Here is a 57,207-nt window from a genome sequence, read left to right as displayed (position 1 = left end):
GGCGCCTTCCTCCTCGCCCGCCCGCGTTTGGGGGTCGCTGCACTGCTCATCGGGTCGGTCGTGACCGGCGTCGGCGTGAATCCGCTTCGAGCCGGCGTGTTCGACCTTCGAGACACTCCCGTCGCCCAGGCCGTGACCGAGATCCAGGAGGCTGCTCCGGGGCGCTGGATAGCGATGGGGGATCCCGCGATCGCCATGCTGACGGAAACCGGGGTACCTGCACTCTCGGGTTACCAGTCGTCACCGACGCCTGAGATGTGGCGGATGATCGATCCGGAGGCTCAATATCGAGACGCGTGGGACCGCCTCGGGCTTGTGGCATGGACGCCGGCGGCGGGTGAGACTGTCGTGACCGCCGCCGGACCGGATGTGGTGATTGCCACGTTCGATTCGTGCAATGCCGTCGCGCAGAGGCACATTCGGTACGTCGTCGCAATGGACGACATCGATCAGGAATGTTTGCGGTCGGTACGGACTATCGAAGGCGGGACTGGCGAGTTCCGAATCTTCGAAGTCACCCCGCCGTCCTGAGTCGAACGACATCGATCAGATCGTGGTCGTGCTCACCGTGGAGCATCGTCGTCCATCGGATGGATGGACGGAACGGCCGGGTCGGTCAGGTCCACCAGGCCGATCACCCGCGCGGGAACGCCTGCGACCACGGTCTTCGCCGCGACATCCTTCGTTACCACGGCCCCGGCGCCGATGATCGCGCCGTCTCCGATCGTGACGCCCATATTGATGACGGCGTTCGCACCGATGAATACCCGGTCGCCGATGGTGACGGGTCGTCGATCGACTTCGGGATACGCTCGCCCCGAGACGCAGCGCAGGGCGCTCGAATGCGTGTAGATGTGGACGCCGGACGAGATGTCGCAGCCCTCGCCGATGCGCAGCCCACCGGAACCATCGATCACTGTGAACGCGCCGATCCACGTGCCCGGGCCGACGATGGGCTCCCCGACGATCCATGCGTTCGGGTTGTACGCGTTCTCGGGGAGCCCAGTCGTCATGGTCAGGCGTTTCGCACGAGCGCGGTCATTCCATCGCGCACTGGAATACTCGCCTCGAAGCCGAGCACATCGCGTGCTCGTGTGATGTCCGCCGCACGGCGCGTCACCAGAACGGGCCGCGGGTTGAACTGCGGCTTCACATCGACACCGACCGCATCGATCAGGATTTCTGCGAGTTCAGCGACGGTGGTGTCAATGCCCGTACCGACGTTGATCGGCACGTTCGCCTGCTCCGAGGTCAAGGAGAGGACGACCGCGCGAGCGATGTCCTTCACGTGGATGAAGTCCATCGATTGCTTGCCCTCTCCGTCGATCACCGGGGGCTCGCCGTTCTTCAGCCGGTTGACGAAGTGATTGATCACCGAGGTGTAGTAGGCCGTGGTCTTCTGGCCCTCGCCGTAGACGTTGAAGAATCGCAGTGCGATCCAGCTGAGACCCTTGCTGCGCCCGTAGTAGCCCAGGAGGTCCTCGTTCGTGCGCTTGCCGATGCAGTACGGCGTGAGCGGGTTGAGCTTGTCGTCCTCGTGCATGGGCAATTTCTCGGGGTCGCCGTACACCGATGCGCTGGATGCCGCGACGATGCGCTTGACACCCAGGTCGGCGGCTGCGGCGAACACGTTGTGCGAGCCGACGATGTTGATGTCGACCGAAGAGTACGGGTCGGCCACGCTCTTATTGATCGAGTCCGCCGCGAGGTGGATGACGTAGTCATGGCCCTTCATCGCGGCATACACGGCAGCGCCGTTGCGGGTGTCCTGGTCGACGACGTCCACTCGCCCGGTCTTCACGAGCTCGTTGGCCCGGTCACGGTCACCGCGCACCATGTTGTCGAAGATGCGGACATTCCATCCCTCGTCGAGCAGCTGCTCGACGACGTGCAGTCCGATGAATCCGGCTCCGCCGACGACGAAGACCTTCTTGTCAGTCACAGGTGTTTCCTTACTTGATCGGGTTCGGGGTTTCCAGCGCGTCAGTTGCTGCGGGCAGCGGTCAGTGCGTCCTTCAGCGTCGCGACTACCCGCTCGACCTCGCTCTGAGTGAGGTTCGCGTGCATGGGGATCGCCAGGTGCCGATGGAAGAGGTCTGCCGAGACCGGCAAGCTCCCCTCGAACCCGTACACAGGCTGGAGGTGCGACGCATACGTCCCGAAGTTGCACTGTACGCCGTGCTGGCGGAGGTAGCCGGCGACAGCACCACGGTCGACCTCGGGGGCGAGGGTCACCACATACGATTGCCACGGGTGCTCTCGGTCGTCGAGAGCGACGGGCGCGGCCACCTGCTCGACAGCGGCAAGAAGTTCCCCGTACCACGCCGCGACGCGGCGTCGATTCGCGAGCAGCGTCTGGAGTCGGTCGAGCTGGGCGAGCATGACGCCCGCCGCCAAGTCGGACATGCGGTAGTTGTAGCCCGCTTCGTCGAAGACGGGCAATGGCAGGTCGGTACTGCCCTCACGCGAAATGGCCGGCGCGATGCCATACGTGTGCAACTTGCGCGCGTGCGCGGCAAGGTCTGCGTCGTTCGTCGTGAGCGCCCCTCCCTCGCCGGCGGTGATGCCTTTGCGGCCATGGAAGCTGAACGTCGCGATATCCGCGAGGCTTCCCGCCTGGCGCCCCTTGTAGGTCGCCCCGGCGGAGCACGCCGCGTCCTCCATCAACCAGAGGCCGTGCCGGTCAGCGATCGCGCGGAGCTCGTCGTAGTCGGCAGGCTGACCGAAGACGTCGACCGCGATGATGCCGACAGTGCGAGGCGTGATGGCCGCCTCGACGGACGCCGGGTCAGCACTCCAGATGTCGGGACGGATGTCGGCGAACACCGGCTTCGCACCCGTCCAAGCGACCGAATGCCCTGTCGCAGGGAAGGTGTAGTCGCCGACGACGACCTCGTCGCCGGGGCCCGCACCGAGGACGGAGAGACCCAGGTGAAGGGCCGAGCCGCAGTTGCTGGTCGCGAGTGCATGGTCCGTGCCGGATACCTCCGCTGCGAACCGCGCCTCGAAGGATTGACAGGTTGGCCCTGCGCCCGAGAGCCAGCCGGAGTCGAATACGGCGCGAATGGCGTCGAGCTCCTCATCGCCGACCGTGGGCTGCCCGAGGGCGATCGTATCGGCCAATCTGAACCTCTCTCGTAGACGGCCACGACCATGGGCGGCGGGCCTCGTCTATAGTAGCCGAGGCCGTGCCCCCGACCTCTCGCCGGCCGGACCCGGAGGATCATGTCCACGCACGTCATCATCATCGGCGGCGGAATCGTCGGCCTCGCCGTCGCGGAGCGGGCCTCCCGGCTCGGCAACCAGGTCACGGTGCTCGAGAAGGAGCCGGACTGGGCGGTGCACCAGACGGGGCGCAACTCGGGAGTGATCCACGCCGGACCGTACTACAAACCCGGATCCCTGAAGGCGAGCCTCTGCGCGGCAGGCAACCGCTCGATGAAGGCCTTCGCAACCGAGCAGGGCATCCCATGGCTGAACACCGGCAAACTGATCGCGGCGACGTCGGAACGGGAATTGCCCGCGCTTCGGGAACTCGAGCGCCGCTCAGAGGCGAACGGCGTTCCCTTCCGAGTGTTGGACGCGGACGGCGCCCGAGCGTACGAACCGCATGTCGCTGCGGTCGGAGCGCTCCGCATCGAGTCCACCGGGATCATCGATTACGCCGCGGTCTGCCGTCGACTTGCTGAACTCGTCGCCGAACGCGGCGGTGATCTCCACACCTCCGCCGAGGTCGTGAGTGTCACATCGCGGCCCGGGGGTGTCGTTGTCGCGACTTCCGATGCCGAATACTCGGGAGATCTGCTCGTGAACTGTGCGGGGCTTCTCAGCGACAAAGTGGCGCGAATGGCGGGGCTTGTCCCCTCGGCCAGGATCATCCCGTTCCGCGGCGAGTACTACGAACTCGTCCCGGAGCGCCGCGACCTCGTGCAGGGGCTCATCTACCCTGTTCCCGATCCCGGCCTTCCCTTCCTCGGCGTGCACTTGACGCGCATGATGGACGGTTCTGTGCACGCCGGCCCGAACGCCGTCACCGCGCTCGCGCGCGAAGGCTACACCTGGCGGGACATCCGCCTCTCCGAGGCGCTCGGCGATCTGACCTATCCCGGGTTCCTGCGGATGGCCTCGAAGAACATCGCCGTCGGCATGGCGGAGATCCGTCGATCACTGTCGAAGGACGTGTTCGCTGCGAGCTTGGCTCGACTCGTGCCGGCGATCGACAAGGCCGACCTCGTTCGCGCCGATGCCGGCGTGCGTGCGCAGGCGATTCGTCGTGACGGCACGCTGGTCGATGATTTCCTGATCGAGCAGGCGCCGCACCAGGTCCACGTGCTGAACGCGCCGTCGCCTGCCGCGACCGCGTCGCTCGAGATCGCAGCGCACATCTGCCGCCTGGCCGGACTCGAGCCCGACAACCGAGCCGGATTCCCGCGGCCCTGACCGTCGAGGCGGGCTGGTCACGCATCGCGCCCGGGACGGGTGGTCGTGCATCGCGCCCGGGACGGGTGCAGTGGCTCGTGGGGCTGCTCTGCACTGGCGATGAACCGCGGAGTTGCGTACAGCGGCCCCAGGCGTCGACCAGTCGCGTACCTCACACCATCAGATCCAGACCGCGACCGCGCCCAACGTCCCGATGAGCCCGACGACGATCAGAAGCGCGCGGTAGCCACGACTCGGCGCGAGCAACAGCACGAGCAAGACCAGGATCGGCGCGAAGGTGATCGAGTAGCGCGCCACGACGGGGTAGTCGACCCCGTACGTGAGGGCGTTCGAGATTCGCAACGCAACCGGATACGTGATGATGGCGATGATCGCCCCGAGCGCGGTCGTATGAATGTTCGTCCACGGCCCGCGCCCACCGACCCGCGGGCCTCCAGTCAGGTCCATCCGCAGGAGGGCGCAGACGAGGGCGCCGAATACGAGGATGGTGATCGCAACGGGAACCCCAGCCGCGGCGATGCGGCCGATGACGGCGAGCGTCGTCGGTCCGGCGATGAGCCCTGCCGACCATTCGGTCCATGGCGTGTGCAGGGAGGTCAACTCCTGAACCGCCCCAACAGCGACGTTGCGCCACCCGCTCATCTGGTAGGGACCGTAGACTTCGGCAGCAGTCCGCGTGGCCGTTGCCGCGATGTACCGACCCCAGATGAAGACGGGAAGGACGACGATCGCCCCGAGCACGAGCAGTTGCCACCACCGTGCGGTGATACAACCCGGGCCTGATGGCGACGGGCGTCGGCGACGGAAGACGAGTTCCCACGCGATGAGGAAGAGGAAGGCGGCCACCGGTAGGGATGCGATGACGACGTTCACCGAGGCGAACGCGGCAGCGAGTGCCAGCCAGACGAAGCCCTTTCCCCGCTTTATCCAGAGCAGGCCGGTACCTGCGATGAGGGCTCCCGCAAGCAGCGTCGTCGAATTCGGCGTGACCATCTCACCCATCACGGTCATGCTGGTCGCCGCTGACGGCACGGCCACCGCGGCGATGAGACCCAGCCGCTTCTGACCGAGGAACCATGCGAAAACACCGCATGCCGCAACGCCGAGAGTCATCAGGACGGCACTGAACAGGCGATAGGTGTCGATACCGTACGGCCCGTGACTGCCGACGATGGCGCGAAAGGCCTCAGCGCCGAGGAAGTACGTGGGGTAGTGAATGTAACCGGTGGTGTAGGTGCCCGAGGTGATGTCGGATGAATCCAGCCGGGCATCGCCGCAGCCGTGTTCGAGGGGACCGGCTTGATGGCCGACGCCACAGGTCCACTCGTCGATGACCTCTTGCTCGTAGAGCGCACCCTGGTACGAGAGTCGGCCGTCATGGAGCTTCACCGCTGTATCGAAGTGGACGTGCTCGTCCAGCCATGACATGGGGTGGCCGTCCACAGCGACGATGGCCAGGGACACACCGTAGAAGGCCACGATCAGGGAGGCCACGATGGCGGAGAGCAAGTTTCCGCGCCGGCTCACCGCCACGCCGATTCGATGCAGGCCTCGCCGAGTGGGATTCGCTTCACGCGAACTGTCCTCTTCGAACGGGTACTCGGGCAGGCCCGCGCTCTTCGTCGGGTCCGTGGAGCTCATCTCTTCCTCTCGTCACGGACCCATCGACACAGATCCGGAAGTAACACGGCGGCGGCCGTCGATTCGACGAGGGATCGTTACCCGATTCCGCCCGCTGATCAGCGTCCGAACGATGGCGTCGGGACAGCCTATCAACGGCCGCGCCAGCGCCTGAGATGCGACGAATCGCAGCCTGGACGCCAACAGCGCGAGTCATATCGCAATTCCTCAGGCGCCAGCGGCTATTCTACGGTGGGCCCGCTTTGTGGCCGAATCGGAACGGCGCGAACCGGGAGGTTGAGCACAGTGCATGAGGTCTTCGTGACGATCGACGTAGATTGGGCGCCCGACTGGGCGATGCACGGCCTACTCGACACTCTTCTCGAGGGTGGCGTCCGTTCGACGTGGTTCATCACGCACGAGAGCGACATGCTGGATGAACTGCGCCGCCACCCCGACCTGGTTGACCTTGGCATTCACCCGAATTTCCAGCCGGGGTCGAGCCACGGCGCCGACCCGGTCTCGGTGATCGCGGAATGCATGCGTATTGTGCCGGAAGCTCTCACGATGCGAACGCACTGCCTCGTGCAATCCACGCCTATCCTGCAAGCGGTCGTGGATCACAGCCCCGTGGTCCTCGACTCGAGCCTGTACGTGCGCGACCTGACGGACGTAACGGTCTCGGAGCTTCCACTCGACCACGGGCGATCACTCGCCCGCGCGCCGTACGTCTGGGAGGACGACCTCGAGTTCTTCGCACCCGCCCCGCGCTGGGATGGTCACGCCTTCCTCGCCGAGCGAGACAGCCTCGACGAACTGACCATCGTCGATCTTCACCCCATCCACGTAGCGCTCAACAGCGCCACGCCCGTCAACTACCACGCGCTCCGAAGCTTCCACGGGGGGGACGTTCGGCGTGCCCGCGCGTCGGATGCCATCGACTACCTCCACCGCGGCCCGGGTGCGGCGACGTTCCTCGCCGACCTCGTCTCCGCGTCCGGAACCGGCGCATTCGAATTCGGCACCCCGCTCGCCGACCTCGCGGTGCGTACCAGGAGCTCGCGCGAACTGCGCCACAGCGCGTGAGGGCCGAGAAACCCGGACGGTTCCCGACGCCAGGCGCCGGGAACCGTCTTCAGTTCGTGGGGAGCGTCAGATTCGCACCTGGCGGACGAGTGCTCCCGCCATGGTGAGGCCGACGCCGAAGCCGACGAGACCGATGGTCTCCGCCGAAGCGGGGGCATCCGCCAGTTGGAACGGAATCGAACTCTGGACGACGTTGCCATACTCGGAAGACCGGAAAAGTGCATCGGGCGCCGCCCCGAGCGCCTTTTCCACGGCGTTCACGACCGCCCGCGATCCCTGATGCACGTACCAGTCGATCTCGATTTCCTCCTCGATACCGGCGTCATCGCGGAGTCGGGTCAGAACGCCCCCGAGATTGCGGAGGACGAAGTTGAACACCGCGCCGCCGTTCATGGTGAGGTGACCGGAAGCCCGATCCCGGTCGTGCGTGATGCACAACTCACCGGCATGGACACCTTCAGAGAGGAACGATGTCGCGAGAATCTCCCATTCGTAGGCCGGGACGTGTTCCGGAACATCGGCCAGCGGCTGCCCGCTGAGGATCAACGCGCTCGCGCCGTCTGAGAAGAGCGGCGACACCTTGAGCTCACTGTCGTCGTAGAGCTTCGTATACGTGTCCGCCGCGACGATCATGACCGTCGAGACCGCTCCGGACTCGATGAGGGCGTCGGCGACGACGAGCGAACGGACGAAACCGGTGCACGCGTCGTTGACGTCGAGCAGGAAGATCTCTCGCGGCAGGCCGAGCCGCTCGTGCAGGAGGTGCGCGTTTCCCGGTGCGACGAGGCTGCCCGTCGACGAGACATGGATCAGTCCGTCCACGACCGGCACCCACCACTCCGGATCGAGGGATCGCGCCGCGTCGGTTCCAAGGTCGACCGCGGACTCGTCGTCTGCCGTCGCGTAGAGCTTGCGGAAACCGGTCTTCTCCAGGAAGCCAGGGCGAACCGGGCCGTGGGCTTCGAGCAACTCGGCTACATCGACTTCGACGCTCCCGAGTGCCTTCGCCGGACCATACACCCACCGTCTACTCAACGAATCCCTCCGCCCGGAGGATCGAGACCAGCTGATCGAACGTCTCGAAGGAATTCAGCCCTTCGATCTCGTTCACACGGTCGCCGAGCTCGTCGTGAAGGTGCGTGGTGATCTCGAGTTGGTCGAGTGAGTCCCAATCTCGATCGGAAGGGCGCCCCACCGGGGTCTCGCCTCCGAGGGCGTCGTCGATCAGTTTCTTGAGATCGGTGCTGCTGAGCACGTAGGCCTCCGTCGGGGTAAATGGGATTCCATCGCCGCGGGCCGGCCCCGCGGAACAACGCCTACGAGAATACCTCGTCCGCGCCGAATTCCTTCCGACCTAGAATCGGACGATGATCACCGAGAACGACTTCCTGCTCGCTACCGGCACCGAGTCCAGGACGGAGTTCGCCGTCGAGTCGCTCGACCTCGCCGGGAACGATCCGGGTCGTTCGATTCTCAGCTTCCTCGACGACCTCCGATTCCTCGAGGGCGCCGCGGCGAACCCGTCGCTCGCGGTGCTCCTCGTCGCCCCGGAGATCGAGGCTGGCGTGCGTCAGAAGGTTGCCGACCACGTCCAGATCGTGGTCGTGAACGATCCGCGATGGCACTTCTACACACTGCATAATCATCTCGCCGCCTCTGCATCGGAAGCGGCGCCCGCGACAACGATCGCGCACGACGCTTCCGTACATCCGACCGCGCATGTCGACCCTCATGGTGTGGAGATCGCTGCGAGGGTCGTCGTGGAGGCGAACGCCACAATTCTCGCATCGTCGCGAATCGAGGAGGGTGCCGTCATCCGCGCCGGTGCGGTGATCGGCACGAGCGGCTTCGAGCACAAGCGAACCTCGCGCGGTGTGCTTTCCGTCGTCCACGACGGTGAGACCAGGATCGGGGCGGGTGTCGAGGTGGGTTCGCTGACGGTAGTCGGCCGCGGCTTCCAGCGGCGGCACACCATCGTGGGCGCCGACTCGCGACTCGATTGCAACGTGATGATCGCCCACGGGAGCCAGCTCGGCGAGCGCGTGTTCGTCGCTGCGGGCGCGGTCCTCGCTGGAAGTACACACATCGCGGATGATGTCTGGATCGGGCCGGGCGCAATGTTGATCGACCGGGTGCGTGTCGGCGCGGGCGCCAGAGTCGGTATCGGAAGCGTGGTGTTCCGCGACGTGGAGGCCGGTTCCCAGGTGCTCGGGAACCCGGCTCGCACGACGACGCGTTAGTTTCCCGCTCGCACTCTGCGCGGATCTTGACGCGCCTCGGTCATCTCGCGCAGCACGTCGAGATGGCGGGTCGCGACGGCGTCGATGGTGAAGTGGTCGTCGATGAACCGCTTTGCGTTGTCGGCGACGGCCGCACGAGCGGCGACCGGATCCTCGAGGATGCGGATGAGCACGTCCGCGAGAGCTGCGGGATCGGCACGCGGATCGGCGGGGCCGAGGGGCGGAGTGATGTAGAGCTCGCGACCGTCTGCGATCCGTAGATCCAAGAAATTGTCGGACTCGATTGCCGCGACCACCGGTATGCCGACCGCGAGCGCCTCAAGGCTCGCCGTGCCGAAACCGCTTCCCTCGAGCTCGTGCACCTCGAGGTCCGCAGCCGCCAAGTAGTCGGGGATCGACGCCTGTGGTTGGGCACCGAGGGCGATGATGGCATCGCGGACGCCCAGCTGTTCAGCAATCCGCAGGAACTCGTCGTGGTAGACACCGCCGATGACGACGACGACCGCGTTCGGGAAGCGTGCGAGCACCTGCGGAAGTGCGTTGACCAGCGCGATGCGGCTTCGCTGCGGAATCACGTGACCGATGGAGAGGATGATCGGAGAGTCGGCCACCCCGAGCTTTCGACGCGCGATATCTGCGTCACCACCCCTGAGGACCTCCGGATCGATTCCGACGGGGATGGCGACCTTCCCGCTGATGACCCTTCGATACCGGCGGTCGATGTACCGGTCCATGAGGATGTCCATCACCACCAGCCGAGGGCGATGGATACGCATCATCGGCACGACGAGCAGGCGGTCGGCCATCGCGTAGATGAACGAGTTGAATCGGCTCAGGGGGCTCTCGAGACGAGTATGGATGCTGAGCAGCGTGGGAATGCGTCGCCTCCGGGCCCACCACCCCGAAAGCCAGGTGAGATCGAAGAACTGGCCATGCTGGTGGACCACGTCGGGTGCGAACTCGTCGAGTACCGAGAAGACGCGACGCTTCGCCTTCGGCGAACTGGTGAACCCGATGTCAAAATTCGCCGCGAAACGGGATTTGGGCAGGGTCCACGCAGGAATTCGGATGATCCGCACGCCGTCCACCACCTCCTCGACCGGGGCATCAGCGTAGGTCGCGGTCAGCACGAGGACTTCGTGTCCGCGGGCCGCATACGCCCGAGCCAGATGCTGCGAAAGGTGTGCGGAACCGCCGGGTCGCGGCGGGTAGAAGTTGTTGACGACTGCGATTCTCATTGACTCACGAACGTATCTGGGGCATCGCCATCCGGCGCTCCGGCCCAAGCGTAGCAACAGACCGTGGGAGGTCAGGGAAGGAGCGCTCCGTACGCGTCCGTTCTGATGGCGCCACCCTGGAACGACTGCGCGCAACCGTTCGGGGAGCACGAAACCGGGCCGGTCGGAAAGCCCAGCGGTCCAGCCGCGCCTGCCTGCGCGAAATAATGGGCACGGATGGGCTCGGCGACTGACTGCGCTCCGGTCGAGGTGGAAGCGTAGATCGACGCACCCTGGAAGGCCTGACCTGTCCCGCCACCACGGTACGGAAGCGCTACCTCCGATGTCAGCGGGTAGCCCCATGCGCCGAGGGGCCCGCCCGCAACGCGGTACGCCACGAGAAACTGCCCAGTGACGGAGTGGGCGCCGGTGGCTCGGCTCCAGTAGACGGATCCGTTCTGGAAGGCCTGTTCGCATCCGGCACCAGGCAGACCGCAGGCCGCGGTCGTCACCGGAAAGCCGAGCGGGCCCGTCGCGCCTCCGACGCGGAAGTAGGTGTCTCGGATGGCGCCGGAGACGAAGATGGCCGATTCATTCCCGAACGCGTACGCGGAACCGGCGGTGAAGGCCTGCCCCCAGCCGCCGGGTAGGGGAACGGTGTGCGTGACCGGCCAGCCCCAGGTGCCGCCACCACTGCCGGACTGCGCGTAGGCCTCGAGGATCGCTCCCCGGACCGCGAACGCACCCGTTGCACTGTTCGAGAGGACGACGCCGCCTTCGAACGTCTGCGAGCAAGCACCGACCGGAGTGCCGCAGACGATTTGGCCGGTCGGCCATCCGAGCGGACCGGCAGCACCGTTGTTGGCGAAGTACCCGTCCCGGACCGGGCCGAAGACTCCGAAGGCACCGAGTCCGTTCTTCCGGAAGATCGCCCCTCCGGTATAGCCCTGTGCCAGCCCTCCGCCGCCGTACGGGTAGTACACCATCAGTCCGGAGGGGCGTCCGAGGACGCCAGTCGCGCCTCCCAATGCAGCATGCTGGGCGTCGATGTCCGGCGCTGCTATTCTCGCCGGGCCGGTCGGTGGCGCGGTGATCACCCCGAACTGGAACTCCTGAACGCACGTGCCGTCAGCGCGGCACGACTCCGCATTCGTCGGGAACCCGAGTCTGCCGGTCGCCCCTCCGTGAGCGAAGTACAGGTCCCGGATGGCCCCGTCCACGAAGTACGCGATCGAACCCGTCGCGTATGCGGAGCCGCGAGCGAAGGCCTGCCCCACCCCCGCACCGCCCCCGAGCGTGACAAGTGCACTCGTCGGAGCGCCCCATGCGCCGCCGATCCCACCTGCCTTGACGAACCCCGCACGGATCGCGCCCCAGATCGAGTGGGCGCCACCGGCCGGAGTCCACAAGACCTCGCCGGCTGCGAAGCGCTGGCCGCAGGCACCCAGGGGGAGGCCGCACGTCTGGTCGGCGACGGGCCAACCCATGGGTCCGGCGGCGCCGTTCTGCTCGAAATAGCCGCCGCGGATGGGATCCTTGACGAGGAACGTTCCCGCGGGCGACGAGTAGAGCGATCCTCCTGTGAAGAGTTGACCGAGACCGCCACCGTTGTCAGGGATCGACTGCTGGTTCAGCATGGGCCATCCCATGGGCCCGGCCGCGCCGCCGAGTTGGAAGTAGTAATCACGCAGGGGCCCGGCCCGCACGGTCAGCGCTCCCGTCGCCGGCGTCCAGTAGATGGAGCCGTTCTGGAACGCCTGGCCCAGCCCTCCGCCGTTCTGCGGGATGACCACGACCTCGGTGATCGGCTGGCCGAGGTGGCCGCCCGGCCCGCCCTGCGCACTGTACTCCGCGGCGATCAACGTCCGGCCGTCGGGGCCGGCAGAGGGGCCGAACCAGTTGTTGTAGAAGACCCAGAAGTTGCGGTTGCCGTAGGCGCTGCAGTCGTCGCCGGTGCCACCGAGGTTGGCGAGAGCCGCATCGTTCGGGGTGTACGGCGTGTAGTAGTAGAGGGCTGCGGTCGCCCGGTTCTTCACGAGAACACTCTTGGAGCCGCACGATGCATCAGGCTTGTAGCGAATCCAGTTGTATGCCCCCACCTTGATGTAGGTGAACGAACCCCCCGGGTTTCCGTACCACGTCAATTGGCGACCCGCGGCGAACACCTGGTTGAAGAAGCCGTAGTAAGTGGAGTCGCACGCCGCCGTATCCGGGCATCCGTATCCCATGGCCTTCCGCATCACGCCATCCGATGGCGCACGATTCGTCAGGAGACTCTGCTCCTTTTGGAGCGTGACCAAGATGACCTTCGCGCTGAGGTTGCAGGCCTGCTGGACCTTGAAGATGATCCGGGCCGCCGATTCAGCGGGCGCTCCGTGGTAGGTGCCGCAGGTGCCGAAGGACCACGTCCGTGTCGGCGTGTCCGCTCGGTACGCGGCGAGGCAGTTCGAATTCGCGCAGGATCCGACGACGCTCTCCAGGAATCGCTGGATCTCCGCCTCCGACATCGCTGAACCGTTGTAGAAGTTGCCGTCGCTGATGATGTTGCCGGGATCGAAATCGGCGCCGCTGAGAGCCCTGGCGGACGGCGGGGCCGTACCAGTGGACAGCACTGCTGTCATCGTTCCCACCATCGCCCCGATGGCCAGCAACGCCCCGATGCGTCGAAGCAATCCTCGCAAGTGCATCCCCCCGGGCCCGCCCGCTCCCCGAAGCGGCGCCCGCGCTCAGAGTATCCGATCCGCCCTCGCACGCAAGCACCGCCGTGCGGGCCCCGCAGGTCCAGCGGGGATTCGTCGGCGCCGCTCGGTAGGATGCTCTAGTCCCCCGAACGACCAGAGAGCCATTCATGCAAGAATCCCCGCGTCCCGACGGCGTCCGAACCGTCCGTGACCCGCTGCAGCGGATCGGCCGCGACGCATCCCTCGGCCGCGGGACCTGGGCATCGCTCACCGAGGTCTTCGGTCGACGCGAACTGCTCGGCCGATTGATCAGCCGAGAGATCAGTGCGAAGTACAAGAACAGCAGCCTCGGCGTCGTGTGGTCGCTGATGCGTCCCCTCGCACAGCTCGTGATCTACTTCGTGGCGATCGGCCAGTTCCTCGGCGCAGCCCGGTCCATTCCCGAGTTCGCGATCTTCGTCTTCACGGGGCTGACGGCGTGGAGTCTCTACAGCGAGATCATCAGCGCCGGGACGACGTCGATCGTCGCGAACGGGGGTCTCGTCAAGAAGGTCTACCTGCCACGCGAGATCTTCCCCCTCGCCGCGGTGGGTGCAGCACTTTTCAACTTCGTGATCCAGTTCGGCATCCTGGTGCTGGCGACGGCGGTGCTCGGTCAGTTCCCGTGGCACGCCGATCTCGGCTACCTGCCGCTCAGCATCGCGATCATCCTCGTGTACGCCACCGCGATCGCACTCGTGCTCTCGGCCTTGAACGTCTACCTCCGCGACGTCCAGCACCTCGTCGAGATCCTGCTCCTCATTCTCTTCTGGGCGTCGCCGATCGTGTACTCCGCGGGCTTCGTGCACGAGGCGATCGGTGGCACGTGGATCGAGCAGCTGTACCTCGCGAACCCGATCACCTTGGCCGTCTTGGGGATGCAGAAGGCGATGTGGCTCGCGGGAACGACGGACCCCGAACAGTACTGGCCGCCGAATCTCGCACTCGACATGGGCATCGCGCTCATCGTCGGGATCGTCCTGCTCTGGATCGGCCAGCGCATCTTCTCCCGCCTCCAGAGCAACTTCGCACAGGAACTATGACCATCACAGACTCCACGGCCGAGGCACTCGTCGTCGTCTCCCACGTGTCGAAGCGGTTCGTCCTGCACAAGGACAAATCGCTGAAGGACCGTCTCCTCTACTGGCGGAACCGCGCTCGATCGCGGGACGAGTTCCTCGCCCTCGACGACGTCGATGTCGAGATCCGTCTCGGCGAGACGGTCGGGCTGATCGGACACAACGGTTCGGGCAAGAGCACGTTGCTCAAGGTCATCGGTGGGATCATCGAGGCGAGCTCGGGTGAGGTCTACCGGCGGGGTCGAGTTGCGGCACTGCTCGAACTGGGTGCCGGCTTCCACCCCGACCTCACCGGGCGCGACAACGTCTACCTCAATGCTGCGATCCTGGGCATGTCCACCAGCGAGACCGACGCGGTGTTCGATGACATCGTCGAGTTCTCCGGCATCGGAGACTTCATCGACTCCCAGGTGAAGTTCTATTCGTCAGGCATGTACGTGCGCCTGGCATTCGCCGTCGCCGTACACTCGGATCCCGATCTCCTCCTCGTCGACGAGGTGCTCGCGGTCGGCGATGAGCCGTTCCAGTTGAAGTGCATGAACAAGATCCGGCAGTTCCAGAAGGAGGGCCGGACGATCGTCCTCGTGAGCCACTCCGCGGAACAGGTCGCCGATGTGTGCACGCGCGCCGTCGTCCTCGACGCCGGCCGGGTGGTCCACGATGGGGACGTCGGCGCCGGAATCAGGACGCTCCGCGAGGGGTACGAGCGAGATCGCGTCGCGGCCGAGGAGCGAGAGCAGGCAGCGGCAGGAGCGGACACCGCTCCCCCGATCGTCGTCAACTCGGTTTCGATCGAGCACGCGGACGGTCAGGCGTTCGATGGCGCGCCCATCCGACGTGGCACCGACGTCGCCATCACCATCCACGTCGACGTGGTGCGGCCCGTTGAGTGGATCACGGGATTCACGCTGAGTTCGACCATCGGCAATGCCGTCTACCGGCTCAACTCGGAGGGGCTCGGGATGATCCTGCCGACGAGCCCGGGTCGATACGCCGTCCGATTCGAACTGCCCGACACCAACTTCGGGATCAACCGCCTGGTCGTCTCAGCCGGAGCCACCACGGTCGACGGCGAGCCGATCGCGTTGCTGGACCCGGCCGGTCACCTCGATTTCGAGGATGATCCGTACGGCGCCGGCCTCGTGCAATTCGAAGCCCGCGGGACTGTCTCGATCGACCGGGCATGATGACCGTCGCTCCCATGGTCGCGTTGGTCACGGTCACCTACCGGTCGGCCGACGCGCTCGAGGCGATGCTCGCGAGCGTCGCACGCGCGAGTGACGCACCGGTGCTCTCGTTCGTCGCCGACAACCTCCCCGGCACCGATGACGCGAAGGACGTCGCCGAACGCGCGGGAGCCGACTACCGGGCGATGCCGGGCAATCTCGGCTATGGCGGTGCCGTGAACGAGGTCGTACGGGGTATCCCCGACGGGGTCGAATGGTTGCTCGTGACGAACCCCGATGTGGTGTTCGACGAGGGATCGATCGATGAGATGGTCGCCATCGCGAACGCGGATTCGCGGATCGGTGCCGTCGGTCCCCTCATCCGGAACGAAGACGGCACCGCCTACCCGTCGGCACGCCCCGTCCCCGGCCTCGGGGTCGGCACCGGTCACGCCGTGTTCGGACCGGTCTGGCCGGCGAATCCGTGGACTCGGCGGTATCACGCCGCGAACGCCGTCGACCACGAGCGCGACGCCGGATGGTTGTCGGGGGCGTGCCTGCTCGTTCGTCGCTCCGCATTCGATGACATCGGCGGCTTCGACTCGGAATTCTTCATGTACTTCGAAGACGTCGACTTCGGCGCCCGACTCGGTCGCGCCGGCTGGCGGAACCGCTTCACGCCCACCGCGAGCGTCGTCCACACAGGGGGCCACTCGACATCGGCAGAGTCCTCGGCGATGATCGCTGCCCACCATCGCAGTGCTCAGCGCTTCATCGCGAAGACCTACCCCGGACTGCGCTGGTGGCCGGTCCGGGCGAGCCTCGCCCTCGGCCTCCGGCTCCGCGAGCGTCTCGCGCGACGCCTCCACTGAGAGCGCCTCACTGCCGAGCGCCTCAGCGCAGCGGACCCACCAACCGTTGCAGGTACGACCCGTAGCCGCTCTTCAGCAGCGGTTGCGCCAGCTGCACGAGCTGGTCGTCTTCGAGCCATCCGGCTCGCCAGGCGATCTCCTCGATGCATCCGATCTTGAACCCCTGGCGATCCTCGATGACGCGCACGTAATCGGACGCCTGCATCATGGATTCGAAGGTTCCGGTGTCCAACCAAGCCGTTCCACGATCGAGCACCTGCACGCGCAGCTTGCCCTGCTGGAGATACCGTTCGTTGACGGTGCTGATCTCGAGCTCGCCCCGGTCGCTCGGCTCGATCGTCTTCGCGATCTCGACGACATCGTTGTCGTAGAAGTACAGGCCCGGCACGGCGAAGTTGCTCTTCGGTGCCGCTGGCTTCTCTTCGATCGAGATCGCGCGCCCCTCGGCGTCGAACTCCACGACGCCGTACGCCGTGGGATCGCTGACTTGGTAGGCGAAGATCAGCGCGCCGTCGATCTCGGTGTTGCTGCGGAGTGCGGAGCCCAAGCCCGTGCCGTGGAAGATGTTGTCACCGAGCACCAGTGCCACGCTGTCATCGCCGATGAACTCCTCGCCGATGATGAAGGCCTGCGCGAGGCCGTCGGGCGACGGCTGGACCGCGTACTGGAGATCGATGCCGAGGTGCGACCCGTCGCCCAGCAGCGCCTTGAACTGCTCGTTGTACTCGGGCGTGGTGATGATGAGGATCTCACGAATGCCCGCCATCATGAGCGTCGACAGCGGATAGTAGATCATCGGCTTGTCGTAGATCGGCATCAGCTGCTTCGAGATGCCCTTGGTGATCGGCCAGAGTCGCGTGCCGGAACCACCGGCGAGGATGATGCCGCGCATGGATCAGCGCCCTTCGTCGAGTGCGGAGTAGAACGTGCGAGCGGCCTCCCACGTCGGGAGAAGACCGGATGCAGCGGCCTCGGCCAGGCTCGGTGCCGCCGTGTCCTTCGGCGACAGCAGGAGCTCGTCGGCAGCGATGCCGAAGTCGAGCCCGATCTCGGGGTCGAGCGGGTTCACCCCGTGCTCGCGTTCGGCGTTGAACGGGGACGTCACGAGATAGCTGACCGTTGCGTCATCCGTGAGCGCGACGAAGCAGTGTCCGAGACCTTCGGCGATGTAGATGGCTCGCCGGTCGACGTCGTCGAGCAGAACCGAGTCCCATTCGCCGAACGTCGGTGAGCCGACGCGGATGTCGATCACGAAGTCGAGCACCGACCCATGCGTCGCGGTGACGTACTTCGCCTGGCTCGGCGGGATGTCGGCGAAGTGGATACCGCGGACCACACCGCGCTTGGAAACCGACGTGTTCGCCTGTGCCAGCTCGAGCCGGTGGCCGACGGCCTCTTCGAGCCGGTCGAAGCGATACCACTCGAGGAACACGCCGCGGTCGTCGCCGAATTGCTTGGGCGTGAGCTCGTAGCTGTCGGGGATCTTCAGTTCGCGGATCTGCACGGACACCAAGCCTACCGGCGATGGGCGGCGTTCGAGCTCGTCATCCGCGCCGCTGCAGCCTGGTTCCGAGGCTACGGAGCGGACGAGTCACGCGCCAACTCGTGCTCGAGCGGATCTCCGCGACCTCGCGGTCCCGCTCCGCGATCTTGTGCTCGAGGTCCGCGGTCCGCCCCTGAAGCATCGCGACCACCTCATGAAGCGAGTCGACCTCGGCCGGCTTCGCCTCCAACCAGGCGAGCCGTTCGATTCGTCGACCGAGCTCCTCGAAGTCGCGTCGGATCGCGGCCGCGGTCTCGTCGTCGGCGGCGAACAGGTCGGCGATCGCTCCGGAGCGCGGCTCCCCCACCGAGAGCACCCCGAGCCCGTGGCTGTGCGCGAAGGCGAACGATGGATACTTCGTGCTGAGTTCCTCCCAGAGGCGCCAGACGCCGAACCCGTTCTCAGTCTCGGCGATGTCGTGGAAGAGGATGACGCCCCCGTCGCGGACCGTGCTCCGCCACTGCTCGTAGTCCTCGGAGACGTCGTCGTAGCTGTGCCTGCCGTCGATGTGGAGCAGGTCGACCGAGTCGTCGGCGACGAGGGTTCGCGTCTCGCTGAACCAGCCCCGCATGAGCGTGACGAGCTCGGGATACTCCCGCTGCGCGACGTCCGCCACGGAGGCGTACACCTCCTCGCCGTAGAACCCGGCCTGGTCATCGCCTTCCCAGCTGTCGAGCGCGCGGATCGCGGTCGTCGACCCGAGCCGTTTCGCCGCTTGCGCGAAGACGAAGCAGGAGAACCCGTAGTGGGTGCCGAGTTCGACGACACCCCGCGGGCGCAACGCATCCATCAACCAGAACGCGAACGGGGCGTGTCCCAGCCACGCGGACGTCACGATCCGTTCGGGCTGCCAGTACGCGGTCGGCGACAGCCAGAACGGCGGGGCAGCCGTCCGCACGTCTCGGTCCAGACTCGTGGACATTCGATCCTGCTTCCTTGCTCGGGTCGTGTCAGCCTACTGATCCCTGAGCCGATCGGATAGGAGCAGAGGCCTCCCAGCCGGGCATCGATAGACTCATTCGGCTATGCACCGACAGGAGACCTCAGGCATGCACATTCTCGTGACCGGCGGCGCCGGCTTCATCGGTTCGAACTTCGTGCACTACGTGCTCGCGAACACCGACCACTCGGTGACCGTCCTCGACAAGTTGACCTACGCCGGCAACCTCGCGTCGCTCGACGGCCTGCCCGAGGACCGGTTCCGGTTCGTGAAGGGCGACATCGCGGATGCCGGGCTCGTCGACGGCCTCGTCGCCGAGCACGACGCGGTCGTGCACTACGCCGCCGAAAGCCACAACGACAACTCCCTCTCAGACCCGCGGCCGTTCCTCGAGACGAACATCATCGGCACCTACACGCTGATCGAGGCCGCACGTCGCCACGGAACGCGTTTCCACCACATCTCCACCGATGAGGTCTACGGCGACCTCGAACTCGACGATCCGGCGCGCTTCACCGAGCAGACCCCGTACAACCCGTCGAGCCCCTATTCCTCGACGAAGGCCGGCAGCGACCTCCTCGTGCGCGCCTGGGTGCGTTCATTCGGCCTCCAGGCCACGATCTCGAACTGCTCGAACAACTACGGCCCGTACCAGCACGTCGAGAAGTTCATCCCTCGTCAGATCACGAATGTGCTGCGCGGCGAGCGCCCCAAGCTCTACGGCACGGGCGAGAACGTCCGCGACTGGATCCACGCGAACGACCACTCCTCGGCCGTCCTGACCATCCTCGAGAAGGGCGTCATCGGCGAGACCTACCTCATCGGCGCCGACGGAGAGAAGAACAACAAGGACGTCGTCGAGCTCATCCTGACGCAGCTCGGTCAGCCGGCCGACGCCTACGACCACGTGAACGACCGCCCCGGCCACGACCTCCGGTACGCGATCGATTCCACCAAGCTGCGCACCGAGCTCGGCTGGACGCCGCAGTTCTCCGATTTCGAGGCGGGCCTCGCCGACACGATCGCCTGGTACCGCGAGCACGAGGCGTGGTGGGCTCCGCAGAAGGATGCCACCGAAGCCCGCTACCTCGCCCAGGGGCAGTGACCGTGACGCGGTACCTCGTCACCGGCGCGGCCGGACTGCTCGGCCGTGACGTGCAGGGGGCGCTCGCCGGCCGGGAGGTCACCGCCCTCGGGCGCGGCGACCTCGACGTCACGGATGCCTCCGCCGTCGGCGACGCGGTCGCCGGCCACGATGTGGTGATCAACTGTGCGGCATACACCAAGGTCGACGATGCCGAGGCCCACGAAGCCGACGCCTACGCGATCAACGCCACGGGCACCGCGAACCTCGCGGTGGCAGCCGCGCAGCACGACGCGAAACTCGTCACGGTCTCGACCGACTACGTCTTCGACGGATTCGCGACCGAGCCGTACGCCGAGGACCGCCCGCGCGACCCGATCAACGCCTACGGCCGCACGAAGGCCGCCGGCGAGGAATTCGCGCTCGCGGCCCACGCCGAAGGCACCTACATCGTCCGCACAGCGTGGCTCTATGGCGCGCACGGGCCGAACTTCGCCGCGACCATGCTGAAGCTGGCCGATTCCAAGGACACGTGGTCGGTCGTCGACGACCAGGTCGGTCAGCCGACCTGGACCGCCGACCTCGCCGACCAGATCGTCGCCCTGGTCGAATCGGATGCTCCGGCCGGGGTCTATCACGGCACGAACAGCGGGCAGGCGACCTGGTTCGAATTCGCGCGCGCGGTGCTCGAGGAGGCGGGTCTCGATCCCGAGCGCGTCACCCCGGCCGACAGCGCCGCCTTCGTACGTCCCGCAGCTCGTCCGGCGTACTCGGTGCTCGGGCATGGCGCCTGGGCCGCCGTCGGCATGGACCCCATGCGTGATTGGCGCGAGGCCCTCCGGGCCGCGTTCGAAGCGGGCGCGCTGCCCCGGTGACGTGCCGGGAGCTCGGTCAGAGCATCCGCGAGTAGAGTTCCACCTGCATCCGTCGCTTCCAGCGCGCCTGCAGCGTCTCGAGGTCGGTGGGCAGGATCCGCGGATCCCGCGTCTTCGACTCGAAGTGATAGAGCCGCGCCCACGGCGTGAACACTGCCGAGCGGCCCGTCTGCCGCACCTTCATGTTCAGGTCGACATCGTTGTAGTTGCCGGGAAGCTCGAGGGTGAAGCCTCCCACCTCCAAGTAGAGGTCACGGGCGATCATGGCGCAGGCGGCCGTCACCCCGGACACCTCGTGATCGGTGATCATGGACTTGATCGAGTCGTCGCGCCCGCCGACCCAACCGAACGCGGCGTGACCGGCAACCCCTCCGGTGTACACCTGGCCGGCGTGCTGGATGGTGCTGTCCTCGAAATACAACTGCGAGCCGACGATGCCGACGCCACGCTGCTGGGCGAGCCCGAGCATCGTCTCGATCCAGTCGTCGGTGACGACCTCGACGTCGTCGTTCAGGAGGAGGAGGTACTCGCCGGAGGCCATGACGGCACCGCGATTCATCTTGGCGCTGAAGTTGAACGGCGCGTCCCAGAGCACCAGACGCAGACGGTCGCCGCACAGTTCGCGCAGTTCCCGGATCACCGAGTCGGGGGTGACGTCGTCGGCCACCACGACGAACTCGAGGTTGCTATAGCTCGAACGCTCCACGATGCCGCGGATCGCCTCCACGACGAGGACGCGATGCCGTCCCGCGATCTCTGCAGCGCCTCCCCGCGTCGGGATGACGATCGACACGAGCGGCTCGCCGGAGATCTCGTACCTCACGCGCCGAACGAACGGCTCGACCTCCTCGATGGTGGCGCCGACGCCGACGCGCTCGAGCGCCGAGCGGACCACCCGCTCCTGGGCGAGCGCGGTTTCGGCGAAGTCCTTGCGTGCGAGTTCTTCGGTCGAGAGCACCAACGGCAGCAATCCGAAGGCCCATCCGGCCTCGTCGAGCCGGAGCGCGATGTCGAGAACATGCGCCCGCTCGGCCTCGACGCGGAAGCCTCCGATGGCGCGTAGGGCGGCCGTACGGACCACGACGATCGGCCCGAGGTAGTCGTTGCTCCGGAGGCGGATGGGGGATGCCGCCGGCCGCAGCAGCGGGATCCCCGAGGGCGTCACCGAGTCGCCGTATGCGAGGCCGAGCGAGGGGTTCCGGTCGAGGAAGCCGACGGCCGAGTGCACGACGTCGGGCGTGACCGTTCCCCAGCGGACGATGAACACCGTGTCGGCGCTCATCTCACCCAGTCGTGCGTCGAGTGCAGCCGCGGCATCCGACATCGTCTCGATGCCGGCGCCCGCGGCGAGGGAGCTCAGCTCGTCGCGCACGTCCGACCCTGATCCGAGTAGCAGTCGGATCGCGCTGCCGGGAACGCCCGCTGCCCGCACCGACGCGATCGACGCCTCCACCGAGTCGAACGGGGTTCCCGCGGTTTCGATCCAGACTTCGATGCGTGCGGCCAGCTCCGCGTCGATCGCGCTCAACGCAGCACTCGCCGCTTGATCACACGCAAGGCGCGCATGGGCAGCATCACGACCCGCCCGACCTTCCACGTCGTCGACGACTGGAGCGCTGCGAGATTCGATTCGACGGCCACGGCTTCGCTCGGGCCGGAGATGGACTCCCGGCGAAGCTCCTTGACCTGCTCCTCGAGCCCGATGATCCGATCGGTGAAGGCGAGCCGTTCCTCCGCGAGCAGCTGCTCGCGAGTCGGACGCACGTCGCGGGCATCATCTGGCCACGTGGATTTCAGGTCGGAAGGCACCGGTGTTCGTTCCTCTCGGCGGCGGTCGTAAACTAGCCTAATGCCCGCGCCGAGCCGTCCCCGTGAGCGTCCGACTCGACCGGTGATGGCGCGGGTCATCGCCATCGTCCCGACGTATCACCCCGACGACGACGTGCAGGAGCGTCTCGCGAAGCTGGCAGCGCAAGTCGAGCGCGTCATCGTCGTCGACGACGGTTCGGGCGCGGCGGCCGATGCAGTCCTGGGCCGCATCTCGGACGACGGGCACATCGTCGTCCGCCTCGATCGCAATCGCGGCATCGCGGGCGCTCTCAACGAGGGCGTCCGCATGGCGCTGGATCAGGGTGCCGACTTCGTGGTGAACCTCGATCAGGACACCGTGCTGCCGCTCGAGTACGTCGCAACGGCCCTCGCCGTCTTCGAATCCGCCAACCCCGTCACCAATATCGGCATCGTCTGCGTGGACCGGGTCAACGGCGCTCCCGCCCTGCCGACCTGGACCTCCCCCGAAGGCTTCGGCCTCGTTCCCGAGGCGATCCAGACGGGCTTTGTCATCAGCCGTGAGTGCCTCGAGACGGCCGGAATGTTCGACGAAGGGCTGGTCATCGACACGGTAGACACCGAGTACTGCCTGCGCGTCCGCGACCACGGTTTCCGCATCGCGATCGCGCGTGGAACCGACATCCGCCACGCCATCGGCAGGCGGGCCGAGCTGCGACCCTTCGGCATCCCGATGCGGCATCCGGACGGCCGCATCGCGACGTACCAGTACCACTCGCCGTTCCGGCGCTACTACATCGCCCGGAACAACATCGACCTGATCTTCCGCAACGCACGCAAGCGGCCACGATGGGTACTGGCCGTCGCGAAGCGCGAGACCGGCGGCATGATCACCTCGATCGTGAGCGGTCCCCAGCGCCTGGCGCAACTGCTCGCCATCTCGGTCGGTACCTTCCACGGGCTCATCCGTCGACGCGGGATGATCCCGGCCTGGCTGCGGCGTCTCATCACCTGACCTCCGGCACCCCCCGATAGGGTGACATTCGTCCCCGCCCGTGCAGTCGAGGAGCCACGTGACCACCACCCTGCGCTTCATCGTCGACCAGCTCGTCGCGCCCGTGGCCGGTCCGCTCGGGCGATACACCGCCGACCTCGGGCGGGCCCTGATCGCAACCGCGCCGGCCGGCTGCGAGGTCGCGGGCATCGTGTCGTCGTCGCCCGAGCCCGACTACGAGCGGATCCGGCAGGAACTCCCCGGCTTGAGCGACCTGTACAAGACGTCCCTGGCCCGGCGCGAACTCGCCGCAGCGTGGCAGCTGGGCATCACGACCTCGCCGGGTGGCGGATTCATCCATGCACCGGGCTTGTTCGCTCCCCTGCGCAAGCACCGACGCGAGAACGGCGACCAGGTCGTGGTGACCGTGCACGACCTGCTCGCGTGGAGCCATCCCGAGGCGATGACCGGGGCATCCGTCTCGTGGCAGAAGGCGATGCTGAAGCGCGCGCAGAAGCACGCCGACGCGATCGTCGTGCCGACCCATGCACTCGCCGAGCGGCTCGCGTTGGTCGGCGACTTCGGCGACCGGGTGCGGGTCATCCCGACCGCGGCGCGTTCGGGTCTGCATGTCGGGCGCGACGCGCCCGAGCGGATCGCGAGGCTCGGACTGCCGACGGAGTACCTCGTGGTGCCCGGCACCCTCGAGCCGCGCAAGGGTCTCGTCGACGTGCTCGCGGCGCTCGGTCGGCCCGGCATGCCCGAAGTGCCGGCGGTCGTGAGCGGCCCCGACAGCTGGGGTGAGCAGCATCTCGCGACCGTCGCCGAGGAGTACGGCATCGCGGCGAATCGCGTGCAGCACTTCGACGACCTCGAACCCGCCGACCTCGCGGTCGTCCTCGCCGGCGCGCTCGCGTTCGTGGCGCCGAGCCACGACGAGGGGTCGGCGACGTCGCTGATCGAGGCGTTCAGCGTGGGCGCGCCGGTCATCCACTCCGACATCCCGGCGTACGCCGAGGTGGCGTCGGGTGCGGGGGTCGCGGTCCCGATCGGGAACGCCGGCGACTACGCCGACGCGCTCGCGGCGGCGATCGCGCACGTCGTCCGCGACCGCGAGTTCGCCGGACGCCTGCGCATCGCCGGCGAGGACCGCGCACGGGCGTTCACCTGGCGCGACTCCGCCGAGCGCACCTGGCAGCTGCACGCCGACCTCTGACGAGGCATCCGCCCGCAGACGAGCCAGCCCAACCGCGAGGCACCCGCCGCCGACCGAGCAACCGACCCAGCGAGAGCGCAGCCTACTCCGCCGGCTCCTCCGTCGGCGGCACGACCGCCTGCTGCACGAGCTGCCGGGCGTACTCGTAGTCGGGATCCTCGGGGTCGAACCCGTTGTCGGGCACGAGCTCGACGTCGACGACGGGGAGCTCCTTCGTCTTGCCGGCGAGGTTCACGAAGTAGCCCAGCGACGACTGCGGGATGTCCGTCTTCACGACCTGCGCGCCCGCTGCGGCGATCTCCTGGAACTTCGAGAGCACGTTCGCGGCATTGAACTGCGCGAGCACGGCTTCCTGGATCTGCAGCTGGCGGGCCATCCGGTCGTAGTCGCTGGTCCCATGCCGCGACCGGGCGTACCAGAGCGCGTGGTATCCGTCGAGATGCTGCTCCCCCGCGGGAATCCACTCGGCGACCGTCGTGAACGTCTCGTCGGCGTGGATCGGCACGTCTTCGGGAACGGTGATCGTGACCCCGCCGAGCGCGTCGATGAGCTGCTGGAAGCCCGCCATGTCGATGAGCGCGTAGTACTGGATGTCGAGGCCGGTGATGCCCTCCGCGGCATCCCGCATCGCCTCGATGCCCGGTTCGCTGCCGTCCGCGACGGCGTCCGGGTACATCTCGGGGCTCTTCAGCTCGACCTCGGTGTAGATCGAGTTCAGCATGCACACGTCGACCTCGCAGCCGTCGATGGAGCCGTAGCCCTCGGGGTACACCGCGTACAGCGGCGAATCCTCGGGGAACGGCACGTCCTCCATGTTGCGAGGCAGCCCGATCGTCACCGCCTGTCCGGTGTCGGCGTCGATGCTCATGACACGGATGCTGTCGGGCCGGAGGCCGTCGCGGTCGGGACCGGCGTCGCCACCGAGCAGGAGGATGTTGTACCGCCCGTTCGCGTCGGGCGGGGCGCTCGGCCCGGTCACGAAGACCGACGAGAGGAATCCGCTCGCCGTCACGGCGAAGTACGCGCCGTAGGCCGCGCCGCCCGACAGGGCGACCATCAGGATCGTCGTGAGGCCGGCGATCCAGCCGCGGGCCGAGGGGGTCGTGCGGACCAGCCGCACGAGGCGCAGGGTGTCGAACGTCAGCACGACCCACAGCACGGCGTAGAACGCCATCACCGCGGCCACCAGCCAGAGCGACCAGGCCTGCGAGACGGCGGTGTACAGCGTCGCGGGCCACACGATCCACACGACCAGCGCGACCACGAGCAGCGTCCACAGCACGAGCGTCGCACCGAGGCCGAACCGGCCGAGCCTGCGATTGCCGGCGAGCACCTGCGGGGCGCCGGGGATCAGGAAGTTCAGCACGACGAGCCACCACGCGCGCCGCGTCATGAGCGGTCGCGAGGTCTGGTCCGGGTACCGGATCGGGCTGGCGGCGAGAGTCATCGCGACTGCTTCAGCCGTTCGTTCTTCTCTTCGACGAGCGCCGCGAGGTCGTCGGCGTAGCGCGCGAGCGCCTCGGCGATCGCGGGGTCGGACGCCCCGAGGATGCGCGCGGCGATGAGGCCGGCGTTGCGTGCCCCGCCGATCGAGACGGTCGCGACGGGGATGCCCGCGGGCATCTGCACGATCGAGAGCAGCGAGTCGAGGCCGTCGAGCCGCGCGAGCGGCACGGGGACGCCGACGACGGGCAGGGTCGTGACCGAGGCGAGCATGCCCGGCAGGTGCGCGGCGCCGCCGGCACCGGCGATGATGACGCGAAGACCGCGCCCGGCGGCCTGCTTGCCGTAGGCGATCATCTTGTCGGGCGTGCGGTGGGCCGAGACGACCTCCACCTCGTGCGCGATGCCGAATTGCTCGAGCAGTTCGGATGCCTCGCGCATGACGTTCCAGTCGGAATCGGAGCCCATCACGACGCCGACGAGCGGGGTCTGGTTCGTCTCAGTCACTCGATGAAGTGTACGGCCGACCGCTGGGAGAATTCCGGAACGCCACTCGGATGCTGCCGTCCTCGCCCGGTCGCCGCGGCGGCATCCTTCAGTCCTGGAACACCGCCGCCGCCGCGCGCGCCTCGTAGACGACCTCGTCGAGGTCGTCGCCGACGGCGGTGACGTGACCGACCTTGCGACCGGGCCGGGGCGCCTTGCCGTAGTTGTGCAGCTTGACGGTCGGGTGCCCCTCGAGGGCGGCCGGGTAGCGTTCGGCGAGCGTGCCCACCTCGGGGCCGCCGAGGATGTTGACCATGACCGACCATTCGGCGTGCGTGCCGGTGCCGCCGAGCGGCAGGTCGAGCACGGCACGCAGGTGCTGCTCGAACTGCCCGGTGGTGGCGCCGTCCATCGACCAGTGGCCCGAGTTGTGGGGGCGCATCGCGAGTTCGTTGACGAGCACGCGGTCGTCGGAGGTCTCGAACAGCTCGACGGCGAGCACGCCGGTGACGTCGAGCCCCTCGGCGACCGCCATGGCGATGTCGCAGGCGACGTCGGCGACGCGGCCCGCGGAGTGCGGCGCCGGGGCGATGACCTCACTGCAGACGCCGCCGACCTGGAGGGTCTCGACGAGGGGCCACGCCGCGATCTCGCCGCTCGGGCGGCGCGCCACCAACTGCGCGAGCTCGCGCCGGAAGTCGACGAGTTCCTCGACGAGCAGCGCGCCGGGCCGGCCGTCTTCGGCGATGGTCGCGAACCACTCGGCGACCTCGGCAGCCGAACGCACGACGCGCACGCCCTTGCCGTCGTATCCGCCGCGTGGCGTCTTCACGACCGCGGCGCCGCCGTGCTCGGCGATGAAGGCGTCGAGCCCGTCCGCGTCCTCGACGCGCGCCCAGTCGGGCACGGGCAGGCCGAGCTCGGAGAGGCGCTCGCGCATGACGAGCTTGTCCTGGGCCACCGCGAGCGCGTGCGGACCCGGTCGCACGGGCACGCCGGCGTCGACGAGCGCGGCGAGCACGTCCTGCGGCACGTGCTCGTGGTCGAAGGTCACCACGTCGACGCCTCGCGCGAAGTCGAGCACGGTCGCGGCATCCGTGTAGTCGCCGACGCGCTCGGCCGCGATCGCGGCCGACATGCCGTCGGTCTCGGCGAGCACGCGCAGGTCGACGCCGAGTTCGATGGCCGCGGGGATCATCATCCTGGCCAGCTGTCCGCCGCCGATCACTCCGACTCGCACCCGTTCGCCCTGCTTCCGTTCCGAGGTCCGCCCGCCGTTCGGGCAGGGCGCGATCGCGCCGGATCCAGTCTAGGCGGCGGTCGTCGCGGCTATCATTGCCCGGTGACCCAGCAGACGGATGCCTCGCCGGGCCGGTTCGCGGGCCTCCTCCGCCGCGCGTGGGACGGACTGCTCGCGTACGCGCTGAAGTTCGGCGTCGTCGGACTCGTGGGTCTCGTGATCGATGTCGCCCTCTTCAACGCGTTGCGACTCGGGGCGTTCGGCGCCGACGGCTGGGCGCAGTCGGCGATCGGTGCGAAGACGATCTCGACGAGCGTGGCGATCGTCTGCAACTGGATCGGCAACCGGTACTGGACGTTCCGCAAGCACCGCCGCCGCAACTACCTCGGCGAGTTCGCCGAGTACGTCGTCGTCTCGCTCGGCGGGATGGCGATCTCGCTGCTGTGCCTGTGGATCAGCCACCACGTCCTGGGGTTCACGAGCCTGCTCGCCGACAACCTCGCGTCGAACGTGATCGGGCTCGCGCTCGGCACGGTGTTCCGGTTCCTGCTCTACCGCTACTGGGTGTTCGGCCACCACCGCGCCGACGGGCTCTCGAATACGGCGCGCGTCGAGGAGGCCCAGCGAACGCTGTTCGAACAGCCCGGTACGGATGCCACGCCGCGGCGCGGCACCCGGCCCGGGTCGGGCGAGACGCCTCAGACCGGCGTCGGCAGGAACCAGGGCGGGTAGACCGCGACGCGCGTCTTCACGCCGACGGCGGCGATCGCCGCGCGCACCCGGTCGCGCACGCGGTCGTTCGCGACGGCGATGACCTGGATGCGCTCGAGCGGCACCTCGTCGCGGACGAGGAACTCGGCGGCGGTGAGGCCCTCGTCGTCGAGGGAGAGCCGGCGGAGCATGCGCTCGACGTCCGTCCACCCGATCGCGGCCTCGGCACCGGGCAGCGCGGGGTCGGCAGTGGAGACGACGACCTGGCCGTCGACGGCGGCGCGGGCGCCGACTGCCTGGCCCGCGGAGCTGACGAGCAGCACGAAGTCGGCGGCGACGCGCGGCTCGCCGTCGTCGCCCGGCGTGATCCTGGGGTCGGGCTCGCCGTCGCGCACGGCCGCCCATAGGTGCGCCTCGGTGCTCAGGAAGAACGGTACGTAGGCGGCGATCGGCGCGCCCTCGCGGAAGGATGCCTCCCGGCGGAAGGCGCGAGCGGCCGGAGCCGCGACGTCGACGACCGGGGTCGCCGGCGTGGCGCCCGCGTCGGCGAGGATCGCACCCGCGCCGAGGATCCGGGCGAGGTTGTCGAGGTGCGTCGCGTGGTAGACGCGCATCGTGCCCGCGTCGATCGGCGGCTCGGTGAGGGCGCGCGAGCCCTTCGCGGCGGGCGCTCGCGTGGCCCGCGCAGCGGTGCGCGCGACCGACTCACCCGCCGGGCGCGTCGACCGGCGCGGCGCGATCGGCTGCCCATCGGCTCCCTCGGGCTGCTTCGGCGGGAAGCAGATGGCACACAGGCCGTCGTCGAAACCGTGGATGCACTCGTCCAAGTCGAACCTCTCTCGCAGCAGCGCCCGGGGTCCGCGCATGCCGCCCGACCACTGTACGCGCTCCCGCGGCCGGCCACGCACGACAGAAGACGCCCGGCTCGCTAGCGAGTGCCCCAGACGACCGTGTCGCCCTCGCCGATGGACTGCTCGGCGCGGCGATGCTCGGCGATGATCGACTGCGTGCTGCCCATCAGTTCGTTGAGCGCCGCCTGCACCATCGCGGGCCGCGGCACGTCGCGAAGCACGAAGGGGCGGTCGTGTCCGGTGTTGATGCGCACGTCGCCGGAGCCGAACATCCGCTGGCCGGGGGTCTGCCGCACGGTCAGGTCGTAGCCGCGGGTGAGCAGCAGTTCGCGGCGGACGCGCACGAAGACCCCGGATCGCTCGATGATCCGTCGCGTGGTCACGGTCGTGCGCCTCGTGAGCCACGCGAGGAACGGCAGCAGGCAGCCGAGCAGCACGATCAGCAGCGCGGCCGACGCGACCGCCACGCGCTGCCACAGATCGGGGAACCACGCGACCGCGTAAGCCGTGCCGCCCGCGACGGCGATGAACAGCAGCGCGGGCAGGATGAGCACGCGACCGTGCCGGCGCAGGCGTGCCACGACGCGCTCGGCGGCCGGCCCGGCGCCGGACGCCGGGGCAGGCGCAGCCGCTCCGTGGGGCTGCGCCGGGTTCGACGCAACCCGATCGGCGGCCGGGGCAGGACTCATACGCCCATTAATAGCGCAGGTGCGTGACATCCCCGGCCGCGACAGCCTGCGGCTCGTCATTCGCGCGATCGCGCACGATGAGCCGGCCGTCGCGGTCGATCCGCTCGGCAGTCCCGACGAGCAGCCGGTCGCCCGGAAGCTCGACGCGCACCTCGGAGCCGATCGTGCCGCAGAGCGACGCGACCCGGTCGGCGATGCCGGCGGCCGCCGCATCGCCCCCCGCCGCCGCGAACACGGCGACCATCTCGAGCAGCCGTCGCAGGTAGTCGGCGAGCACCGCGTCGGCGTCGGGGCGTCGACCGGTCGCGAGCAGCAACGAGGTCGACGTGAGCGTGGGCAGGTCGTGCTCGTCGAGGGTGAGGTTCAGGCCGGCACCGACGATCACGGCGCCGCGGTCGGGCAGCAGCTCGCAGAGGATGCCGCAGACCTTGAAGCCCGATACGAGCACGTCGTTCGGCCACTTGAGCGTCACCTCGAGCCCGCCCGAGGCGTCGACCTCGCCTTCGTCGACGGCGTCGCCGACCTCGGATGCCGCGGCGACGGCGCCCCGCACGGCCTCGGTCATGGCGGCTCCCGCGATGAGCGGCAGCCACCCGAACGACTCGACCGGCAATGCGACGCCGCCAGGGCCGTCGGGTCGCAGCACGAGCGAGATCGCGAGGGTCTTGCCGGTCGGCGCGAGCCACGTGCGTCCGAGCCGCCCGCGGCCGGCGGTCTGGTCGTCGGTGAAGATCACCGAGCCGTGCGGCCAGTCCGCGGCCTCAGCGGTCTCGATCGCCCGGCGCAGCTCGTCGTTCGTCGAACCCGCCTGCTCGAGGAACTCCAGCCTCGGCACCACCTCGGCCGACCGCTCCCATTCCATGCCGCTCCTCCCGCGCCCGTGTCGGATTCAGGCTAGTGTCCGTGCGGGATTTGTCGGAAACCGTCAACGAAGTGCGCATATCGGGCGCCGGTAGAGTGAAGCGCGTGACCGAACCGACCCTCGACGGCCCCGACCTCTCCACGACCGCAGGCAAGCTCGCCGACCTCAAGCAGCGCTACCACGAAGCCGTGACGGCGTCTGGCGAGGCCGCGATCGAGAAGCAGCACGCCAAGGGCAAGATGACCGCCCGCGAGCGCATCGCCGAACTGCTCGACCCGGGTTCGTTCGTCGAGCTCGACGAGTTCGTGCGCCACCGCACGCACGCCTTCGGCATGGACGCCAAGCGCCCGTACGGCGACGCGGTGGTGACCGGCACGGGCACGATCCACGGCCGCCAGGTCGCGGTGTACTCGCAGGACTTCACCATCTTCGGCGGCTCGCTGGGCGAGGTCGCCGGCGAGAAGATCATCAAGGTCATGGAGCTCGCGCTGAAGACCGGCGTGCCGATCATCGGCATCCTCGACTCGGGCGGCGCCCGCATTCAGGAGGGGGTCGTCGCGCTCGGCAAGTACGGCGAGATCTTCCGCCGCAACACCGCGGCATCCGGCGTCATCCCGCAGATCTCGATCGTCTGCGGGCCCGCAGCCGGCGGCGCCGTGTACTCCCCCGCGCTCACCGACTTCGTGATCATGGTCGACAAGACCAGCCAGATGTTCGTCACCGGACCCGACGTCATCAAGACGGTCACCGGCGAGGACGTGGGCATGGAGGAGCTCGGCGGCGCGCTCACGCACAACGCCGTCTCCGGCGTCGCGCACTACCTCGCGAGCGACGAGTCGGACGCGCTCGACTATGCGCGCACGTTGATCTCGTTCCTGCCCGACAACAACCTCTCCGAGCCGCCGGTCTACGACGCCGAACCCGAGCTGGAGATCACCGACGACGACCGCCGACTCGACCACGTCATCCCCGACTCGACGAACCAGCCGTACGACATGCGCACGGTCATCGAGGGCATCGTCGACGCCGCCGACTTCCTCGAGGTCCAGCCGCTGTTCGCGCCGAACATCGTCATCGGCTTCGCGAGGGTCGAGGGCCGGTCGGTCGGCATCATCGCGAACCAGCCGAGCCAGATGGCGGGCACGCTCAACATCGCGGCGGGCGAGAAGGCCGCGCGGTTCGTGCGCTTCTGCGACGCATTCGGCATCCCGATCCTGACCCTCGTCGACGTGCCCGGCTACTTGCCCGGCACCGACCAGGAGTGGACCGGCGTCATCCGCCGCGGCGCCAAGCTGCTGTACGCGTACGCCGAGGCGACCGTGCCGCTCGTGACGGTGATCACGCGCAAGGCCTACGGCGGGGCGTACATCGTCATGGGGTCCAAGCAGCTCGGAGCCGACATCAACCTCGCGTGGCCCACCGCCGAGATCGCGGTGATGGGCGGCCAGGGTGCCGTGAACATCCTCTACCGGGGCGAGATCAAGCGCGCCGAGGAGGCCGGCGAAGACGTCGCCGCGGTGCGCACGCAGCTCGCGAACGAGTACACGTACAACGTGGCATCCCCGTTCCTCGCCGCTGAGCGCGGCGAGCTCGACGGCGTCATCGAACCGGCCGCCACGCGCGTCTCGGTCGTGAAGGCGCTGCGGATGCTCCGGACCAAGCGCGCGAGCCTGCCTCCCAAGAAGCACGGGAACATCCCGCTGTAGGGGCTGCCATGACCGACGAACCGCAGTTCCCCGACATCCGATTCCTCACCCCGGTGGACGCCGAGGAGGCGGCCGCGACGACCGCGGTGCTCGCCGCGGCGATTGCGGCGGCGCCCGCGGTGACCGAGGCCGCACCGTCGCGCGACGATCGGCGCTGGGTGCGCGCCGGCGGCGCGATCCGGATGCCCCTCACCGCGGGGCCCGGACGCTGGAACAGCCTCGGCCGCTGACCCGGCGCGACCGCCCGCGGTCCGCTGCCGGTCCCCCGTCTGTCCCCCGAAATGACGACTGGTCGAGGCTTCGCAAGTCCCCCAATATGGGTATAGCGACTCCTCCAAGAGGACCGCTCGCGGAGCCGGATGGGTAACCGGCCCGCTGAACAAGGGGCGAGTCAGGGCGATATTCGGGTTGTCGCCGTGACTCGGGCTTGATGAGGGCCGGTCGTATCGACCGGCCCTCTCTCCGTTCCCGGGCGGATCTCCGCGGCCCGGGCGACAGTTCGGCGCTGCCGTCCGTTCAATCCCGGAGGATCTCCAACCACAACTCGACCTCGGCGTCCTCCGGGTCGGCGGTCTCCGCGCTCGCGCCCTCGGGCACCGCGAGTCCGACGACCGTNCCCGGGCGGATCTCCGCGGCCCGGGCGACAGTTCGGCGCTGCCGTCCGTTCAATCCCGGAGGATCTCCAACCACAACTCGACCTCGGCGTCCTCCGGGTCGGCGGTCTCCGCGCTCGCGCCCTCGGGCACCGCGACCGAGGACCGCGCCGAGGCGGCCCGCGCGATGATGCGGTCGGCCTGCGAACCCGAGATCGACTCCGCGAGCCGGGTCAGCACGCGATCGCGGGTGGCCTCGTCGAGGTCGTCGATGCCGCCCTCGTCGAGCAGGGTCACGATGACCCCGCGCTCGCGCGCGCGCTTGACCTCGGCGCGGACCGCGTCGTTCAGCAGCATCCGCCCGCGGATCTCGTCGCGGATCGCCGCCTCGAGCATGCGGCACTCGCGCCGCTGGGCGTCGGTGAGCACGCCGTCGAGATCGGCGATGCGCCGCAGCATGGGGGCTGCGATCCGATTCGTCTGGGCCAGGCGCATGCGACCCTCGAACAGGTGCGCGTCCTGCGCCGCCTGCCAGGCGGCCGCCTCCCGCTCGGCCTGCGCGTACCGCCGCGCCTCGCGCGCCGCCGCGGCCAGGGCGACGGTGAGCATGTGCGCGATGGCCACCCACACGATGCTGCCGACCACTCCGAGCGTGCCGAGTGCCGGGAAGCCGGCCCAGATCACGGTCTGCGCGGCGAGGCACGCGACGCCGAGCCACGCGGCCACGAGCTGTCGGCGCGCCGCGGTGATCGTCATCAGGGTGCCGGTGGCCGCGACGTACCAGGTGGCGTAGCCGTTGTCGGCGGCGGGGTCGAGCTGCCCCGTCACCGCGAGGGGCATCGTGATGGCCACGGCGAGGTTGATGGCCGCCATCCAGTCGGGCATGCGCACGCGCTGCGACGGCCACAGGCTGATGACGGTCGCGACGGCGTACAGCACGAGCGCGACGACGCTCGGCCAGGGACCTGCGGGCACGTCGAGCGCCGTGAGCCCCAGCAGCACGTGGTAGGTGGAGAAGAGGGCCCCGAGCAGGAGCAGGAGCCACCGCGGGACGGAGATCACGAGGTCTCCCCCAACGCGTCGGCGGGCCAGGCGACGACCACGGTCGTGCCCCGGCCCGGCGCGGAGTCGATCCGGGCACGGCCTCCGGCGTTCGCCATGCGCTCCTCGATCGACACCCGGAGGCCCAGGCGCTCCTGCGGTACGTGCGCGGGGTCGAAGCCGGCGCCGTTGTCGGAGACCTCGATCACGCAGCCGCCCGCCCGCACGCCCCGGATGCGCACCTCGCGACGGGTCGGCCGCCCGGGTTCGTCGGCGTGCTGCGCGGAGTTCACCATCGCCTGGACCGCCGCGGTGTAGAGGGCGTCGACCGCCTCGACGGGTACGTCGACGCCGCCTGCGTTCACGACTCGCACGGCGAACGGCGTGGTCAGCGTGGTCATGGCCGCGCGCAGGCGCCGCACCAGCACCGTCAGCGCCACGCGCTCGAGCGATCGCGGCCCGGTCGCGCCGGCCTCGTCGAGCCGGCGCACCGCCTCGCGCGCCATCCGCCCCGCGAGCTGCTGCTCCTCGCGGGTGTCGGCGGCGGCGGCCGAGAGCAGGGTGGTGAGCACGGAGTCGTGCACGAGCGCGTCGATCTTCACCCGCTCGATCTCGTTGGCGTGCTGGCGGGCGGCGAGGTCGTACTGGCGGAGGGCGGCCTCCTGCGCCTGGTCGACGGCCTCCGACGCCTGGCGCAGCATCGTGATGATCACGAGCACGACGACGCCGAGGATGAGCGCGTAGATCGCGTCGCGCGCCGCCGACCAGGGCCCGACATCGCCCCCGGCGGTCGTCGCACGGATCACCCAGTACAGCAGCGGCAGGGCCAGGGTGTACGCGATCGCACCACCCACGGGCAACGCGATGACCGCCGCCGTCGTCGCGATGGTGGCGAGGTAGTACAGCCAGGGCGCCGAGCCGTCGAGCGCGGCTGGATCGTCGACGAGCGCGGGCCACGCGGCGAGCGCGAGGGCGTACACCACGGCGTAGGTTGCCGCGGCGACCCGCACGCCGAGCCGCGCGAGCACCGCGAGCAGCACGCCGACCGCACCGCCGTAGAGCACCGCCATGAGCGCGTAGCCGGCGCCGTCGACGAGCGCGGGCGCCTGGTCGAGCGCCATGGGCACCGTCTGCGCCGCGAAGACGAGCCCGAAGACGCCGAGCGCACGCGCGGCCACGAGCTCGACCTGGGCGCGGGTGACCGCGCGGCGTCGTGGGCCCGGGCGCTGGACCCGCCACTCAGGCGCGGGCATCTCCGGCGTCGCCGTCGAGGCCCGGGAGGATGCCGTCTTCGACCGCGCGACGCAGCAGGTCGACCTTCGTGGGGGCGGGACGTCCGACCTCGACGTACTTGGCGCGGATGCGGTCCAGGTACTCGCGAGCGGTCGAGTGCGCGATGCCGAGCTGCAGCGCGACGAGCTTCAGCGGGAGTCCGGACGCGTAGAGGTGGAGCACGTCGCGCTCGCGCCGGCCGAGCTGCGCCTTCGCGAAGTCGCTGTCGGCGTCGATCGCGCTGGCCCACTCGACATTCGTGAGGAGCTCCCCGCTCGCGACCGTCGCGATCGCGTTGATGACGACCGACATGGGCGAGGACTTCGGGATGACGCCCGCCGCGCCCGCGGCGAGCGCCTCGCGCACGGCGGCGACCCGGTCGGCGATGCTGTGCACGAGCACGGCGCTGCCGGTCGCAAGCACGGCCCGCACGTTCTCGGTCACGCTCGTGCCGTCGCCCAGCGAGAGGTCGAGCACGACGACGTCGCACCGCCCGTCGCCGAGCACCTGCAGGAGTTCGGCCACGCCGGCCGTCTCGGCGACCACGCGGTAACCGGCGTCCTGGCAGGCCGCGCGCAGCCCGAGCCGCACCGCCTCGTGGTCGTCGACGATCGCCACCGTCGCCGGCTGCGGAGCGCCGGATGCCCCTGCTGCGCGGTCGTCTGCCAACGCGGCCCCCTTCCCGTCGATCACACGATAGCGCCAAGGCGCGCGACGGCCTCGACGTGGTGGGTGTTCGGGAACAGGTCGAACGCGCGGAGCTCCTCGAGCTCGTAGCCGTGCTCGCGGAACGTGCCGAGGTCGCGCGCGAGCGCGACCGGGTCGCACGCGACGTAGACCAGCTGTGCGGGCCGGAGCGCCGCGAGCCGTTCGACGACCTCGCGCCCGGCGCCCGAGCGCGGCGGATCGAGCACGACCGTGGCTCCCCGCAGCCGCGATCGGAGCTCGCGGTCGGCCGAGGCGTCGAGCTCCGCGAGCCACCGGTCGACGCGACCGGTCTCGGCGCGGGCGCCGACCCACTCGGCGAGGTTCGCGGCGGCGTGGTCGGTGGCCCGCTCGTCGGCCTCGACGCTCGTGATCCGCACGGTCTCGCCGAACCGGTCGCCGACGGCGGCCGCGAGCAGGCCGACGCCGCCGTAGAGGTCGAGGTTCGCGGCGCGCGGGTCGAATCGGTCGGCGTCGACGAGGTCGCGCACCGCGCGGCTCAGCGTGGCGGCCGCGCCGCGGTGCACCTGCCAGAAGCCGCCGCGGTCGAGGCGGAACCGCCGGCCGTCGACGACCTCGTGCACGACCGGCCCGCGCGCCGACCCGGGATCGACGACGACCTCGGCCCGTCCGTCGCTCGGTGCGACGAGGTCGACGACCCCCGAGCCGGGCAGTTCGGCGCCCAAGGGGGCCATCTCCTGCAGTTCGGCGACGGCGAGCGGCAGGGATGCCACGGGCACGACGAGGTGGCTGCGGGCCGCGTACGGGCCCACGCAGCCGTCGGCGTCGACGTGCAGGCGCACGCGCGTGCGCCACCCGGTCCCCGCCTCGGCGTCGACGTCGGGCGCGAGGGTCTCATCGACGGGCTCGACCGCGACCGACCGCTCGACCCCGGCGAAGCGGGCCAGCGCCTCGGCGAGCACATCGGCTTTCAGCTCGCGCTGGCGCGCCATCCGGATGTGCCCGAACTCGGCGCCGCCGGGCCGATGCTCGGGCGCGCGATCGATGGATGCCTCGGCCCAGACGTGTTCGCGACGGTCGGGAGAGGCGTCGAGCACCTCGACCGTGTCGGCGCGCCAGAAGCGCTCCTTCGCGGCATCCGTGACGCGCGCTCGCACGCGCTCCCCCGGGATCGCGTCGGCGACGAAGACCACGCGCCCCTCGTGGTGCGCGACCGCGATGCCGCCGTGCGCGATGCGCTCGACGTCGAGCTCGAGCACGGGGCCGTCGGTCGCCGGCGGACGTGGCGTCCGCGGGTTGCGCGAGTCCCGCGGTGACCGCGCCCCGCGCTGGCTGCGAGACCGGTCGCCGCGGCCCGGCTGGTCATCGGCGGGACGGCGTGGCTGCTTGGGGCGTGGCATCCTCCGATGCTTCCACAGTCGACCTGCACGCGGGCAGGATGGGAGCATGCGCCTGTACCTCGCCTCCACGTCTCCGGCACGCCTGCAGCTGCTGCGGCAGGCCGGCATCGAGCCCGTGACCGTCTCGCCCGGCGTCGACGAGGAGGCGCTCGTCGACGAGATCGAGGCGGTGCGCGGGCCGCTCACGGCGCCCGAGCTCGTGCAGGCGCTCGCGCAGGCGAAGGCCGAGGCGATCCTCGGCCGGTCGGTCGGCGGCGAGCCGATCGACGGATTCGTGCTCGGCGGCGATTCTGCGTTCCTCGTCGACGGCCGCATCCACGGCAAGCCGCACCTGCCCGAGGTCGCCCGCGAGCGGTGGCTCGCGCAGAACGGCCGCTCCGGCGAGCTGTGGTCGGGGCACTGGCTGATCGACCACCGCGGCGGCGCCGTGCGCGGGGCGGTCGGGCGCCCGGCGATGGCGACCGTCTCGTTCGCCGACCTCGACGAGGCCGAGATCGACGCGTACGTCGCCTCCAGGGAGCCGCTGCAGGTCGCGGGCGCGTTCACGGTCGACAGCCTCGGCGGGCCGTTCATCCGACGCGTCGAAGGCGACCCGTCGACCGTCGTGGGGCTGTCGCTGTCGACGCTTCGCGAGCTCGTCCGCGAGCTCGGTGCGACCTGGACCGAGCTCTGGAACCGCGCGGCCTGAGCCCCGGCCGACCGCGCCGCGATTGTCGACCGGCGCAAGAGGCATCCATCGTTTTTGTGGATGCCACCCAAAGGCGGCCTCCCGACCGCGAATAGGCTTGGACATCATGCCGCGAATCACGAAAGTCCTCATCGCCAACCGGGGAGAGATCGCCGTCCGCGTCATCCGCGCCGCACGCGACTCCGGGATCTCCTCCGTGGCGGTCTACGCCGACCAGGACCGCGACGCGCGGCATGTGCGCCTCGCCGACGAGGCGTACGCGCTCGACGGGTCGACGAGCGCCGAGACCTACCTCGTGATCGACAAGATCCTGTCGATCGCGCGCCGGTCGGGCGCCGACGCCGTGCACCCGGGCTACGGCTTCCTCGCCGAGAATCCCGACTTCGCTCGCGCCGTCATCGACGCCGGCCTCATCTGGATCGGGCCCTCGCCCGAGGCGATCGAGCGCCTCGGCGACAAGGTCTCCGCCCGTCACGTCGCCGAGAAGGTCGGCGCTCCGCTGGCACCCGGCACGCTGAACCCCGTGGCCGACGCCTCCGAGGTCCTCGACTTCGTCGACCTGCACGGCCTTCCCGTGGCGATCAAGGCCGCGTTCGGCGGCGGCGGCCGCGGCCTCAAGGTCGCCCGCACCCGCGATGAGGTTCCCGAGCTGTTCGACTCGGCGACGCGCGAGGCCGTCGCGGCCTTCGGCCGCGGCGAGTGCTTCGTCGAGAAGTACCTCGACAAGCCCCGCCACGTCGAGACGCAGTGCCTCGCCGACCAGCACGGCAACGTCGTCGTCGTCTCGACGCGCGACTGCTCGCTGCAGCGGCGACACCAGAAGCTCGTCGAGGAGGCGCCCGCGCCCTTCCTCTCCGAAGAGCAGCGGGTCGCGCTCTACGAGGCCTCGAAGGCGATCCTCAAGGAGGTCGGCTATGTCGGCGCCGGCACCTGCGAGTTCCTCATCGGCCAGGACGGCACGGTGTCGTTCCTCGAGGTGAACACGCGCCTGCAGGTCGAGCACCCGGTCTCCGAGGAGGTCACGGGCCTCGACCTCGTGCGCGAGCAGTTCCGCCTCGCCGAGGGCGGCGTGCTCGACTACGCCGACCCTGTCGCCGTGGGGCACTCGATCGAGTTCCGCATCAACGGCGAGGACCCGGGTCGCAACTTCCTGCCGGCGCCCGGCCCGATCCACCAGCTCCGGTTCCCCGGCGGCCCCGGCGTCCGCGTCGACTCGGGCGTCACGAGCGGCGACGAGATCTCCGGCGCGTTCGACTCGCTCCTCGCCAAGCTCATCGTCACCGGCAAGGACCGCCAGGAGGCGCTCGCCCGTGCCCGCCGCGCGCTCGACGAGTTCGAGGTGACCGGGCTGCCCACCGTGCTGCCCTTCCACCGCGACATCGTGCGCGACCCCGCGTTCGCACCGGCGGGCGACGAGCCGTTCTCGGTGTACACGCGCTGGATCGAGACCGAGTACGACAACACGATCGAGCCGTGGACCGGCGAGCTCGCCGACGTGCGCGGACCCGCCGAGCGCACCGCCGTGGTCGTCGAGGTCGACGGCCGGCGCATCGAGGTGTCGCTGCCGAAGAAGCTGATCGGCTCGGCGTCGTCGGCCGGCGCCTCGGCCGCGACCGCCGGCGCCGCGCCGCGCCGTCGCGGGGGGTCGCACGCGGTCGACACCGCCACGGGCGACGCCGTCAAGGCGCCCATGCAGGCCACGGTCGTGAAGGTCGCCGTCGCCGAGGGCGACAAGGTCGTCAAGGGCGACCTCGTGCTGGTGCTCGAGGCGATGAAGATGGAGCAGCCGATCGTCGCCCACAAAGACGGCGTCATCGGCCTCGTGAACGCCGAGCCCGGCGTGACCGTCTCCAGCGGCCACCTGCTGCTCTCGATCGCCGACGCCCCGCCCGCCGCGGCCTGAGCGGCGGGCGGCGCGCGGCCCACGAATCCGCGCCCGAATCGCGCCGGGTCGGTACGCTCGGGCCATGTCGATCCCGTTCCGATACGCCGCGCTCGTCTACCGGGTCGTGAGCGTCATCCTCATCGCCATCGGGCTGGCCCGCGTCCTCGGGCTCGTCAGAGGGACCCCTGTCTGGGGTGCGCTGACCTTCTACACGACGCTCAGCAACGTGCTGTGCCTCGTGTGGATGCTCGTGCTCGTCGTGGCGACGATCCGCGATCTCCGCGTCGAGGGGCCGCGGGGCCTGTCCACGCCGTCGCCGCGTTTCGGCGGCGCCGTGATGGAGGCGATCACGGTGACGATGCTCATCTACCTCGTCGTGCTCGTGCCGTCGGCGTTCGTCCAGGCGGGCGACTACGAGCCGTTCACCCTCACCGACAACCTGATCCACATCATCACGCCGTGCCTCCTGATCGGCGACTGGCTGCTGTTCTCGCCGAAGGGGCGCTTCCGCTGGGTCGACCCGCTGCTGTGGGCCCTCATCCCGTATGCCTACCTCGTGTACGCCTTCACGTGGAGTGCGCTCGGCGGCACGTTCGGCAACGTCGGCCGGTATCCGTATCCGTTCATGAACGTCGATGAGCTCGGCATCGGCGGCGTGGCCTGGCAGATCGTCGTGCTCACGGTCGCGCTCGTCGCGGTCGGTTACGTCTACGTGGTGCTCGACCGACTGCTCGCGAGGGCGGCGGCGAAGCGGGCACGAGCGGCGGATGCCCCGACGCAGGATGCCTCCATCCCGGACGCCGAGGCTACAACCGCGGCGGCTCCGCGCCCTGGGGCGTCGGCACCTCGACCTCGCTGACCCCCTCGCCGTTGCCGAGCCGCGAGCGGCGCCGCCCGTAGAGCAGGTAGATCACGAGGCCGATCGCGAGCCAGACCGCGAATCGCACCCACGTGAGGGTCGTGAGGTTCAGCATCAGCCACACGCACAGCACCGCCGACAGGATCGGCAGCACGGGCGACCACGGCACGCGGAATCCGCGCGGCAGGTCGGGCCGGGTGCGGCGCAGCACGACGATGCCGAGGCTCACCAGGACGAACGCCGAGAGCGTGCCGATGTTGATCATCTCCTCGAGCAGCCCGACGTCGGTGAACGCCGCGACGAACGCGACGACCGCGCCCGCGATGATCTGCACGCGCGCGGGGGTCCGGGTGTGCGCGGTGGTCTTCGAGAGCCACCGCGGCAGCAGCCCGTCGCGGCTGAGGGCGAAGACCACCCGCGCGAGCCCGAGCAGGATCACCATGATCACGGTCGTGAGCCCCGCGAGCGCACCGAACGAGATGACGGCCGACGCCCAGTCCTGGTCGAGCAGCCGGAACGCGGTCGCGAGCGAGGGCGTCTCCTCCTCGGCGAGCTCGAGGTAGGACACCATTCCCGTCATCACGATCGAGACGAGCACGTAGAGCAGCGTGACGATCGCGAGGCCGAGGAAGATGCCGCGCGGCAGCCGCTTCTGCGGGTCGCGCACCTCCTCCGCGCTCGTCGCGACGACGTCGAACCCGATGAATGCGAAGAAGACGAGGGATGCCGCGGCGAGCATGCCGAAGACCCCGTACTGCGCCGGCGCGGCGCCGGTCATCCACGAGAACAGCGACTGCGTCCAGGCATCCGACGCACCGCCCTCGGTGGGAACCGCCTCGGGGATGAAGGGCGTGAAGTTCGCGGCGTCGACGAAGAAGAACCCGACGACGATCACGAACAGCACGATGCCGACCTTGATGAGCGTGAACACGGCACCCACGCGCGCCGTCAGCTTGGTGCCGGCCACGAGCAGCACCGTGAAGATCGCGACGATGAGGAACGCGGGCCAGCTCACCTCGACGCCGCCGACGTCGAGCGTGGCGGGCACGGGCACGCCGACCGCGAGCAGCGCCTCGCTCAGGTACACGCCCCAGTACTTGGCGAGCACCGCCGCCGCGGTGAAGAGCTCGAGGATGAGGTCCCACCCGATGATCCAGGCGAGGAGCTCCCCCATCGTGGCGTAGGTGAACGTGTACGCGCTGCCCGCGACCGGCACGGTCGAGGCGAACTCGGCGTAGCACATGATCGCGAGCGCGCACGTGACGGCCGCGAGCACGAACGAGACGATCACGCTCGGGCCGGCGAAGTTCGCCGCCGCCTGCGCGCCGACCGAGAAGATGCCGGCGCCGACGGCGACCGCGATGCCCATGAGCGCGAGGTCCCACGTGCCGAGGGATCGCTTGAGGCTGCGTTCCTCGTCGGTGGAGTCGGCGATCGACGCCTCGACGGATTTCACGCGCAGGTTCATCAAGTCCCCCTCGACTCGTCCCCCGCCCGGGCACCACCCGCCCGAGCCCTCCTACCGTACGATGTGCATCGCCCTCGCCGCATCCGTCAGCGACCCGCTGAGCGACGGATACACGGGGAACGCCTCGGCGAACTGGTCGACCGTGAGGCGGTGCTCGACGGCCAGCGTGAGCGGGAAGACGAGCTCCGACGCCTTCGGCGCGACGATCACGCCGCCGATGATGGCGCCCGACCCGCTCGAGGCGAAGAGCTTCACGAAGCCGTCGCGGATGCCCATCATCTTCGCGCGCGGGTTGCGCGACAGCGGCAGCTTGTAGACGACGCCGGGCACGAGGCCCTCCTGGATCTCCTTCTCGGTCCAGCCGACGGTCGCGATCTCGGGCTGCGTGAAGATGTTCGAGGTGATGTTGCGGTTCTCGGGCGGATTCACGATGTCGCCCATCGCGTGGAAGATCGCGGTGCGACCCTGCATCGACGCGACCGAGGCCAGCGGCATGAAGGTGGTGCAGTCGCCGGCGGCGTAGATGTTCGGGATCGACGTGCGGGCGACCCGGTTCACCCGGATGTGGCCCGAATCGGAGAGCTGCACGCCCGCCTCCTCGAGGCCGAGCTCGCCCGTGTTCGGCACCGAGCCGACCGCCATGAGGCAGTGCGAACCGCGCACCTCGCGCCCGTCGGTGAGGGTCGCGACGACCGAGTCGCCGTCGCGCACCACCGATTCGGCGCGCGACTTGTTCAGCACCTTCATGCCGTTGCGCTTGAACACCTTCTCGACGACGGATGCCGCATCGACGTCTTCGCCCGGCAGCACCTGGTCGCGGCTGGAGATGAGTGTGACCTTGGCGCCCAGGGCGCGGTATGCCGAGGCGAACTCCGCACCCGTGACGCCCGAGCCGACGACGATGAGGTGCTCGGGCACCTGCTGCAGCGTGTAGAGCTGGGTCCACGTGAGGATGCGCTCGCCGTCGGGCACGGCCGTCGGCAGCACGCGCGGGGTGGCCCCGACCGAGATCAGCAGGGTGTCGGCCTCGATGCGATCGAAGTCGGTGCCGCCCTTGGCCGTGGCGACGATCACCGCGTTGGCGCCGTCGAGACGGCCTTCGCCCTGAACGAGGTTCACGCCCGCGTCGATCAGGTTCTGCCGCATGTCCTCGGACTGCTGGGCGGCGAGCCCGAGCAGTCGCTTGTTCACGGCGGCCAGGTTGATCGCGACCTGCGGCTTCACGGCCTTGTCGGCGTCGCCCTTGGCGAAGAACTGCACGCCGAGATCGGCGGCCTCCTTCACGGCATTGGATGCCTCCGCGGTCGCGATGAGCGACTTCGACGGCACCACATCTGTGAGCACCGCCGAGCCGCCGACGCCCGCGCGCTCGATGAGGGTCACCTCCGCGCCGAGTTGCGCGCCGGCGAGTGCGGCCTCGTACCCGCCCGGCCCACCTCCGAGGACGACGATCCGTTGGGTGCGTTCGAACTCGTAGGCCATGCTCATATTCTGTCGCATCGGCCCCTGACACCGGCACTCGAGCAGCGCCGAGCGCGGCATCCCGCCCCCTCACTACCATGGTGGGATGGATCAGAACCCTCTCGACGACCCGGCCGCCGACCCGTTCGCCGTCGCCCGACGGGCGGCCGACCGCATCGCCGAGCTCACCGGCGTCGAGCGGCACGACCTCGCCCTCACCCTCGGATCCGGCTGGGGTCGCGCCGCGGATCTCATCGGCGAGACCACGCACACGATCCCCGCGACCGAGGTTCCCGGCTTCTCGAAGCCCGCGCTCGAGGGCCACGTCGGCACGCTGCGCTCGGTCGCGCTGCCGGGCGGCCGGCGCGCGCTGGTCATCGGCGCCCGCACCCACTACTACGAGGGCCACGGCGTGCGCCGCGTGGTGCACTCGGTGCGGACGGCCGCCGCCGCCGGCGCATCCGTGATGATCCTGACGAACGGCGCGGGCGGCATCAAGGAGCACTGGCAGCCCGGAACCCCTGTGCTGATCAGCGACCACATCAATCTCACCGCCGACTCGCCGCTCGAGGGCGCGACCTTCATCGACCTGACCGACCTCTACTCGGCGCGACTGCGCGGCATCGCGCGCTCGGTGGAGCCGACGCTCGACGAGGGCGTGTACTGCCAGTTCCGCGGTCCGCACTACGAGACGCCGGCCGAGGTGCAGATGGCCAAGGCCATCGGCGGCCACATCGTGGGCATGTCGACCGCGCTCGAGGCGATCGCGGCCCGGCAGGCGGGCATGGAGGTGCTCGGCATGTCGCTGATCACCAACCTCGCCGCCGGCATCCAGCAGACCCCCCTCAGCCACGAAGAGGTCATCGAGGCCGGCCGCGCCGCCGAGCCGGTGATCTCGAAGCTGCTCGCCGACATCGTCCAGGCCGTCTAGGAGCACGCCGATGGCCCAGGTCGAACTCTCCCCCGCCGACGCCGAGCGCGTCGCCCGCGCCGAAGCCTGGATCGCGCAGGACCCCGATCCAGAGACCCGCGACGAGCTCGTCGCGATCGTCGAGGCCGTTCGCCGAGGCGACGACGCGGCGCGCGCCGACCTCGCCGACCGGTTCGACACCCGTCTGGCGTTCGGCACCGCCGGCCTCCGAGGTGCGATCGCCGCGGGCCCGAACCGCATGAACCGCGTGCTCGTCGCCCAGGCCGCGGCCGGTCTCGCCGCCTACCTGCTCGAGCGCGCCGAGCCCGGTGAGATGCCGTCGATCGTGATCGGCTACGACGGGCGGAAGAACTCCGACGTCTTCGCGCGCGACTCGGCCGAGCTGATGGCGGGCGCGGGCGTGCGCGCGGTGCTGCTGCCTCGGCTCCTGCCGACGCCGGTGCTCGCGTTCGCCGTGCGGCACCTCGGCGCGAGCGCGGGGGTCATGGTCACCGCGAGCCACAACCCGCCCGACGACAACGGCTACAAGGTCTACCTCGGCGGGTCGAGCCACGGCTCGCAGATCGTGTCGCCCGCCGACGCCGAGATCGCCGCGCACATCGAGCGAGTCGCCGCCGAACGCACCGTGCCCGACCTCCCGCGCGGTGCGTACGACACCGCCGACGAGTCGGTGGTCGACGCGTACGTCGCGGCGACCGCGGCCGTGGCATCCGCCCCTCGCAGCAGCGCCGACGGCGCGACGCGGCCCGCCCCGCGCGTCGTCTACACGGCCATGCACGGGGTCGGCTGGGAGACGTTCGCGCGCGTGATCGACGCGGCCGGCTTCGAACGGCCCGTCGTCGTCGATGCGCAGATCGCCCCCGACGCCGCGTTCCCGACGGTGTCGTTCCCGAACCCCGAGGAGCCCGGCGCGATGGACCTGAGCTTCGCGCGGGCGCGCGAGACGGGCGCCGACCTGGTCATCGCGAACGACCCCGACGCCGACCGCCTCGCGGTGGCGATCCCCGACATCGAGGCCGCCGAAGGCTGGCGCCGGCTCACCGGGAACGAGGTCGGACTGATCCTCGGCTGGCGTGCCGCCGAGGAGGCCGCCGCGCGCGCGGCCGGCGACGGCGGCGCCGAGGGCACGCTCGCCTGCTCGATCGTCTCGTCGCCCGGCCTCGAGGCGATCGCCCGCGCCTACGACCTCGAGTTCCGCGGCACGCTGACGGGCTTCAAGTGGATCTCGCGCGCTCCCGGGCTCGTGTTCGGATTCGAGGAGGCCCTGGGCTACCTCGTGAACCCCGGCACCGTGCGCGACAAGGACGGCATCTCCGCGGCGGTCGCATTCCTCGACCTCGCGACGCGGCTGGCGGCCGAGGGGCGCACCGTCGCCGACCACCTCGACGCGTTCGTCGAGCGGTTCGGATGCTACGCCTCCGGCCAGATCTCGATCCGGGTCACCGACCTGTCGCAGATCGCGAGGGTCATGGCGGCGCTGCGCTCCGACCCGCCCGCCGCCGTCGGCGGAATCCGCGTGGAGCGCATCGACGACCTCGCCGCCGGCTTCGGCGACCTGCCGCCCAGCGACGTGCTGCGGCTCGTGCTCGGGGGCGGCGGTCGCGTGATGGTGCGTCCGAGCGGCACCGAGCCCAAGCTGAAGGTCTACCTCGACGCGGTCTCGACCGACGGCACGGTCGAGCAGCGCCGTGCCGCGGCCGCGGCAACGCTCGCGGCGCTCGACGCCGGCATGCGCGCCCTCGTCGAGGGCTGAGCGCCCGCCCGCGCCTGCTCGCGCACCCGCGCCCACCGCCCACCGCCCCTGCGCCCACCGCCACCTCTGCCGGTTCGCAATGCAGGTGCGGAGGTGTGTCGCAGGCGCGGCTCGCGCATGACCTTCTCGACACGCCGGGCGCGCACCTGAATTGCGAACCGGGGCGGAGGGGTCGGGACGCGCACCGCCGGCGCTGAGGCGAGTCGCGGAGCAGCGCGGGTCAGCCCAGGGAGCGCTCGAGGTGCGCGGCGATCTCCTCGACGTCGAAGTAGTTGCGCACCTCGACGATCTCGCAGAACGTGCGGCCGAGCGCCGCGCGCACGGCAGCGGCGAGCTCGGTCGAGGTGAGCACGATCTGGGCATCGGCCGACGCGGATGCCACACCGGCCAGGTCGCTGGCGGTCACGTCGGCCTCGAGGCCGAGCCGGGCGAGCGCGCGCTCGGCGTTCACCTTGAGGATCGCCGAGGTGCCGATGCCCGCGCCGCAGACCGCGATGATCCTCATGCGCGGACCTCGGCGTCGACGCCGAGCACGGCGCGAACCTCGTCGGCGGAGCCGGCGTCGGCAAGCCGGTCGATGGCCGACGGGTCGTTGAACACGTTGGCGAGGAAGGCGACCGAGGCGACGTGCTCCTCGGCGCTCGAGACGGCGAGGCCGAGCACGACCCGCACGGGGTCGTTGTGCGGATGCCCGAACGCCACCGGCGTCGCGAGCGTGACGACGGCGATGCCGTCGTGTCGGACGTCGGGCCCGGGGCGCGCGTGCGCGAGCGCCAGGCCGGGCGCGATCACGACGTAGGCGCCGAACTCCTCGATGACCTGGATCATGCGATCGGCGTAGGACGCCGTCGTCGCGCCCGAACGGTTGAGCGCCCGCCCCGCGAGCCGCACCGCGGCGCGCCAGTCGCCGGCTTCCGCGCCGAGCGCGACGGCGGAGTCGGGGAGGGTGGGCAGGGGCATCGGATTCCGTTCGGTCGGGTGGCGAGGGCGTACGCGGCCGTCAGGCCTCGTCGAACCCGTCCTCGATCTGCTCGGCCAGTTCCTCGCGGTCGTCGAGCGGCAGGAAGGCCGCCGCGGCCGCGTTGAGCTGGAACGCCTCGAGGTCGTCGAGGTCGTAGCCGAACGCGTCGGCGAGCAGCCACAGCTCGCGGGTGAGGGACGTACCCGACTGGAGTCGGTTGTCGGTGTTCACGGTCACCCGGAACCCCAGCTGGTACAGCAGATCGAACGGGTGGTCGACGAGCTCGTCGCCCCACGCTGCGATCGCGCCGGTCTGCAGGTTCGACGACGGGCTCGTCTCGAGGGCGATCTCGCGGTCACGCACCCACTGCGCGACCGGGCCCAGGGAGACGTAGGTGTTCTCGTCGTCCTGGCGCTCGATGACGAGGTCTTCGGCCAGGCGCACCCCATGGCCGAGCCGCAGCGCGCGGCCGTCGAGCAGGGCGCTCTTGATCGACTCGATGCCGTCGGCCTCGCCCGCGTGGATCGTCACGGGGAAGAAGCGGCTCGCGAGGAAGTCGAACGCGGTGCGGTGCCGGCTCGCGGGGAAGCCGGCCTCGGCACCCGCGATGTCGAAGCCCACGACGCCGCGCTCGCGGTGCCGCACGGCCAGTTCGGCGATCTCGAGGCCGCGGTCGGCGTGGCGCATCGCGGTGATCAGCTGGCCCGCACGGATGCGCCGGCCCTGGTGCCGTGCGTCGTCGATGCCCTGTTCGATGCCCTCTTGCACGGCCTCGACGGTCTCGTCGAGCGAGAGCCCTCGCGTCAGGTGCTGTTCGGGAGCCCAGCGGATCTCGCCGTAGACGACCCCGTCGGCCGCGAGGTCTTGGACGAACTCGCGCGCGACTCGCGAGAGCCCCTCGCGGGTCTGCATCACCGCGGTGGTCAGGTCGAACGTCTTCAGGTACTCGACGAGCGAGCCCGAGTCGGACTGGGTCGTGAACCAGTCGCCCAGGGATTCCGCGTCGTTCGCGGGCACCTCGAGCCCGATCTCGTCGCCGAGTTCGATGAGCGTCTGGGGGCGCAGGCCCCCGTCGAGGTGGTCGTGCAGCGACACCTTGGGCAGCGCCCGGATGTCTGCGCCGTCGCCCTCGAGCCGGTACTGCGTCGGATTCGTCTCCACGGCTCAACGATACCGGCGGGCGCGCCGGGAAGTCTCGGCGATTTCGAAGCAGGATGACGCGGTTCCGGCACGCGGACGCAACCTCGATGAGGTAGTCGACCGAGCGGTGTTCCTGGAACCGGCGGGCGGGTCCGTCGGTCGAGTAACCGACGAAGGCGGCGCATCGAGGCCCGGTGACGTGATCTCGATACCCTGCGCTTCTCGACCACCGCGACCCTCAGCGGCCGATGCGCTCGGCGATCAGCGGCCCGCCATCTTCGATCGCGTCGCCCGGATCGCCGATGCGCCACGCTCCGTCGACCGCCTCGAGCGCCCGCGCGAAGCGCGCCGGTTCGTCGGCGTGGAGCGTGAACAGCGGCTGCCCGACGCGCACGGCGTCGCCCGGCTTCGCATGCAGGTCGATGCCGGCCGCGTGCTGCACCGGGTCCTGCTTGCGTGCGCGTCCGGCGCCGAGCCGCCACGCGGCGATGCCGAACGGCAGGGCCTCCTGCGCCACGAGGACGCCGTCGCGGTCGGCGGTGACGACGTGCTGGTCGCGGGCGACCGGCAGCGGGGCATCCGGATCGCCGCCCTGAGCGCGAACCGTCGCCCGCCAGGAGTCCATCGCGCGCCCGTCGTCGAGGGCCGCCTCGACATCGGCGTCGGGATGCCCCGCGAGCGCGAGCATCTCGCGCGCGAGCGCGATCGTGAGTTCGCGCACGTCGGCCGGTCCGCCGCCGGCGAGCACCTCGACCGACTCGCGCACCTCGTTGGCGTTGCCGATGGCGAGGCCGAGCGGCACGTTCATGTTGGTCAGCAGCGCGCTCGTCGCGACCCCGGCGTCTTCACCGAGTTCGACCATCGTGCGGGCGAGCTCACGCGAACGCTCGATGTCCTGGAGGAACGCACCCGAGCCGAACTTCACGTCGAGGACGAGCGCCCCGGTGCCCTCGGCGATCTTCTTCGACATGATCGACGACGCGATGAGCGGGATCGCCTCGACCGTGCCGGTGATGTCGCGCAGCGCGTAGAGCTTCTTGTCGGCCGGCGCGAGCCCGGCTCCGGCGGCGCAGATCACGCCGCTGTGCTCGCGCAACTGCGCGAACATCTCCTCGTTCGTGAGGTCGGCGCGCCAGCCCGGAATCGACTCCAGCTTGTCGAGCGTGCCGCCGGTGTGCCCGAGCCCGCGCCCCGACAGCTGGGGCACCGCGACGCCGAACGACGCCACGAGCGGCATCAGCGGAAGCGTGATCTTGTCGCCCACGCCGCCGGTCGAGTGCTTGTCGGCGGTGGGCTTGCCCAGCCCCGAGAAGTCCATCCGCTCGCCCGAGGCGATCATCGCCATGGTCAGGTCGCGGATCTCGCGGCGCCCCATGCCGTTGAGGAAGATCGCCATCGTCATCGCCGACATCTGCTCGTCGGCGACGTAGCCGCGCGTGTACGCGTCGATCAGCCAGTCGATCTCGGGCGTCGTCAGCTCCCGCCCGTCGCGCTTCGCGCGGATGAGGTCGACGGCGTCGAACGCCTCGACGGCGCCCGCACTCGCGGCGTTCGTCGCGGCGTTCGTCGCCGCGTTCGGATCCGCCGCGCTCATGCCCGCTCCCCCGCGTACTCCTCGAGGTTGCGCGGTCCGAACGCGTCGGGCAGCACCTCGTCGATCGTCTTGAATCCCGACACGGTGTCGAGCACCATGCCCTCGGCCGAGTGCTCGTACAGCAGCTGCCGGCAGCGGCCGCACGGCATCAGCGTGTTGCCGTGCCCGTCGACGCACGCGAACGCCACCAGCTTGCCGCCGCCCGACATCACGAGCGCCGAGACGAGCGAGCACTCCGCGCAGAGCGTCACGCCGTAGGAGGCGTTCTCGACGTTGCATCCGCTCACGACGCGACCGTCGTCGACGATCGCGGCGGCCCCCACCGGGAACTGCGAATACGGCACGTAGGCCTTCGCCATCGCCTCGCGCGCGATGCCGCGCAGGTGCTCCCAGTCGATCGCTGCCGATTCGGTCATGATGCTCCCCCGTCTCGGGTCTGGTTGCCGGATGCCCCGGCCGGACACGGCCCGCCGCCGAAGCGACGCGACCGGCTCAGGATTTGATGTACGGCTTGCCCGCGGCCGCGGGGCCGCGGACCTTGCCCACGAAGCCCGCGACGGCGACGATCGTGACGACGTACGGCAGCATGAGCATGAACTCGCTCGGCACGGGCGAGCCGATCACGCCGAGCTGGCCCTGCAGGCTCTGCGCGAAGCCGAACAGCAGCGCCGCGAGCGTCGCCTTGATCGGGTCCCACTGGCCGAAGATCACGGCCGCGAGGGCGATGAAGCCCGCGCCCGCGGTCATCTCCTTGCCGAACGCGCCGACCGCGCCGAGGGTGAAGAACGCGCCGCCGAGGCCGGCGATCGCGCCGGCGAGCGAGACGTTCCAGAACCGGGTGCGCGGCACGTTGATGCCGACGGTGTCGGCGGCCTGCGGGTGCTCGCCGACGGCGCGGAGCCGCAGGCCCCACTTGGTGTGGAAGAGCCCGATGTACACGGCGGCCACGGCGACGTACATCAGGTAGACGATGATCGTCTGCCGGAAGAACGTCGGGCCGATGATCGGGATCTCGGACAGGAACGGGATGGCGATGCGGTCGAACCGCGGCGGGGCGTTCAGCGCCTGGGCGTTCGGGGCGAGCACCTGCGAGTACAGGAAGCTCGTGAAGCCCACGACGAGCACGTTCAGCACGACACCGACGATGACCTGGTCGACGAAGTACTTGATCGCGAACGCCGCGAGCACGAACGACACGAGCACGCCCGCCACACCCGCGGCGAGCAGGCCGAGGTAGGGGTTGCCGGTCGACGAGGCCACGACCGCCGAGGTGAAGGCGCCCGCGAGCAACTGGCCCTCGATCGCGATGTTGATGACTCCGACGCGCTCGGAGATGACGCCCGACAGCGAGCCGAAGATGAGCGGGACCGAGAGGCTGAGCGCGCCGGCGAGCAGCCCGGCGAGCGGCATCACGTTCGTCGATGCGCCGGCGACCGCCCAGGTCAGGAAGCCCAGGACGAACACCACGGCGAACACCACGATGAGCCAGATCGGCACCGCGCGGCGCGCGCGCACCATGAGCGCGCTGACGACGGTGAGGGCCGTGAGCAGCGCGAGGCAGACCCAGGCGGTGACCGTGGCGTTCAGCACGATCTCGGGCAGCTGCAGCGCGTCGCCGGCGGCGGAGACGCGGAAGGTCGCCTCGCCGTCGTGCGGCGCGAGCAGGAAGAGCAGCGCGGCCAGCACGGTCACCACCGCGAACGCGATCGGCGCCTTCCAGCTGACGACGACGGTCTTCGCGAGCGCCGGCTCCTGGGGCGAGACCGCCTGGTGCTGGGGTGCGATGGTCACTTCGCCGTCACCTCCTTCGTGGTGGTCGGGGCGGCTCGACGCGGCCCGCTGCCGGGAGCCGGCAGGCGGAAGATCGCCCGCACGAGCGGCGGGGCCGCGATGAACAGCACGATGAGCGACTGCACGACGAGCACGATGTCGATCGGCACGCCCTCTGCGGCCTGCATCGCGAAGCCGCCGGCCTTGAACGCGCCGAACAGGATGCCCGCGGCGAGCACGCCCCACGGCGTCGACCGCCCGAGCAGCGCCACCGTGATCGCGTCGAAGCCGATGCCCGCGTCGATGCCGCTGGAGAAGCCCGTGGTGACGGTGCCGAGCACCTGGCTCACGCCGGCGAGGCCGATCAGTGCACCCGAGATCAGCATCGCGTAGACGTACATCGACTTGACGTTGATGCCCGCCACGCGCGCGGCGTTCGGGTTCTCGCCCACGGCGCGGAACTGGAAGCCCAGCGCCGAGCGGTCGAGGATCCACCACACGAGCACGACCGCCGCGATCGCGAGGATGAACCCGAAGTGCAGGTTGTACTGCGGCCCGAGCAGTTCGGGGAAGATCGCCGTGTCCTTCATCGGCGGCGTCTTCGGGTTGTTCGAGCCGGGCGCCTGCAGCAGGCCGGGCGTCCGGAGCATCCACGTCACGAGGTACAGCGCGACGTAGTTGAGCATGATCGTGACGATGACCTCGTGCGCACCCGTGCGTGCCTTCAGCAGGCCGGCGATGCCCGCCCACAGCGCGCCGGCGAGGAGGCCGGCGAGGAGTGCCACGAGCATGTGCACGCCCCACGGCAGGTCGAACGAGAACGCCACCCAGCCGGCCGCCGCCGACGCCATGAGCATCTGGCCGCGACCGCCGATGTTGAACATGCCGACGCGGAACGCGAGGGCCACGCCGAGGCCGGCGGCGATCAGCGGCGTCGCGAAGGTCAGCGTCTCGGTGAGCGGGCGGATGCCGGTCGCGAAGTCGGGCCGGCGGAAGTTGTAGATCGACCCCTGGAAGAACGCCGAGTAGGCGCCCGACACCGACTCCCAGATCGCGATGAACGTGTCGCCCGGGCGGGCGAAGAAGTAGACGGATGCCTCCTGCACGCGCTCGTCGGTGAACGCGATCATGATCGCGCCGACGAGCAGCGCCAGCAGCACCGCCAGCACCGAGATGATCGCGTTGCCGGTCGCGATCTCGCGGAACGCCCGGTGCCAGCGCGACTCGGGCTCGACGTCGGGTTCCGGTTGGCGGGTGACGGGCTCCGCAGGGGGAACCTGCGAACCGGTCTCGACGGCCACGTCGGGATCGTTCGGGCTCTGCGTGGTCATGCCGCGGCTCCTTCGAGGTTCGGCGACTCGCCGGCCATCATCAGGCCGAGGACGTCGCGCGGCGTGTCGCCCGGCACGATGCCGACGACCCGGCCGCGGTACATCACCATGATGCGATCGGCGAGGGCGGTGACCTCGTCGAGCTCGGTCGAGACCACGACGACCGGGACCCCGGCGTCTCGCGTCTCGACGATGCGCTTGTGGATGAACTCGATGGAGCCGACGTCGACGCCGCGCGTCGGCTGCGCCGCCACGAGGAGGCGCAGGTCGCGGCTGAGCTCGCGCGCGAGCACCACCTTCTGCTGGTTGCCGCCGGAGAGGCGGCCGACCTTGGTCTCGATCGACGGCGTGCGCACGTCGTACTCGGCGACCTTCTCCTCGGCGAACGCGGCGAGCGTCGAGAGCTGCACGTTGCCACCCTTGACGAAAGGGGCGCCGTCGGCGCGGTCGAGCATCAGGTTCTCGGCGATGGAGAACTCGCCGACGAGTCCGTCTTCTTTACGGTCTTCAGGGACGAAGCCGACACCCGCGTTCAGGATGCTGCGGACGCTGTCGCCGTTCAGCTCGTTGCCGTCGAGCCGCATCGAACCCTGCACGCGGGGCTGCAGCCCCACGAGCGCCTCGGTCAGCTCGGTCTGCCCGTTGCCCTGCACGCCGGCGACGGCGAGGATCTCGCCGCGGCGCACCTCGAACGAGACGTCGTTCACGACGAGCTGGCCGATCGGGTCGATGACCGTGAGCCCGTCGACGACGAGGGCCGGCTCGCCGAGGGTCGGCGGGGCCTTCTGCACGGTGAGCTCGACCGCGCGGCCCACCATGAGCGAGGCGAGCTCGGCGTTCGTCGCGGTCGGGGATGCCTCGCCGACCACCTTGCCGAGCCGGATCACGGTGATGCGGTCGGCGACCTCGCGGACCTCGCGGAGCTTGTGCGTGATGAACACGATCGAGGTTCCCGACTCCTTGAGCTGGCGCATGATCGCCATGAGCTCGTCGGTCTCTTGGGGGGTGAGCACGGCCGTGGGCTCGTCGAAGACGAGCACGCGCGCATCGCGCGAGAGCGCCTTGATGATCTCGACCCGCTGCTGCACGCCGACGGGAAGGTCGTCGACGAGTGCGTCGGGGTCGACGTCGAACCCGAAGCGGTCGGAGATCTCGCGGACCTTGGCCCGCGCGGCGGGCAGGTCGAGCCGGCCGCCGGCCTTCGTCTGCTCGTGGCCGAGCATGACGTTCTCGGCGACGGTGAAGACCGGGATGAGCATGAAGTGCTGGTGCACCATGCCGATGCCGGCGCGCATGGCGTCGCCCGGGCCGGCGAAGTGCTGCACGCGGTCGTCGAGCAGGATCTCGCCGCCGTCGGCCTGGTAGAGGCCGTAGAGGACGTTCATCAGGGTGGACTTGCCCGCGCCGTTCTCGCCGAGCAGGCAGTGGATCTCACCGGCCTCGACGGTGAGGTCGATGTGGTCGTTCGCCACGAGTGTCCCGAACGTCTTCGTGATGCCCCGAAGCTCGAGTTTCATGTCACCGATCCTAGTGATGGGCCTGCGGATGCAGCAGGTGCTGCGCAGATGTCGGCAGCGGCTCGGGCCGGCTGCTCAGGTGTTGCGGATGCCGCGCATCCGTGGGAACGGCGACGGGGAGGCCGGCGTCAGCCTGCCTCCCCGTCGCGTCGTCGGCCCTACTCGGCCAGGTAGGACTCCACCTCGATGTCGCCGGCGACGATCGCGTCGCGCAGCTCCTGGAGCTTGGCGTCGAGCTCGGCGGGCACGCGGTCGGCCCAGTCGTGGTAGTCGGCGAGGCCGACGCCGTCGTTCTCGAGCGTTCCGACGAACGGCGTGGTGTCGAACTCGCCGTTGCCGGCCTCGACGATGGCCTCGTGCACGCCGACGTCGATGCCCTTCATGATCGACGTCAGCAGCAGCGAGCCGACCGACGGGTCGGTCTCGAAGACGTCTGCGTCGACGCCGATGAGGGCGATCTCGCGACCCGAGTCTTCAATGGCCGCGGCGGCCGACTGGTAGATCGGGCCACCGACCGGCAGCAGCACGTCGACGTTCTGGTCGATGATGCCCTGCGCGAGCTGGCGCGCGGTGTCGTTGGCCTCGAAGCCGCCCGTGAACGAGCCGTCTTCGGCGGCGCGGTCCCAGCCGACGACCTTGACGGCGGTGCCGTTCTCCTCGTTGTAGTGGTCGACGCCCTGGGCGAAGCCGTCCATGAAGATGGTGACGGTCGGGATGTTCATGCCGCCGAAGGTGCCGACGACGCCGGTCTGCGAGACGCCCGCCGAGAGGTACCCGGCGAGGAACGCGGCCTGCGCGGTGTCGAAGATGATGGGCTTGATGTTCTCGGCGTCGGTCGTGCCGTCGAAGTCCTGGTCCACCGGGTCGTCGATCGAGATGTACTCGATGTCGGGGTTCTGCTGCGCCGACTCGAGGGCGGCGGGCGCCAGCAGGAAGCCGACGGTGACGATGGCGTTGCAGCCCTGGTCGACGAGGCTCGAGAGGTTCGCCGCGTAGTCGGTCTCGGCCGCGGACTCGACCTCGTTGTACTCGACGCCGAGCTCTTCGGCCGCGGCCTGCAGGCCCTGGAAGCCGAGCTGGTTGAAGGACTTGTCGTCGAATCCGCCGGCGTCGGACACCATGCAGGGCAGGAAGTCGAGCGCCTCGCCCCCGCCGTCGCCGCCCGACTCCTCGGGGGCGGATGCGCAGCCGGCGAGCAGCGCGGCCGCTCCGAACATCGCGAGGCCGCTGAGGGCGGCCTTCTTCGTCGTGAACGTCACAGTGTCCTCCAAAGACGCACACCCCGACCGTCGCGGGGTTGGTGCAATCACGTTACCCAATGTTGCGTCGACCGCCCCGGCCCGATGGGGCCGTGCAATCCAATGGTTATCAAGTAGCGACAATCTGCTCATATGAGCAGCACGGGTGTCCCCCGCGCAGGGGCCACCCCGGCCGCTACCGTGCGCGCGGCGCGCTGGGCGACTCCACGACCAGCTCGCCCGAGATGATCTGCTGCCGGAGCGCCTCGACCTCCGCGTCGAGCTCGGCGGGAACGAGCGCCTCGAGGTCGTGGTACGGCGCGATCTCGACGCCCCCGTTCTCCAGCGTGCCGATGTACGGCTCGTTCGCGAACGCGTCGTCGACGACATCGCCGACGATCTCGACCATGGCCTGCTGAGTGTTCTTCAGCACGCTGGTGAGCAGCACGGGCCGGTACTCGGCGGGCAGGGTGTCGTAGCCGTCGCTGTCGACCCAGATCACCGAGACGCCCTCGCGCTCGACCGCGGCCGCCGCGGCGCCCTCGCCGACCTGGCCCGCGACCGGCAGGATCACGTCGGCACCCTGGTCGATGAAGCCCTCGGTCAGCACCTTGCCCTTGTTGATGTCCTCGAAGTCGCCCGTGAACGCGCCGTCCTGCGCGGCCTTGTCCCAGCCCAGGGCGCGCACCTGCGCGCCGTGCGCCGCGTTGTACGCCGCCACGCCGTCGACGAAGCCGTCCATGAACAGGGTCACCGGCGGCTGGTTGCCGC

At 69.6% G+C, this 57,207-nt stretch carries 52 protein-coding genes and 2 pseudogenes (2 of these 54 running past the window's edge); 19 read left to right on the top strand and 35 right to left on the bottom strand.

Annotated elements, in window-relative coordinates:
• Nucleotides 1-531 carry the 3' portion of a DUF7657 domain-containing protein gene (locus GE115_RS11905; RefSeq protein ID WP_153685005.1) on the top strand. 1,383 nt of this gene lie to the left of the window's left edge, so 531 of the gene's 1,914 nt are visible here — the last part of the coding sequence; its start codon lies off the left edge, out of view; the stop codon is at nt 529-531.
• Between the two features lie 104 nt (nt 532-635).
• Here the strand turns inward: GE115_RS11905 and GE115_RS19360 are convergent.
• The 3 genes and pseudogenes from GE115_RS19360 to GE115_RS11890 form a co-directional block, all read right to left on the bottom strand.
• Nucleotides 636-788: pseudogene (locus tag GE115_RS19360) on the bottom strand (DapH/DapD/GlmU-related protein); the annotation flags it as partial.
• Nucleotides 789-1,015: 227 nt separating this feature from the next.
• The gene (locus GE115_RS11895) at nt 1,016-1,942 is read right to left on the bottom strand and encodes an NAD-dependent epimerase/dehydratase family protein (RefSeq protein WP_312855114.1); all 927 of its coding nucleotides are present in this window, start codon (nt 1,940-1,942) and stop codon (nt 1,016-1,018) included.
• 41 nt (nt 1,943-1,983) lie between these two features.
• Entirely contained in the window at nt 1,984-3,123 is a 1,140-nt protein-coding gene (locus tag GE115_RS11890; protein WP_153685003.1) for a DegT/DnrJ/EryC1/StrS family aminotransferase, read from the bottom strand.
• Between the two features lie 90 nt (nt 3,124-3,213).
• Here GE115_RS11890 and lhgD point away from each other — a divergent pair.
• Nucleotides 3,214-4,440, top strand: a pseudogene (gene lhgD / locus GE115_RS11885) (L-2-hydroxyglutarate dehydrogenase); the annotation flags it as partial.
• A gap of 159 nt (nt 4,441-4,599) precedes the next feature.
• On the opposite strand, the gene GE115_RS11880 reads toward lhgD, so the two are convergent.
• The gene (locus GE115_RS11880; RefSeq protein ID WP_153685001.1) at nt 4,600-6,081 is read right to left on the bottom strand and encodes a glycosyltransferase family protein; all 1,482 of its coding nucleotides are present in this window, start codon (nt 6,079-6,081) and stop codon (nt 4,600-4,602) included.
• Between the two features lie 285 nt (nt 6,082-6,366).
• Between GE115_RS11880 and GE115_RS11875 the strand changes: the two genes are divergently transcribed.
• A complete protein-coding gene (locus GE115_RS11875; RefSeq protein WP_153685000.1) occupies nt 6,367-7,146 on the top strand; it encodes a polysaccharide deacetylase WbmS family protein in 780 nt (259 codons plus the stop codon).
• 66 nt (nt 7,147-7,212) lie between these two features.
• On the opposite strand, the gene GE115_RS11870 is transcribed toward GE115_RS11875, so the two are convergent.
• Nucleotides 7,213-8,166: a 3-oxoacyl-ACP synthase III family protein gene (locus tag GE115_RS11870; protein WP_172979874.1), complete on the bottom strand. Its 954-nt coding sequence runs from the start codon at nt 8,164-8,166 to the stop codon at nt 7,213-7,215.
• Between the two features lie 7 nt (nt 8,167-8,173).
• Complete coding sequence (locus tag GE115_RS11865) at nt 8,174-8,401, bottom strand: hypothetical protein (RefSeq protein ID WP_153684998.1); 228 nt, start codon at nt 8,399-8,401, stop codon at nt 8,174-8,176.
• 112 nt (nt 8,402-8,513) lie between these two features.
• On the opposite strand from GE115_RS11865, the gene GE115_RS11860 reads away from it, so the two are divergent.
• Nucleotides 8,514-9,386 carry an LbetaH domain-containing protein gene (locus GE115_RS11860; protein ID WP_153684997.1) on the top strand — a complete coding sequence of 291 codons (873 nt, stop codon included), beginning with the start codon at nt 8,514-8,516 and terminating at the stop codon, nt 9,384-9,386.
• Here GE115_RS11860 and GE115_RS11855 read toward each other — a convergent pair.
• Entirely contained in the window at nt 9,383-10,624 is a 1,242-nt protein-coding gene (locus tag GE115_RS11855; protein WP_153684996.1) for a glycosyltransferase family 4 protein, read from the bottom strand. The genes GE115_RS11860 and GE115_RS11855 overlap by 4 nt on opposite strands.
• A 71-nt stretch (nt 10,625-10,695) precedes the next feature.
• Entirely contained in the window at nt 10,696-13,224 is a 2,529-nt protein-coding gene (locus GE115_RS11850) for a hypothetical protein (protein WP_153684995.1), read from the bottom strand.
• 227 nt (nt 13,225-13,451) lie between these two features.
• Between GE115_RS11850 and GE115_RS11845 the strand changes: the two genes are divergently transcribed.
• Genes GE115_RS11845 through GE115_RS11835 form a run of 3 tightly spaced genes read left to right on the top strand, consistent with a single transcriptional unit; the run spans nt 13,452 to nt 16,440 of the window.
• The gene (locus GE115_RS11845) at nt 13,452-14,366 is read left to right on the top strand and encodes an ABC transporter permease (protein ID WP_153684994.1); all 915 of its coding nucleotides are present in this window, start codon (nt 13,452-13,454) and stop codon (nt 14,364-14,366) included.
• Nucleotides 14,363-15,589, top strand: a complete 1,227-nt coding sequence (locus GE115_RS11840; RefSeq protein ID WP_153685071.1) for an ABC transporter ATP-binding protein — start codon at nt 14,363-14,365, stop codon at nt 15,587-15,589. The genes GE115_RS11845 and GE115_RS11840 overlap by 4 nt, the downstream gene beginning before the upstream one ends.
• 14 nt (nt 15,590-15,603) lie before the next feature.
• On the top strand, nt 15,604-16,440 hold the full coding sequence (locus GE115_RS11835; RefSeq protein ID WP_246190728.1) for a glycosyltransferase family 2 protein: 837 nt from the start codon (nt 15,604-15,606) through the stop codon (nt 16,438-16,440).
• 22 nt (nt 16,441-16,462) lie between these two features.
• Here GE115_RS11835 and rfbA read toward each other — a convergent pair whose 3' ends face one another.
• The 3 genes from rfbA to GE115_RS11820 are packed head-to-tail and all read right to left on the bottom strand — an operon-like array spanning nt 16,463 to nt 18,905.
• Nucleotides 16,463-17,332, bottom strand: coding sequence for a glucose-1-phosphate thymidylyltransferase RfbA (gene rfbA / locus GE115_RS11830; RefSeq protein WP_153684992.1), 870 nt, complete (start codon nt 17,330-17,332; stop codon nt 16,463-16,465).
• A 3-nt stretch (nt 17,333-17,335) separates the two neighbouring features.
• Entirely contained in the window at nt 17,336-17,944 is a 609-nt protein-coding gene (locus GE115_RS11825; RefSeq protein ID WP_312855113.1) for a dTDP-4-dehydrorhamnose 3,5-epimerase family protein, read from the bottom strand.
• Between the two features lie 40 nt (nt 17,945-17,984).
• Nucleotides 17,985-18,905: a class I SAM-dependent methyltransferase gene (locus GE115_RS11820; protein WP_153684990.1), complete on the bottom strand. Its 921-nt coding sequence runs from the start codon at nt 18,903-18,905 to the stop codon at nt 17,985-17,987.
• 127 nt (nt 18,906-19,032) lie between these two features.
• Between GE115_RS11820 and rfbB the strand changes: the two genes are divergently transcribed.
• Nucleotides 19,033-20,028: a dTDP-glucose 4,6-dehydratase gene (gene rfbB, locus GE115_RS11815; RefSeq protein ID WP_153684989.1), complete on the top strand. Its 996-nt coding sequence runs from the start codon at nt 19,033-19,035 to the stop codon at nt 20,026-20,028.
• Nucleotides 20,029-20,030: 2 nt separating this feature from the next.
• Nucleotides 20,031-20,882, top strand: coding sequence for a dTDP-4-dehydrorhamnose reductase (gene rfbD, locus GE115_RS11810; protein WP_312855112.1), 852 nt, complete (start codon nt 20,031-20,033; stop codon nt 20,880-20,882).
• Nucleotides 20,883-20,898: 16 nt separating this feature from the next.
• Here the strand turns inward: rfbD and GE115_RS11805 are convergent, their stop codons facing one another.
• Complete coding sequence (locus GE115_RS11805) at nt 20,899-22,410, bottom strand: glycosyltransferase family 2 protein (protein WP_153684987.1); 1,512 nt, start codon at nt 22,408-22,410, stop codon at nt 20,899-20,901.
• Nucleotides 22,407-22,790: a hypothetical protein gene (locus GE115_RS18370; RefSeq protein WP_172979872.1), complete on the bottom strand. Its 384-nt coding sequence runs from the start codon at nt 22,788-22,790 to the stop codon at nt 22,407-22,409. The genes GE115_RS11805 and GE115_RS18370 overlap by 4 nt, the downstream gene beginning before the upstream one ends.
• Between GE115_RS18370 and GE115_RS11795 the strand changes: the two genes are divergently transcribed.
• Together GE115_RS11795 and GE115_RS11790 are read left to right on the top strand one after the other, a co-directional pair.
• Nucleotides 22,777-23,685 (top strand): glycosyltransferase, encoded by a 909-nt coding sequence (locus GE115_RS11795; RefSeq protein ID WP_172979870.1) that lies wholly within the window; start codon nt 22,777-22,779, stop codon nt 23,683-23,685. The genes GE115_RS18370 and GE115_RS11795 overlap by 14 nt on opposite strands.
• A 58-nt stretch (nt 23,686-23,743) precedes the next feature.
• A complete protein-coding gene (locus tag GE115_RS11790) occupies nt 23,744-24,880 on the top strand; it encodes a glycosyltransferase (RefSeq protein ID WP_312855111.1) in 1,137 nt (378 codons plus the stop codon).
• An 82-nt stretch (nt 24,881-24,962) separates the two neighbouring features.
• Here GE115_RS11790 and GE115_RS11785 read toward each other — a convergent pair whose 3' ends face one another.
• The 3 genes from GE115_RS11785 to GE115_RS11775 all read right to left on the bottom strand — a co-directional run bounded on the left by GE115_RS11785 (nt 24,963) and on the right by GE115_RS11775 (nt 28,103).
• A complete protein-coding gene (locus GE115_RS11785) occupies nt 24,963-26,327 on the bottom strand; it encodes an LCP family protein (RefSeq protein WP_153684984.1) in 1,365 nt (454 codons plus the stop codon).
• Nucleotides 26,324-26,791 (bottom strand): 5-(carboxyamino)imidazole ribonucleotide mutase, encoded by a 468-nt coding sequence (gene purE, locus GE115_RS11780; protein WP_153685069.1) that lies wholly within the window; start codon nt 26,789-26,791, stop codon nt 26,324-26,326. Before purE ends, GE115_RS11785 begins: the two co-directional genes overlap by 4 nt.
• 127 nt (nt 26,792-26,918) lie before the next feature.
• On the bottom strand, nt 26,919-28,103 hold the full coding sequence (locus GE115_RS11775) for a 5-(carboxyamino)imidazole ribonucleotide synthase (RefSeq protein ID WP_312855123.1): 1,185 nt from the start codon (nt 28,101-28,103) through the stop codon (nt 26,919-26,921).
• A gap of 48 nt (nt 28,104-28,151) precedes the next feature.
• On the opposite strand from GE115_RS11775, the gene GE115_RS11770 reads away from it, so the two are divergent.
• Nucleotides 28,152-28,781, top strand: coding sequence for a GtrA family protein (locus GE115_RS11770; RefSeq protein WP_312855110.1), 630 nt, complete (start codon nt 28,152-28,154; stop codon nt 28,779-28,781).
• Here the strand turns inward: GE115_RS11770 and GE115_RS11765 are convergent.
• The 3 genes from GE115_RS11765 to GE115_RS11755 all read right to left on the bottom strand — a co-directional run bounded on the left by GE115_RS11765 (nt 28,748) and on the right by GE115_RS11755 (nt 31,162).
• Nucleotides 28,748-29,587, bottom strand: a complete 840-nt coding sequence (locus GE115_RS11765; RefSeq protein WP_153684983.1) for a DarT ssDNA thymidine ADP-ribosyltransferase family protein — start codon at nt 29,585-29,587, stop codon at nt 28,748-28,750. The two genes, GE115_RS11770 and GE115_RS11765, sit on opposite strands and share 34 nt — an antisense overlap.
• Before the next feature lie 101 nt (nt 29,588-29,688).
• Nucleotides 29,689-30,192, bottom strand: a complete 504-nt coding sequence (locus GE115_RS11760) for a PH domain-containing protein (RefSeq protein ID WP_312855109.1) — start codon at nt 30,190-30,192, stop codon at nt 29,689-29,691.
• Between the two features lie 115 nt (nt 30,193-30,307).
• The gene (locus GE115_RS11755; protein WP_153684981.1) at nt 30,308-31,162 is read right to left on the bottom strand and encodes a biotin--[acetyl-CoA-carboxylase] ligase; all 855 of its coding nucleotides are present in this window, start codon (nt 31,160-31,162) and stop codon (nt 30,308-30,310) included.
• A gap of 104 nt (nt 31,163-31,266) precedes the next feature.
• Between GE115_RS11755 and GE115_RS11750 the strand changes: the two genes are divergently transcribed.
• Nucleotides 31,267-32,868 carry an acyl-CoA carboxylase subunit beta gene (locus tag GE115_RS11750; protein ID WP_312855108.1) on the top strand — a complete coding sequence of 534 codons (1,602 nt, stop codon included), beginning with the start codon at nt 31,267-31,269 and terminating at the stop codon, nt 32,866-32,868.
• Nucleotides 32,869-32,876: 8 nt separating this feature from the next.
• On the top strand, nt 32,877-33,098 hold the full coding sequence (locus GE115_RS11745) for an acyl-CoA carboxylase epsilon subunit (protein ID WP_153684980.1): 222 nt from the start codon (nt 32,877-32,879) through the stop codon (nt 33,096-33,098).
• A gap of 435 nt (nt 33,099-33,533) precedes the next feature.
• Here the strand turns inward: GE115_RS11745 and GE115_RS11740 are convergent, their stop codons facing one another.
• From GE115_RS11740 to GE115_RS11725, 4 genes are read right to left on the bottom strand one after another with little or no spacing between them, the layout of a single operon-like run.
• On the bottom strand, nt 33,534-34,523 hold the full coding sequence (locus GE115_RS11740; RefSeq protein ID WP_312855107.1) for a DUF8320 family protein: 990 nt from the start codon (nt 34,521-34,523) through the stop codon (nt 33,534-33,536).
• Nucleotides 34,520-35,755, bottom strand: coding sequence for a sensor histidine kinase (locus tag GE115_RS11735; RefSeq protein ID WP_153684979.1), 1,236 nt, complete (start codon nt 35,753-35,755; stop codon nt 34,520-34,522). The genes GE115_RS11740 and GE115_RS11735 overlap by 4 nt, the downstream gene beginning before the upstream one ends.
• On the bottom strand, nt 35,742-36,443 hold the full coding sequence (locus GE115_RS11730) for a response regulator transcription factor (protein WP_153684978.1): 702 nt from the start codon (nt 36,441-36,443) through the stop codon (nt 35,742-35,744). Before GE115_RS11730 ends, GE115_RS11735 begins: the two co-directional genes overlap by 14 nt.
• Nucleotides 36,444-36,463: 20 nt before the next feature.
• The gene (locus tag GE115_RS11725) at nt 36,464-37,699 is read right to left on the bottom strand and encodes a class I SAM-dependent RNA methyltransferase (RefSeq protein ID WP_312855106.1); all 1,236 of its coding nucleotides are present in this window, start codon (nt 37,697-37,699) and stop codon (nt 36,464-36,466) included.
• Between the two features lie 187 nt (nt 37,700-37,886).
• Here GE115_RS11725 and GE115_RS11720 point away from each other — a divergent pair, with 187 nt between their 5' ends.
• The 3 genes from GE115_RS11720 to GE115_RS11710 all read left to right on the top strand — a co-directional run bounded on the left by GE115_RS11720 (nt 37,887) and on the right by GE115_RS11710 (nt 41,272).
• Nucleotides 37,887-38,528, top strand: a complete 642-nt coding sequence (locus GE115_RS11720; protein WP_153684976.1) for a Maf family protein — start codon at nt 37,887-37,889, stop codon at nt 38,526-38,528.
• A gap of 106 nt (nt 38,529-38,634) precedes the next feature.
• Nucleotides 38,635-40,431 (top strand): acetyl/propionyl/methylcrotonyl-CoA carboxylase subunit alpha, encoded by a 1,797-nt coding sequence (locus GE115_RS11715; RefSeq protein ID WP_153684975.1) that lies wholly within the window; start codon nt 38,635-38,637, stop codon nt 40,429-40,431.
• Nucleotides 40,432-40,495: 64 nt separating this feature from the next.
• Nucleotides 40,496-41,272 carry a Pr6Pr family membrane protein gene (locus GE115_RS11710; RefSeq protein ID WP_172979868.1) on the top strand — a complete coding sequence of 259 codons (777 nt, stop codon included), beginning with the start codon at nt 40,496-40,498 and terminating at the stop codon, nt 41,270-41,272.
• Here the strand turns inward: GE115_RS11710 and GE115_RS11705 are convergent.
• Entirely contained in the window at nt 41,220-42,740 is a 1,521-nt protein-coding gene (locus tag GE115_RS11705) for an APC family permease (RefSeq protein WP_153684974.1), read from the bottom strand. The genes GE115_RS11710 and GE115_RS11705 overlap by 53 nt on opposite strands.
• A 51-nt stretch (nt 42,741-42,791) precedes the next feature.
• Nucleotides 42,792-44,222 (bottom strand): NAD(P)H-quinone dehydrogenase, encoded by a 1,431-nt coding sequence (locus GE115_RS11700; RefSeq protein WP_153684973.1) that lies wholly within the window; start codon nt 44,220-44,222, stop codon nt 42,792-42,794.
• Nucleotides 44,223-44,307: 85 nt separating this feature from the next.
• On the opposite strand from GE115_RS11700, the gene GE115_RS11695 reads away from it, so the two are divergent.
• Nucleotides 44,308-45,132, top strand: coding sequence for a purine-nucleoside phosphorylase (locus GE115_RS11695; RefSeq protein WP_153684972.1), 825 nt, complete (start codon nt 44,308-44,310; stop codon nt 45,130-45,132).
• Nucleotides 45,133-45,142: 10 nt separating this feature from the next.
• The gene (locus GE115_RS11690; protein ID WP_153684971.1) at nt 45,143-46,885 is read left to right on the top strand and encodes a phospho-sugar mutase; all 1,743 of its coding nucleotides are present in this window, start codon (nt 45,143-45,145) and stop codon (nt 46,883-46,885) included.
• A 220-nt stretch (nt 46,886-47,105) separates the two neighbouring features.
• On the opposite strand, the gene GE115_RS11685 is transcribed toward GE115_RS11690, so the two are convergent.
• The 10 genes from GE115_RS11685 to GE115_RS11640 form a co-directional block, all read right to left on the bottom strand.
• Nucleotides 47,106-47,390, bottom strand: a complete 285-nt coding sequence (locus GE115_RS11685) for a PTS sugar transporter subunit IIB (protein ID WP_153684970.1) — start codon at nt 47,388-47,390, stop codon at nt 47,106-47,108.
• Nucleotides 47,387-47,845, bottom strand: a complete 459-nt coding sequence (locus GE115_RS11680) for a PTS sugar transporter subunit IIA (RefSeq protein WP_153684969.1) — start codon at nt 47,843-47,845, stop codon at nt 47,387-47,389. The genes GE115_RS11685 and GE115_RS11680 overlap by 4 nt, the downstream gene beginning before the upstream one ends.
• 40 nt (nt 47,846-47,885) lie before the next feature.
• Nucleotides 47,886-49,007, bottom strand: a complete 1,122-nt coding sequence (locus GE115_RS11675; RefSeq protein WP_312855105.1) for an adenosine deaminase — start codon at nt 49,005-49,007, stop codon at nt 47,886-47,888.
• A 217-nt stretch (nt 49,008-49,224) separates the two neighbouring features.
• Complete coding sequence (locus GE115_RS11670) at nt 49,225-50,580, bottom strand: thymidine phosphorylase (RefSeq protein WP_153684968.1); 1,356 nt, start codon at nt 50,578-50,580, stop codon at nt 49,225-49,227.
• Nucleotides 50,577-50,996 carry a cytidine deaminase gene (locus GE115_RS11665; RefSeq protein ID WP_153684967.1) on the bottom strand — a complete coding sequence of 140 codons (420 nt, stop codon included), beginning with the start codon at nt 50,994-50,996 and terminating at the stop codon, nt 50,577-50,579. Before GE115_RS11665 ends, GE115_RS11670 begins: the two co-directional genes overlap by 4 nt.
• A 76-nt stretch (nt 50,997-51,072) precedes the next feature.
• The gene (locus tag GE115_RS11660) at nt 51,073-52,371 is read right to left on the bottom strand and encodes an ABC transporter permease (RefSeq protein ID WP_376765712.1); all 1,299 of its coding nucleotides are present in this window, start codon (nt 52,369-52,371) and stop codon (nt 51,073-51,075) included.
• A complete protein-coding gene (locus GE115_RS11655) occupies nt 52,368-53,681 on the bottom strand; it encodes an ABC transporter permease (protein ID WP_153684966.1) in 1,314 nt (437 codons plus the stop codon). Before GE115_RS11655 ends, GE115_RS11660 begins: the two co-directional genes overlap by 4 nt.
• A complete protein-coding gene (locus GE115_RS11650) occupies nt 53,678-55,198 on the bottom strand; it encodes an ABC transporter ATP-binding protein (RefSeq protein ID WP_153684965.1) in 1,521 nt (506 codons plus the stop codon). Before GE115_RS11650 ends, GE115_RS11655 begins: the two co-directional genes overlap by 4 nt.
• A 158-nt stretch (nt 55,199-55,356) precedes the next feature.
• Nucleotides 55,357-56,457, bottom strand: a complete 1,101-nt coding sequence (locus GE115_RS11645) for a BMP family lipoprotein (RefSeq protein WP_312855104.1) — start codon at nt 56,455-56,457, stop codon at nt 55,357-55,359.
• A 175-nt stretch (nt 56,458-56,632) separates the two neighbouring features.
• Nucleotides 56,633-57,207, bottom strand: the 3' portion of a protein-coding gene (locus tag GE115_RS11640; protein WP_153684963.1) for a BMP family lipoprotein. It continues 496 nt past the right edge of the window; 575 of the gene's 1,071 nt are visible here — the last part of the coding sequence; its start codon lies beyond the right edge, outside the window; it ends in the stop codon at nt 56,633-56,635.

The organism is Agromyces agglutinans (genome assembly GCF_009647605.1).
GTDB lineage: Bacteria > Actinomycetota > Actinomycetes > Actinomycetales > Microbacteriaceae > Agromyces > Agromyces agglutinans.
The sequence above is the reverse complement of the archived record's forward strand: the minus strand, read 5'-3'. Positions and strand labels throughout refer to the sequence as shown.

Excerpts from the sequence above, each read along its gene's own strand:
- GE115_RS11855 (WP_153684996.1), bottom strand. The coding sequence starts at position 10,624 with ATGAGAATCGCAGTCGTCAACAACTTCTACCCGCCGCGACCCGGCGGT.
- GE115_RS11785 (WP_153684984.1), bottom strand. The coding sequence starts at position 26,327 with ATGACTCTCGCCGCCAGCCCGATCCGGTACCCGGACCAGACCTCGCGA.
- GE115_RS11735 (WP_153684979.1), bottom strand. The coding sequence starts at position 35,755 with ATGCCCGCGCCTGAGTGGCGGGTCCAGCGCCCGGGCCCACGACGCCGC.
- GE115_RS11705 (WP_153684974.1), bottom strand. The coding sequence starts at position 42,740 with ATGAACCTGCGCGTGAAATCCGTCGAGGCGTCGATCGCCGACTCCACC.
- GE115_RS11820 (WP_153684990.1), bottom strand. The coding sequence starts at position 18,905 with ATGTCCACGAGTCTGGACCGAGACGTGCGGACGGCTGCCCCGCCGTTC.
- GE115_RS11685 (WP_153684970.1), bottom strand. The coding sequence starts at position 47,390 with ATGAGGATCATCGCGGTCTGCGGCGCGGGCATCGGCACCTCGGCGATC.
- rfbA (WP_153684992.1), bottom strand. The coding sequence starts at position 17,332 with ATGCGCGGCATCATCCTCGCCGGTGGTTCCGGCACGCGACTCTGGCCG.
- GE115_RS11880 (WP_153685001.1), bottom strand. The coding sequence starts at position 6,081 with ATGAGCTCCACGGACCCGACGAAGAGCGCGGGCCTGCCCGAGTACCCG.
- GE115_RS11840 (WP_153685071.1), top strand. The coding sequence starts at position 14,363 with ATGACCATCACAGACTCCACGGCCGAGGCACTCGTCGTCGTCTCCCAC.
- GE115_RS11845 (WP_153684994.1), top strand. The coding sequence starts at position 13,452 with ATGCAAGAATCCCCGCGTCCCGACGGCGTCCGAACCGTCCGTGACCCG.
- GE115_RS18370 (WP_172979872.1), bottom strand. The coding sequence starts at position 22,790 with ATGACCCGCGCCATCACCGGTCGAGTCGGACGCTCACGGGGACGGCTC.
- GE115_RS11850 (WP_153684995.1), bottom strand. The coding sequence starts at position 13,224 with ATGACAGCAGTGCTGTCCACTGGTACGGCCCCGCCGTCCGCCAGGGCT.
- GE115_RS11835 (WP_246190728.1), top strand. The coding sequence starts at position 15,604 with ATGGTCGCGTTGGTCACGGTCACCTACCGGTCGGCCGACGCGCTCGAG.
- GE115_RS11795 (WP_172979870.1), top strand. The coding sequence starts at position 22,777 with ATGGCGCGGGTCATCGCCATCGTCCCGACGTATCACCCCGACGACGAC.
- purE (WP_153685069.1), bottom strand. The coding sequence starts at position 26,791 with ATGGGCTCCGATTCCGACTGGAACGTCATGCGCGAGGCATCCGAACTG.
- GE115_RS11680 (WP_153684969.1), bottom strand. The coding sequence starts at position 47,845 with ATGCCCCTGCCCACCCTCCCCGACTCCGCCGTCGCGCTCGGCGCGGAA.
- GE115_RS11650 (WP_153684965.1), bottom strand. The coding sequence starts at position 55,198 with ATGAAACTCGAGCTTCGGGGCATCACGAAGACGTTCGGGACACTCGTG.
- GE115_RS11690 (WP_153684971.1), top strand. The coding sequence starts at position 45,143 with ATGGCCCAGGTCGAACTCTCCCCCGCCGACGCCGAGCGCGTCGCCCGC.
- GE115_RS11700 (WP_153684973.1), bottom strand. The coding sequence starts at position 44,222 with ATGGCCTACGAGTTCGAACGCACCCAACGGATCGTCGTCCTCGGAGGT.
- GE115_RS11665 (WP_153684967.1), bottom strand. The coding sequence starts at position 50,996 with ATGACCGAATCGGCAGCGATCGACTGGGAGCACCTGCGCGGCATCGCG.
- GE115_RS11715 (WP_153684975.1), top strand. The coding sequence starts at position 38,635 with ATGCCGCGAATCACGAAAGTCCTCATCGCCAACCGGGGAGAGATCGCC.
- GE115_RS11755 (WP_153684981.1), bottom strand. The coding sequence starts at position 31,162 with ATGGAATGGGAGCGGTCGGCCGAGGTGGTGCCGAGGCTGGAGTTCCTC.
- rfbB (WP_153684989.1), top strand. The coding sequence starts at position 19,033 with ATGCACATTCTCGTGACCGGCGGCGCCGGCTTCATCGGTTCGAACTTC.
- GE115_RS11655 (WP_153684966.1), bottom strand. The coding sequence starts at position 53,681 with ATGACCACGCAGAGCCCGAACGATCCCGACGTGGCCGTCGAGACCGGT.
- GE115_RS11720 (WP_153684976.1), top strand. The coding sequence starts at position 37,887 with ATGCGCCTGTACCTCGCCTCCACGTCTCCGGCACGCCTGCAGCTGCTG.
- GE115_RS11695 (WP_153684972.1), top strand. The coding sequence starts at position 44,308 with ATGGATCAGAACCCTCTCGACGACCCGGCCGCCGACCCGTTCGCCGTC.
- GE115_RS11670 (WP_153684968.1), bottom strand. The coding sequence starts at position 50,580 with ATGAGCGCGGCGGATCCGAACGCGGCGACGAACGCCGCGACGAACGCC.
- GE115_RS11745 (WP_153684980.1), top strand. The coding sequence starts at position 32,877 with ATGACCGACGAACCGCAGTTCCCCGACATCCGATTCCTCACCCCGGTG.
- GE115_RS11710 (WP_172979868.1), top strand. The coding sequence starts at position 40,496 with ATGTCGATCCCGTTCCGATACGCCGCGCTCGTCTACCGGGTCGTGAGC.
- GE115_RS11860 (WP_153684997.1), top strand. The coding sequence starts at position 8,514 with ATGATCACCGAGAACGACTTCCTGCTCGCTACCGGCACCGAGTCCAGG.